Here is a 40,727-nt window from a genome sequence, read left to right as displayed (position 1 = left end):
GGCCCCGCGCCCACAAGGGGCGCGGGGCCGCGGTGCGGCGAGGAGATCAGCCGCCGTTCACGTTGAGGGCGATGCGGTCACCGATCTCCTTGTCGATGTTGCGCCAGTACTGGAGCGCGCGGTCCTGGACGGGGCGGCTCACCCCGTTCTTCAGGTGCCCGCTGACGTTCGAGACGAGCCGGTCGCGGGCCGCGTCGTCGAGGACCTGGCGGACCATCGTGCCCGGCTGGCCGAAATCGTCGTCCTCGCGGTGCAGCCGATACGCCTCACGGACCATCTCGCCCGCCGTCTGCCAGCCGGCGATGTCGCCGAACTGCTCGACGGCCGCGGCGGGGCCGCCGTACGAGTTCGGCGCGTACACCGCGCCGGTCCTGGCGGCCTCGTAGCGCATCGGGCCGTCCTTGGCGTACGAGTTGACCGCCGAGCGCGGCCGGTTCGGCGGCAGCTGGGCGTAGTTGGGGCCGATCCGGTAGCGGTGCGTGTCCGGGTACGAGAAGAGCCGGCCGAGGAGCATCTTGTCCGGGGACGGGCCGATGCCCGGCACCATGTTGGACGGCTCGAAGGCGGCCTGCTCGATGTGGATGAAGTAGTCCTCCGGGTTCTCGTTGAGCGTCATCCGGCCGACCTCGATCAGTGGGTAGTCGCCGTGCGGCCACACCTTGGTCAGGTCGAACGGGTTGAAGCGGTAGTCCGGGGCGTCCTCGAACGGCATCACCTGGACGTGCATGGTCCACGACGGGTGGTCCCCGCGCTCGATCGCCTGGAACAGATCCCGGCGGTGAAGATCGGCGTCCGCGCCCGCGAGGTGGTCGGCCTCGGCCTGGGGAAGGAAGTCGATGCCCTGGTCCGTCTTGATGTGGTACTTGACCCAGAACTTCTCCCCGCCGCCGTTGATCCACATGTACGTGTGGGACGAGTAGCCGTTCATGTGGCGGTAGGTCTTCGGGATGCCCCGGTCGCCCATCAGCCACGTCACCATGTGCGCGGACTCGGGGGACAGGGTCCAGAAGTCCCACTGCATGTTGTTGTCGCGCAGCCCGTTGTCGGGCCGGCGCTTCTGCGAGCGGATGAAGTCCTGGAACTTCTGCGGGTCACGGACGAAGAAGATCGGCGTGTTGTTGCCGACGAGATCGTAGTTCCCGTGCTCCGTGTAGAACTTCAGCGCGAAGCCGCGGGGATCGCGCCAGGTGTCGGGGGAGCCCAGCTCACCCGCGACGGTCGAGAAGCGCGCCAGCATCTCCGTGCGCTTCCCGGGCTGGAAGAGGTCGGCCTTGGTGAACTGGCTGACGTCGTTGGTGACTTCGAAGGTGCCGTACGCGCCACTGCCCTTGGCGTGGACCACCCGCTCGGGGACCCGTTCGCGGTTGAACTGGGCCATCTTCTCGATGAGGTAGTGGTCCTGGAGCAGGATCGGACCATTGGAGCCGACGGTCAGTGAGTGTTCGTCGCTCTCCACCGGGATCCCGGCGTTGTTCGTGGTGTACGGGACCGAATGCGGTGCCTTGGTCACGAGCGTCCTCCCATCATGACGAGGGTGGGGTCAGGTCGCTTCGCTCACCTCAGCAAGTCAACTCCGTCGAAGCCACGTGGGCAACATTGGACAGAGTCTAATTTCGGTTCAATTCCGAGAGCAGTCGCGCGGTCACCCTCGGTTCAGCTCGAACCACACCACCTTCCCCGTACTCAGCCGGGTCGCACCCCACCGCCTGGCCATCTTGTTCACCAGGTAGAGCCCGCGCCCGCCCTCGTCCGTGGCGCGTGCCTGCCGCAGCCGTGGCAGCTGCGGCACATCGTCGCCGACCTCGCAGCGCAGTACGTCGGTCCGCAGCAGGCGCAGCGTGACGGGCCGTGACGTATAGCGCACGGCGTTGGTCACGACCTCGCTGACGAGCAGCTCCACGGAGTCGCTCAGCTCCTCCAGACCCCAGCGGGACAGCGCGCGGCGCGCCAGCCGCCGGGCCCGGCCCGGAGCCGCGTCCTCGGGGTCCAGATGCCAGTACGCGACGTCGCTCGGCGCGATGCCGTCGAAGCGGGCCGCGAGAAGCGCGATGTCGTCGTCCCGGTCGCCCGGACCGAGCATGTCGAGCACCTCGTCGCACAGCGCCTCCAGAGGCGGCGGATGGTCCGCACCGGTCAACTGCGCGGTGGCGGCGAGCTTTTCCCGCAGCTGTTCTATTCCGGTCCACACGTCCCGCAGCCGTGACTCGACCAGACCGTCCGTGTAGAGAAGCAGCGTGGCCCCGGCGGGCGCGTCCAGCTCGACCGCCTCGAAGTCCACCCCGCCCACGCCGATGGGGGCGCCCGGCGGCACCCGCAGCACCTCGGCCCGGCCGCCCAGGTGCAGCAGGACCGGCGGGGGATGGCCGGCGTTGGCGATGGTGATCCGGTGGGCGACCGGGTCGTACACCGCGTACAGACAGGTCGCCATGCGGTCGGTGCCCAGGCGCTGGGCCTGCTCGTCGAGGTGGTGCAGCACCTCCTGCGGCGGCAGGTCGAGCCCGGCGAGGGTCTGCGCGGTCGTGCGCAGCTGGCCCATGATGGCCGCCGAGGTCATGGAGTGACCCATCACATCGCCCACGACCAGGGCGACCCGGCTGCCGGGCAGCGGAATCGCGTCGTACCAGTCGCCGCCGACCCGGGCCGTCTCGGCCGCCGGGAGGTAGCGCGAGGCGAGCCGCACACCCGTGGGGCGTGGCAGCGTCTCGGGCAGCATGGTGCGCTGCAGCTCGTCGGCGATGTATGCCTCTCGGCCGTACAGCACCGCCTTGTCGATGCCGAGCGCGCTGTGTGTGGCGAGCTGGGCCGCGACGAGGAGGTCGTCGCTCTCGAAGGCCTCCCGGTCGGGGCGGCGCAGGAAGAGCGCCGCGCCGATCACGCGCCTGCGGCCGCGCAGCGGGGCGAGGATCGCACGCTGACCGCCCGGCACCGTCAGTTCCTCGCCGATCAGCTCGGGCAGCGCGGCACGCGCCGCGGGCGCGTCCGCGAAGACGGGACGCACCCCGCGCAGCACCTCGTTGAGCGCGCCGCCGGGCCGCACCTGGCACAGCTCGGCGGTGACGCCGATATCCGGCTCGGGCTGGAGCGAGGGCAGCAGGAAACCATCGGTGTCCCGGTCCTCCGGGATCCGGTCCGTACGCCGCAGCCGCAGCACGACGGGTCCGGTGGGCCGCTCGTCGCCGACCGGCAGCGGATCGCGCAGATAGACCAGGATCGCGTCCGAGAAGGTCGGCACGGTGGCCCGGCACAGACCCATCACGATCTCGTCGAGATCGATGCCGCGCGCGATGCGCCGGGTCGCGGCCCCCACGAATCGCAGCCGGTCGCCGTCACGCCGCATGGGCATGGGCCCGGCGGGCGCCGTGCCCTGCCCGGTACGGCGGTCCGGGCCGGACGGCGGCCCGGCGGGCGGCTCAGCGCCCGACTGCGGCTGCACAGGAATGCTCTCCGGCGCGGGGCGCGGCCGGTGCGGATCCGGTTCGGCGGCCGACGGCTGGGAGTGCTCGGGGCCCGCGGGTACGGGCGTACCGGCCGGTCCATGACCGTCGGAGGGCGCGGGGGTGCCGTGGCTGCCCGCCGGGGTGCCGGTGGCGGCGGAGCGGGCTTCGGCGGGAGCGGGGGAGCCCAGGGGGCCCTGTGCTGGTAACGGGGCGGAGCCCAGCGGCGGCTCCGGAGTACGCAGAAGCGCCCCGCGGGGGTCCGCGGGGGCGGTGGGCCGGGCAGCGCTTGGCTGGCGGCGCTCGTGGGAGGTGGGGTGCTCCGTCACGCGTGTCGAATCCATCCGTCCGGGGCTGCGCGCCGTGCGTGCGGTTCGTCCCGCAGAGAACCCGATACCCGGAATACGTGTCCCAGGAACGGAATTCTCGCGTGGTCAGACAGCCTCTCAGGGCCGGCCCCGGTCGACGCCGACGGGGACAGCCCGTTGCGCTGCCTCCGGTCCCTACGGCCGCCGTAGTCCTCGTACCCCTCGCTCACGTCCTGCCGCCCCTCGGTGACGTTCGGTCAAGCCCAGCGCATGCCGCGGGAGTTGTTGCTGTTGCGCTCCCGCCCGCCACCCGGCCACCACCCCTCAACGACGGCGCTGCGCGCCGACTGTGATTACGTTGCGGAGGACGATCCTACGGTTGTACCACGGGCGCGCAACCAGGGTCTCATGTGGACACGTGCGCGATCGTACGGTCCCAGTCGTCCGGGAGTGCGGGTACGGACCAGGCCGGATCCGGGCGCCAGCGCTCCCAGCCGTCCGAGAACGGCGGGCCCCAGGCCCGGATCACCTCCACCGCGGACCGCCCCGCTTCCCTTACCCGTGTGGCCAGTTGCACATCCATCAGACCATCCCGTTGAGCTTGCGCGAACTCGTCCTCGTCGCGCCAGCCCCAAGTTCGGTCCGGATACACGGAGATGTCCAGGAAGTGGTCCTCGGAGTCGACTCCGCCGGCCCATCTGACCATCGGTTCTTCCAAGTTGACGTACCAGTTCTTGAACTGCCAGCCGGGCTCCCAGAACAGCCACACCGACCACGGCTCACCGGGCCGGGCCAGCTTCAGCACGCCCGTGCCGAACCAGCGGTCGCGCTGCACCGTACGTAGCTTGGTATAGCGGGACTCCAGCGGCTCCACATGGACGGGGGTGCCGTCGGCGAGCACCGGCTTCACACACTCGGTGCCGGGCGCCATCCACACGGCGAGGAGCTCGTCGTCGTCCCGCACGACGGTCACGGGACGGCAGATGTGGACGTGCTCGCCGCCGTTCTCCCGGTACCGCCACAGGATCTGACTCCCGGGGGTCCAGAAGTCCGCCGCTCCGCCCGCTTCCACGTCTGTCACCGCTCCACCCTCTGCCATGACCAGATATTAGGTGTCCACGGCATACGACGCTGCGGCGCGCGTCACGGTTCGCGCCGGGCGCCCGATCCTGTTACGGGCGCGTCATCCGCAGGACATCCAGCGCCTCGTCCAGTTGCCCGAGGGTGAGGTCGCCCCGGTCGACGTACCCGGACTCCAGGACGACCTGGCGGATCGTCTTCCGCTCCGCCAGTGCCTTTTTGGCCACCTTCGCGGCCTCCTCGTACCCGATGTACTTGTTGAGTGGTGTCACCACGGACGGTGACGACTCGGCGTACTCACGGGCCCGTTCGCGGTTCGCGGTGATCCCGTCGACGGTCCGGTCGGCGAGCAGCCGCGAGACGCTCGCGAGGAGGCGTACGGACTCCAGGATGTTCTTCGCGATGACCGGAAGCATCACATTGAGCTCGAAGTTCCCGGCCGCGCCCGCCGCCGCGACGGTGGCGTCGTTTCCGGTCACCTGGGCGGCGACCATGAGGACGGCCTCGGGAATGACCGGATTCACCTTGCCCGGCATGATCGACGAGCCGGGCTGGAGGTCGGGCAGGTTGATCTCGGCGAGCCCGGTGCGGGGGCCCGAGGCCATCCACCGCAGATCGTTCGCGATCTTGGTCAGCCCGACCGCGATCGTGCGCAGCTGCCCGCTCGTCTCGACGATCCCGTCCCGCGCCCCCTGCGCCTCGAAGTGGTTGCGCGCCTCGGTGAGCGGGAGCCCGGTGGTCCGGGCCACCTCGGCGATCACGGCGGCGGAGAAACCGGGCGGGGTGTTGATGCCGGTGCCTACGGCCGTTCCGCCCAGCGGCAGTTCGGCCAGCCGGGGCAGTGTGGCGCTGAGCCGCTCGATGCCGTAGCGCACCTGCGCCGCGTATCCGCCGAACTCCTGGCCCAACGTCACGGGTGTCGCGTCCATGAGATGCGTACGCCCGGACTTCACGACGTCGGCGAACTCCTCGGCCTTGCGCTCCAGGGACGTGGCCAGATGCTCCAGGGCGGGCACGAGGTCGCGTGTGACGGCGGCCGTGGCCGCGATGTGGATGGACGAGGGGAAGACGTCGTTGGACGACTGGGACGCGTTCACATGGTCATTGGGGTGTACGTCCCTGCCGAGCCGCTCCGTCGCGAGCGTGGCGACGACCTCGTTGGTGTTCATGTTGGAGGAGGTGCCGGAGCCGGTCTGGAACACGTCGACGGGGAAGTGCGCGTCCCACCGGCCCCGCGCGACCTCTTCCGCCGCTTCCTGAATCGCCTCGGCGACGTCCTTGTCGAGCACCCCGAGCCGTGCGTTGATCTTGGCTGCGGCGCCCTTGATGCGGGCGAGGGCCTCGATGTGGGCGCGTTCGATGCGCTGCCCCGAGACGGGGAAGTTCTCCACCGCCCGCTGGGTCTGCGCCCGCCACTTGGCGTCCGCCGGGACCCGGACCTCTCCCATGGAGTCGTGCTCGATCCGGTAGTCCCCGGTCGCGTTCTCTTCGGTCATGCGCCGATCACCTCCAGCTCTGACAGCACGCGAGGCGTTGATGGTGTTCCCGACGGGCTCCGATGCCCCCCACTCGGCGGAGCCGTGGTGCCTCATCGCGTCGCTGCCCCGATGGATTCTCGGGCGACTTCGCTGCCGGTCGCGGTCGTCAGCCGTCCGCCGAGGCGTTGCCACTCAGCCCGTCCGGCGTTTGAGGACGAGGCCGTAAGGCCGACAGGGGGGTCTGCGGGCGCAGCCCCAGGGATGGGACGGGTAGGGGCGGCGGGGGCGAGACCCCTCCCCGCCGCCCCGAAACGCACTACGCCAGCCCCGGCCCCCGTACCGGAATCGACGTGAACGTGGGCGCGGGCGCGGGGTCCTTGAAGAAGTCGTTGCCCTTGTCGTCGACCACGACGAAGGCCGGGAAGTCCTCGACCTCGATCTTCCAGACGGCCTCCATGCCGAGCTCCTCGTACTCGACGACCTCGACCTTCTTGATGCAGTCCTGGGCGAGCCGGGCGGCCGGCCCGCCGATGGAGCCGAGATAGAAGCCGCCGTGGGCGTCACAGGCGTCCGTGACCTGCTTGCTGCGGTTGCCCTTGGCCAGCATGACCTTGGAGCCGCCCGCCGCCTGGAACTGCTCCACGTAGGAGTCCATCCGCCCGGCCGTCGTCGGACCGAACGAACCGGACGCGTACCCCTCGGGAGTCTTCGCCGGGCCGGCGTAGTACACCGGGTGGTCCTTCAGGTACTGCGGCATCTCCTCACCCGCGTCCAGCCGCTCCTTGATCTTGGCGTGCGCGATGTCGCGCGCCACGACCAGCGGACCGGACAGGGACAGCCGGGTCTTGACCGGGTACTTCGTCAGCTCGGCGAGGATGTCGTCCATCGGCTGGTTGAGGTCGATGCGTACGACGTCCCCGTCCTGCTCCAGGTGCTCGTCCGTCGTCTCCGGCAGGAACCGCGCCGGGTCCGTCTCCAGCTGCTCCAGGAAGACGCCCTCCGCCGTGATCTTCGCCACCGCCTGGCGGTCGGCCGAGCAGGAGACGGCGATCGCCACCGGGCAGGACGCGCCGTGCCGCGGGAGGCGGACCACACGCACGTCATGGCAGAAGTACTTGCCGCCGAACTGCGCGCCGATCCCGATCTTCTGCGTCAGCTCGAAGACCTTCTGCTCCAGGTCCTTGTCCCGGAAGCCGTGGCCCAGCGCGGAGCCCTCGGCCGGGACCTCGTCCAGGTAGTGCGCGGACGCGTACTTCGCGGTCTTCAGGGCGTATTCCGCGCTCGTACCGCCGACGACGATCGCCAGGTGGTACGGCGGACAGGCGGCCGTACCCAGCGAACGGATCTTCTCCTCGAGGAACTTCATCATCGAAGCCTCGTTGAGGACCGCCTTCGTCTCCTGGTAGAGGAACGACTTGTTGGCCGAGCCGCCGCCCTTGGCCATGAACAGGAACTTGTACGCGCCGCCGTCCGTCGCGTACAGCTCGATCTGCGCCGGGAGGTTGGAACCGGTGTTCTTCTCCTCCCACATGGTCAGCGGAGCCATCTGCGAGTAGCGCAGGTTCAGGTTCTTGTAGGCGTCGTAGATGCCGCGCGAGAGGGAGGCCTCGTCGCCGCCCTCGGTGAGCACGTTCTGCCCGCGCTTGCCCATCACGATCGCCGTGCCGGTGTCCTGGCACATGGGCAGCACGCCCGCGGCGGCGATGTTCGCGTTCTTCAGGAGGTCGAGCGCCACGAACTTGTCGTTCGACGAGGCCTCGGGGTCGTCGATGATGCGGCGCAGCTGCGCGAGATGGGCCGGGCGCAGGTAGTGCTGGATGTCGTGGATGGCCTCCTCGGCGAGCTTGCGCAGCGCCTCCGGCTCGACCTTGAGGAACGTGCGCCCGTCGGCCTCGAAGGTGGAGACACCCTCGGAGGTCACCAACCGGTACGGGGTGGTGTCCTCTCCCTGGGGGAGCAGATCGGTGTACGCGAACTCAGGCATCTCGCCCATTCCTCACTCGACAGATGGCAGCTGGCCTCCGTTGGCAGCGCCCACCAGCGTAGAACCTGGCCGCTCGGCGGGGCTTGTGAGGTAAGGCTCAGTTCCAGTGCCTGGGCGAATCTTCGGTGGGTTTTCCGAGGGCACGTCAAGGGGTAGTCGCGATCTATCGCGTTTGGGTACGCTGTGGCCGTGGACCTTCAGAAGCGCCCCACGGGCGATGGGGAAAAGCCCGACCGGCAGCCCGCGACCACCGACCGGAAGCCCGTGGCGGCTACCGAGCTGCGTTGCTCCGACGCGGACCGCGACCGCACCGCCGACATCCTGCGCGACGCCCTCGCCGAGGGCCGCATCACCGCGGAGGAGCACGCCGAGCGCGTCGAGGGGGTCTTCCGTGCCAAGACCGTCGGCGAGCTGGAGCCACTCGTTCGCGACCTGCCCGGCGCACATGGGGCCGGCGGCACGCGGGCGTACGAGCCGGCGCCGAACCACCCCGCCCCGGGGGCGGTCCCCCCGGTGGCCGACGAGAACGTGGCGGCGGTCTTCAGTTCGGCGGTACGCAAGGGGCGTTGGCGAGTAGGCCGTCGCACGCACGCGTACGCGATCTTCGGCAGCGTGGAGATAGACCTCAGCGAGGCGATCTTCGAGCACCGCCAAGTCGTGATCAAGGCGGTCGCGATCTTCGGCAGCGTGGAGATCCGCGTCCCGGAGAACGTCTCGCTGCGGGGCAACGGCGCCGGGGTGCTGGGCAGTTTCGAGGTGTCCACGCTGGATTCGGGCGAGCAGGACGCGCCCGTGGTCTATGTGGACGGACTGGGCATATTGGGAAGCATCGAGGCAAAGCCCAAACGGGGCAAGATGATTGAGGATCTCCTCGACCGGATCAGCGACCGGGTGCACGGTCAGATGCGCAAACACCTCGGGCATTGACGGTTGCGAATTCGACGCGATGTGAAGGGGTTTGGTCCGGCTGGATCGGGCCGGACGCCCCCGGGAACTCCCGTGCTTCGGAACTCAGTGCATAGGCCCGCGCACAGCGGGTAGGCCTTGCGCATCGTCGCTCGCTCCCGAAGCCGTCGTCAGGAGTAGACCGTGCTGCATCCGCCGCATCAGTCCCTGCAGGTCGCTGCCGTTCCGCCCCAGGGGGTACCGGTGCGTGACAGGGATCAGGACGCCCCTTGGCACACGGAGGCTGTGTGCCGCCGCGACGAGGCCGGCCTGTTCTTCGCACCTTCCAAGGAGCCGACCGCGGCCCGCCTGTCCCGCGAGGACGCGGCGAAGCGGGTCTGCGCGCGCTGCCCCGTGATGGTCGAATGCCGCGAACACGCGCTGGTGCAACCGGAGCCGTACGGCGTATGGGGCGGGCTCACCGCCGCCGAGCGCCGTGTGGTCCTGGCCCGCCGGCGCCGCCGCGACCTCGAACTCAAGAAGGCCGCCCGCTCCGCCGCGAGCCCGATAGCCGCCGCCGGATAGCCGGCAGACGAATGGGGCGCCCCTCCGCACAAGGGGCGCCCCATTCACGTACACGGACAAAGTCTGTCTCCGGTCGGCAGTGCCGTGCCCGCTTGCCTACTTCGCGCGGTCGAAGTCGATGGTGCTGTAGGCGCGCAGCTTGCTCAGCCGGTGCTCGGAGTTGATCTGGCGCACCGTACCGGACTTGGAGCGCATGACGATCGAGTCGGTCGTGGCCGTCTCGGCGCGATAGCGCACCCCGCGCAGCAACTCGCCGTCCGTGATGCCGGTCGCCACGAAGAAGACGTTCTCACCGGAGACCAGATCGTCCGTGAACAGGACGCGGCTGAGGTCGTGGCCCGCGTCGACGGCCCGCTGCCGCTCCTCGTCGTCCTTGGGCCACAACTTGCCCTGGATGGTGCCGCCCAGGCACTTGACCGCACAGGCCGAGATGATGCCCTCCGGCGTACCGCCGATGCCCAGCAGCAGGTCGATGCCGGTTCCCTCGCGCAGGGCGAGGATCGAGCCCGCGACATCGCCGTCGGAGATCAGCTTGATGCGCGCGCCGGTCTCCCGGATCTCCTTGATGATGCCGTCGTGGCGCGGCCGGTCGAGGATGACGACCGTGACGTCCTCGGGCGTGGACCGCTTCGCCTTGGCGACCCGGCGGATGTTCACGGACACGGGCGCGTTGATGTCGACGAAGTCGGCGGCCTCGGGGCCGGTGACCAGCTTGTCCATGTAGAAGACCGCGGACGGGTCGAACATGGTGCCGCGGTCGGCGGCGGCCAGCACGGCGATCGCGTTCGTCATGCCCTTCGCGGTCAGCGTGGTGCCGTCGATCGGGTCGACGGCGATGTCGCATTCGGGGCCGGTCCCGTCGCCGACGCGCTCTCCGTTGAAGAGCATCGGGGCCTCGTCCTTCTCGCCCTCCCCGATGACGACGACGCCGTTCATCGAGACGGTGGAGACGAGGGTTCGCATGGCCCGTACGGCGGCTCCGTCCGCGCCGTTCTTGTCGCCGCGGCCGACCCAGCGGCCCGCGGCCATCGCGGCGGCTTCGGTGACCCGGACGAGTTCCAGGGCGAGGTTGCGGTCGGGGGCCTCGGACGGGACCTCGAGTTCGGACGGCAAGTGATGCTCGGTCATCGGAGGGCACCTTTCTGATACGAGACAAAACTGCGCCCGCAGACCCGTCCTTGAAGAGCGGTGGCGGGAGACGGTGGGCGACCGGAGGAGGGTTCGGGCCGACTCTATCCTCAGTCCGACAAAATGAGCAGGGGGCCCCACGGATGAGCAGACCAGTACACCTGCGACGATGGGGGCGTGGCAGGTACGAAAGGCAAGCAGACGGTCCGGGACATGGTTCTTTCCTTGGGCCTGATCGGCATCGTCGCGGGAGTCATCTACGTCTTCATTCCCCATGACGACTCGGCGCCCCCTCTCAAACGGGTGGACTACCGCGTGGAGCTCCTCACGGCACGGCGCGCGGCCCCCTATCCGGTGGCGGCGCCCGAGGGCCTGCCCAAGACGTGGAAGGCGACGTCGGTGCGGTTCCAGGGCGACGACTTCGACGCCTGGCACCTCGGCTTCCACGACCCCGACGGTGCCTACGTGGCGGTCGAGCAGTCCACCCAGAAGCCCGTCACATTCATCGAGGACGCCAGTCAGGGCGCCGAGGACACGGGCGACACGCAGCGCATCGGCGAGCAGACCTGGAAGCGGTACGAGGGCACGAAGTACGACGCCCTGGTCCTGCAGGAGAAGGGCGCGACCACCGTGGTGGCGGGTACGGCGTCCTTCGCGCAGCTGCGGAAGATGGCTGAGGCCCTGAAGGCGTCCTGAGCGGTCCGCGAAGACGTCGCACACACAGGAGGAGGGCCCCGGCGTGCTGCCGGGGCCCTCCTCCTGCGTGTATGTCCGGCCGGGCTCGGATGCCCTGTCCGGCTCAGACCGTCGAGATGACCTGGTCGGCCTCGAGGCGCGGGGAGCGCGGGAACCAGGCGTCGTCGGCAGGCTTGCCGATGTTGACCACCATCAGCGGGGTGTGGTCGTCGTCCAGGAACTCCTTCTGGACGCCCGTGAAGTCGAAGCCCGTCATGGGACCGGCGGCCAGGCCGGCGGCGCGGACACCGATGATGAAGTAGGCGGCCTGCAGTGCGGCGTTCAGGGAGGCGGCACCCTCGCGGGCCGGGCGCTCGGCGAAGAACACGTCCTTGGCCTGCGGGAAGTGCGGGAAGAGGTGCGGGAGCTCCTCGTGGAACTCGTTGTCCGCGGAGAGGATCGCGACGAGCGGGGCGGTGGCCGTCTTCGGCTGGTTGCCCTCGGCCATGTGCTGCACCAGGCGCTCACGGGCCTCGGCGGAGCGGACCAGGGTGATGCGCAGCGGGGACTGGTTGAAGGCGGTGGGGCCGTACTTGACCAGGTCGTAGATCGCCTGCACCTGCTCCTCGGTCACCGGCTCGTCGGTGAACGTGTTGGCGGTGCGGGCCTCGCGGAAGAGCAGGTCCTGGGCGGCGGGGTCAAGAACGAGGGACATGGGGAAACCTTCTCCGGGTGGTGCGGTGGGTCCGGCGGCAACGGTGGCCGGCTGGTGGTGACGACAGTAACCCCGAATATGTTTAAGCTTCAACCAAAAGTGGATGATGGTGTCCCACTTCACAACCCTTGAGGGGTCTGAGGGCTCGCGGCTCGTGGCTCGTGAGGGTTCGTGAGAGGGCGAGGCCGCCTACGCGGAGGAGTCGTCCTCGCTCTTCGCCGTCTCCGCTCCCTCCTCCTCGGCCAGCGCCGCGTCCAGCCGCTTGCGCGCCCCCTCCAGCCAGCGGCGGCACACCTTCGCCAGTTCCTCGCCGCGCTCCCAGAGAGCGAGGGACTCCTCGAGGGTCGTGCCTCCCGCCTCCAGGCGACGTACGACCTCGATCAGCTCGTCCCGCGCCTGCTCGTACCCGAGCGCCTCGTCCACTTTGCTGGTCATGAGCCCACCCTATGCATCCGCTCGAACTGTGAACTCGCCCTCGGCGACCCGCGCCCGCAGCGGCTCGTCCGCGGTGACCTCGTCCGGGGCCCGGACCACGTGGCCGTCGGCCTTCTGCAGGACCGCGTAGCCACGCTGGAGGGTCGCGGCGGGGGAGAGGGCCACCACGCGCGCGTGCGTGTGCGTCAGCTCCGACTCGGCACGGTCGAGGTGATGCCCCAGGCAGCGCCGGCCGCGGTCGAGCAGCGAGCCGATCTGCTCCTCGCGCTCGGCGACCATGCGGTGCGGGTCCTCTATCGAGGGCCTGGCCAGCGCGTGGGCGAGCCCGCGCTCCTCACGCTCGATGAAGGACAGGACGCAGCGCCGAGCCCGGTCCCGCAGGAACCGGACCCGCTCGAACTCCTCGCCGACATCCGGCACGACCTTCTTGGCGGCGTCGGTCGGTGTGGAGGCACGCAGGTCGGCCACATAGTCCAGCAGCGGGTTGTCCGGCTCATGCCCGATCGCCGACACCACCGGCGTACGACAGGACGCGACCGCCCGTACGAGCTGCTCGTCCGAGAACGGCAGCAGGTCTTCCACGCTGCCGCCGCCGCGGGCCACGATGATCACGTCCACGTCCTCGAACACGTCCAGCTCCTTCACGGCCTGGACGACCTGCGGCACCGCGTGCACCCCCTGCACGGCGACGTTGCGCACCTCGAAGCGGACGGCGGGCCAGCGGTGCCGAGCGTTCTCCAGCACGTCCCGCTCGGCCGCCGAGGCACGTCCGCAGACCAGGCCGATGAGCTGGGGCAGGAAGGGCAGCGCCTTCTTGCGCTCGGGCGCGAACAGGCCCTCGCTCGCCAGCGACTTCTTCAACTGCTCCAGGCGGGCGAGCAGTTCACCGATCCCCACCGGCTTTATCTCGGCGGCCCGCAGCGACAGCTGCCCGCGTGGCGCGTACCACTCCGGCTTCGCGTGGACGACCACGCGCGCGCCCTCGCTCACCACATCGGCCACCGCGTCGAACACCTGCCGGTAGCAGGTGACGCTCAAGGAGATGTCGTACGACGGGTCGCGCAGCGTCATGAAGACGACGCCCGCGCCGGGACGCCGCGACAGCTGGGTGATCTGCCCCTCGACCCACACGGCGCCGAGCCGGTCGATCCATCCCCCGATGAGCCGCGACACCTCGCCCACGGGCATGGGCGCGTCTGCGGACGTGTTCACAGCCATGCGCCCGAGCGTAACGGCCGGTACCGACAACGCGGACTTCCCCAGGCCGGGGCCCCGGCCCGGGCCTGGGGAGGAGCCCCGGAGAGGCGGGGTGGAGAGGCGCGGACGGCGGCGGCGATCTTCGACCGTCCGGGCGCGGCCTTACGATGGTTCGCATGACTGCTTCAACTGGCCGCCGTGTCCTGCTCGCCGCCCCCCGTGGCTATTGCGCGGGTGTGGACCGCGCCGTGATCGCCGTCGAGAAGGCCCTCGAGCAGTACGGGGCCCCGATCTATGTCCGCCACGAGATCGTCCACAACAAATACGTCGTGCAGACCCTGGAAAAGAAGGGGGCGATCTTCGTCGAGCAGACGGCGGAGGTCCCCGAGGGCGCGATCGTCATGTTCTCGGCGCACGGCGTCGCGCCCGTCGTCCATGAAGAGGCCGCCCAGGGCAAGCTCGCCACCATCGACGCCACCTGCCCGCTGGTCACCAAGGTGCACAAGGAAGCCGTCCGGTTCGCCCAGGAGGACTTCGACATCCTCCTGATCGGTCACGAGGGCCACGAGGAGGTCATCGGTACCTCCGGAGAGGCGCCCGACCACATCACGCTCGTCGACGGCCCCAAGGACGTCGCGGACGTCGAGGTCCGCGACCCGTCCAAGGTCGTCTGGCTCTCCCAGACCACCCTGTCCGTGGACGAGACCATGGAGACGGTCGACGCCTTGAAGGAGAAGTTCCCGCAGCTCATCTCCCCGCCCAGCGACGACATCTGCTACGCCACGCAGAACCGTCAGCTCGCGGTGAAGCAGATGGGCGCCGAGGCCGACCTGGTCATCGTGGTCGGCTCGCGCAACTCCTCCAACTCCAAGCGGCTCGTGGAGGTCGCCAAGCTCGCCGGCGCGCGCGACGCGTACCTCGTGGACTTCGCGGACGAGATCGACGAGGCCTGGCTGGAGGGTGTGACGACGGTCGGGGTGACGTCGGGTGCGTCCGTACCGGAGGTACTGGTCGAGCAGGTCCTGGAGTTCCTCTCCGCTCGGGGCTTCGAGGACGTTGAGATCGTCAAGGCCGCTGACGAGTCCATCACCTTCTCGCTTCCCAAGGAACTGCGTCGCGACCTTCGCGAGGAGGCGGCCGCCCTGGTGGCGGAGCGCACCACCGAGAAGTAACTGTCAGTCGTACGACGTAACGTGGAGCCATGCACATCTTCGGCGTGGACATCGGTGGATCGGGGATCAAGGGCGCTCCCGTGGACCTGGACCGGGGCGACCTGGCGGACGAGCGTTACAAGGTGCTCACGCCGCAGCCCTCGACACCCGACGCGGTGGCGGACGGCGTGAAGGAGGTCGTCGGCCACTTCGGCTGGACGGGCCCGGTCGGAATCACCTTCCCGGGTGTGGTCACCGGCGGCGCCACCATCCGCACGGCCGCCAATGTGGACAAGGGCTGGGTCGATGTCGACGCGAGCGCTCTGCTCTCCGAGCGGCTCGACGGGCTCCCGGTGACGATCGTGAACGACGCGGACGCGGCGGGCGTGGCCGAGATGCAGTTCGGTGCGGGGCGTGACCGCCGGGGCACGGTCATCGTCCTCACCTTCGGCACGGGCATAGGCAGCGCGCTCTTCATGGACGGCGTCCTCGTGCCGAACACGGAGTTGGGCCACCTCGAACTCGACGGCCGCGACGCCGAGAAGCACGCCTCCACCAAGGCCAAGGACGACCACGAGCTGAGCTGGGAGCACTGGGCCCGGCGCGTCAGGAAGTACCTGGCGCACGTGGAGATGCTCTTCTCACCCGAGCTGTTCATCATCGGGGGCGGGGTCAGCCGCAAGTCGCACAAGTTCCTGCACCTGATCGAGGACATCAAGGCGGAGATCGTGCCGGCCCGGCTGCAGAACAACGCGGGGATCGTGGGTGCGGCGATGAGGGCGGCGAAGGAAGGGTAGCGACGGCGCGCCTCAGGCGGTGCGGCGCCTCGGCTGGGCCGGCGGCTTCTGCCGGGTCGGAGGCTGTGGGGCGGCCTGCGCGGTGTGCGCGGCCTGCGCGGCCGCCTGTGCGGCGGCCCGGCGTTGCGCCGCCCGTCGGCTCATGAGGCGCACCTTGCGAACGGTCACGATGAGGCCGGCGATCAGCGTGCCGCCGTACAGCCAGCCGGCGTGCATCGCGAGAACCGTGACCAGATTCATCAGCCGCCCCGTGAACCCTCCGTCACTGTCGGCGATGGGCAGCAGACCGATGGCGAACGCGATGGGAATGGCGACGACCGCGGTGACGAGGTCGGCCCGGCGTACCCAGAGAGCGGTCAGCGCGCAGACCGGCAGGAACAGCACGCCGTAGACGGTGACGGAGCCCCCGAAGAGCAGCCAGTCGAGACAGGCGAGCGCGAACATCGACGCGGTGCAGAACACCCCGCTGCCCAGGCCGGTGAGCCGGGGGTTCGGCATCCTGCGTACCGCCCGCACCACTCGCGACAGCGGCGACGTGCTCCGGGGCACGTCGGGGCGGGCCTGCCGGGGTGTGCGGGCTCCACCCCGCCCGGCCTGTGGCGGAAGGGGCGCGCCGCGTCGCGGCCGGGCTTGAGGGGGGCGCGTTCTGGGTTGCTCCACTGGTCCAACTTAGGTCGGGTTATGTGGGGAATGGCCCCTGAGACACGCCCTTTCACCGACCTTGGTCACGCGTTCGCTACGTCGCCTGGGTGGGTGCGCGCACGCCGTAGACTGGTGGATCGGTCCGCAGCCTGGCGGGTCGGCCCGCAGACTGGTGGGATCGGCCCGCGCACCACACAGGCTCCGCAGGCTCCACAGGCACCACCCAGGCATCACGCAGAAGGACCCGGGCCCCACCCAGCCCCAGTCCCCAACCTCACGTACGGGAAGTCGCAACGTGTCGCTCACGATCGGAATCGTCGGTCTGCCAAATGTCGGCAAGTCGACCCTGTTCAACGCCCTGACCAAGAACGACGTGCTGGCGGCCAACTACCCGTTCGCCACGATCGAGCCGAACGTGGGTGTGGTCGGCGTTCCTGACACCCGCCTGTCGAAGCTGGCCGAGATCTTCTCCTCGCAGAAGATCCTCCCCGCCACCGTCGACTTCGTCGACATCGCGGGCATCGTGCGCGGTGCGAGCGAGGGCGAGGGCCTGGGCAACAAGTTCCTCGCGAACATCCGTGAGTCCGACGCGATCTGCCAGGTCATCCGTGCCTTTAAGGACGAGAACGTCGTCCACGTCGACGGCAAGATCTCGCCCAAGGACGACATCGAGACGATCAACACCGAGCTGATCCTCGCGGACCTGCAGACCATCGAGAAGGTCCTGCCGCGGCTCCAGAAGGAATCGCGCATCAAGAAGGACGTCGCGCCGAAGGTCGCCGCCGTCGAGGCGGCCAAGGAGATCCTGGACGCGGGCCAGACCCTGTTCGCCGCGGGCATCAAGCAGGACTCGGATCAGGAGGCCCTCCTCCACGACCTGCACCTGCTCACTACCAAGCCGTTCCTCTACGTCTTCAACGTGGACGAGGACGAACTGGTCGACGAGGCCTTCAAGGCCGAGCAGCGCGCCCTGGTCGCCCCGGCCGAGGCGATCTTCCTCAACGCCAAGCTGGAGGCGGACCTCGCCGAGCTCGACGAGGAGGAGGCCCTGGAGCTCCTCCAGACCGTCGGCGTCGACGAGCCCGGCCTCGCCACCCTCGCCCGCGTCGGCTTCGACACCCTCGGCCTCCAGACCTACCTCACGGCCGGCCCCAAGGAATCCCGCGCCTGGACCATCAAGAAGGGCGCCACCGCCCCGGAGGCCGCCGGCGCCATCCACACCGACTTCCAGAAGGGCTTCATCAAGGCCGAGGTCATCTCCTTCGCCGACCTGGTCGAAACGGGCTCGGTCACCGAGGCCCGCGCCAAGGGCAAGGCCCGCATGGAGGGGAAGGACTATGTGATGCAGGACGGGGATGTGGTGGAGTTCCGCTTCAACGTGTAGTGCCGGTCGGCCGTCTCCAGGCGCGAAGAATCCGTAGGTCTGGGACGTTGCGTCGGTTCGCTCTCCTTGGCCGGCACGGCGCTGTGTGCGGCGCGCGGTTCCAGGCCCACCATGTTTATGGGGTCAGCCCCTTCGGGGGCTACCCCGTCGCTGTTCCCCGTGTTGGATCATCTGATACGTCGTCACCTTGTCATCCCTGGTTATCCGTACCGTTGCTGGATCAGTTCCGGTGGAGGTGTGGGGATGAGTTTCCGGCTGGCGGCGTACGCCGTGTGCATCGAGGGCGGGCGGGTGCTGCTCGCCCGTTTCGTACCGCCGAAGGGCGAGAGTAACTGGACTCTTCCGGGCGGTCGGGTCGAGCACGGGGAGGATCCGTTCGACGCGGTGATCCGGGAGGTCGCTGAGGAGACCGGCTGCGACGCGGTGGTCGAGCGCCTGCTGGGCGTGGACTCGAGGGTGATCCCCGCAGTTGCCGCGCGTGCGGGAGTCGAGCACCAGAATGTCGGCATCTTCTACCAGGTCCGTATCACCGCCGGCCAACTCCGGCCTGAGCCGAACGGCGAAATCGCCGAGTCGGTCTGGACTCCGATCCCCGACGTCGCTTGCCTGCGCCGGTCATCGCTGGTCGACATCGGTCTCGCCCTGGCGCAGACCGTTCCGGCAACCGGCCACGTCGCTCCCGTCCCGGTCGGCGGCCTGGTCCAGCACTGAGGCACCACCAACATGTACCTGGCCCGTTCGACCGTCATCTGGACCACATGATCGGCAGGACGGGCTCTAGTTGGTGCCGGCCATGAGGTGGGTGGCGCCATTCGTCGGTGTTGACCTTCGAGTTGGTTGAAGCTCAATGATGGCGGGGTGCCACATTCTGAGTTGATGCCGATCGGGGTCTTTGCCCAACGCAGTGGTCTGACCTCGAGCGCGTTGCGGTTCTACGCCGACTCCGGACTGCTGCCCCCTGCCGAGGTCGACCCGGTCTCGGGCTACCGCTACTACAGCGCCGACCAGGTGGCGCGGGCGACCGCGCTGCGTCGGCTCCGCGAGATTGCCATGCCCCTCGCTGCTGTCGAGGCGGTCCTCGACGCCGGGGCTGACGAGGCATCCCGGCTGCTCGATGAGCATGTCGCGAAGGTCGTTGGGGACGCGGTAGCGGCGCAGCAGAAGGCGGCTGTCATCAAGTCCGCGCTCGGCGACGTGCCAAGTCTTCCGATTACGGTGCTGAAGGGTCCCGTCCTGGCGGATGCGGTGGAGCAAGTCTTGACCGCGACCGCACATGAGCCGGGGATGCCGGTGCTCGCCGGCCTGCGTATCGAGGCGAGTCAAGAAGCGGTCGCCCTGACCGCGACTGACCGCTACCGACTCTCCACACGAACCCTGGTACCGACTGAACCACCGAGGCAGACGTGGGCCGGCACGGTCGACGGCGACGAACTGCGGGCCGCGGTCGCCGAGATCCGCCGTAGCGCGCTGGTGCGAGTCGAAGTGGTGCCGCACGGGATCTGGCTGCGTGTGGCAGGCCGGGAGGACCGGCATTGCCGGTTGCTGCCCGAGGAGTTCCCCGACTATCGGCTGATGCTCGCGTCACTGGGCAGGGTCACCACCCGTGTGACGGTTTCGAAGGATCTGCTCCTGCGTGCCCTGGAAGAACACCCCTGCGAGCGCATCTCGCTGCACGTCACCGACCACGGGACGAAGGTCGTGTCAGCGGATGCCGAACACCCTGACGTCCCGCTCCCAGCTACCGCGACGGGGCAGGCCCTCCAGATCTGGTTCAAGGTGACCACGCTCTATCCCGCCGTGAGCACCGCGATCGGCCCCGACGTGATGCTCGACCTGAGGGGACACGACCAGCCCGTCACGATCCGCTCCGCCGACCGAGGCGATCTCACCACCCTGGCCATGCCCATCAAGTCCGACCACTCCGCCTGAGCACGACGACGAGGACACTCCATGACCGCCGCACCCGCCAGCCCCGACCCGACCATGAAAGCCATCGGCGAAGCCGTCACCGAAGGCCGAGCCGGTGATATCGCTTCCGCCCGCCACAAACTCCTGGGTCTGTGGTCCGCGATCGGTGTCACCGGCGACCCGCTGCACCGTTGCTCCCTCGCTCACTACCTGGCAGATCTCTACGAAGATCCCGCCCAGGCCCTGGCCTGGGACGTCCGGGCCCTGGACGCTGCCGACGCGGTGACCGAGCAGCGCGTTCAGGAGCACCACGCCAGCCTTCACATCGCCGGCTTCTACCCCTCCCTGCACCTCAACCTTGCCGACAACTACCGCCGGCTCGGGTCTTTCGAAGCCGCCACCGAGCACATCAACGCGGCCACAGAGCAGGCTCCCGACCTTCCTCAGGATCCCTACGGTGACCTTCTTCGTGGCGCCATCCAAGAGGTCGCCGAGGCCATCGCCGGGCGGGACCGCACACGGCGAACATCTGCGCCCGGCTCCTCTGCATGACGCACAAGGAACTCCCTGGCCTCCAGGGTGATATGCCTGCCGGTGCCTGGTGTTCGCCAATGACCCCGATCACTACCGTTTCCGCAGTCGTCGGTGCGTGACAACAGTCCGTCGTCCACAACCTCACCGTCGCAGACCTCTACACGTCCATGTGCCGGCGAGGGCTGCTTACCGGACGGTGACGGTCCGCCGCGGTCGGCCGCCGCGTCCGGGGAACTGCACGAGTGACCGTGCAGCTCCCCGGACGGTGAGAACCGTCAGTCCTGACGGACGATGTTGTTGCCCGGGCCGCCGGAGAGCGTGTCCGTGCCGGGCCCGCCGTACAGCTCGTCGTCGCCGCTGTTGCCCCACATCCGGTCAGCTCCGCTGTTTCCGTGCAGGACGTCGTTGCCCCTGCCGCCGTACAGCTCGTCGTCGCCGTCCCCGCCGTAGACCGTGTCGTTGCCGTCGTCGCCTCGCAGCAGCTGGTCGCTCTCGCCGCCGTGGAGCACGTCGTCGCCCGCGTCGGCATTCACGACTCCGCCTTCGCCGCCCGCGTCGAACGTGTCGTCGCCGTCACCGCCCCCGGCGTACCCGTACGTGCCCACCGTGATGATGTCGTCGCCCGCGCCGCCGAGGACGCTGCTGCCGTCGACTCGCCTGCCGGTGTCGCTCGTCCCCTTGTCGTTGCCGTCGCCGAGCTCGATGGTGTTGAAGTAGTAGATCTGGTCGGTCGCGTTGTCGAGGGAGACGGTGTCGTCGCCGTCGGCGAGGTCCATCTCCATGGAGCCGAGCGGGGACTGGCTCTCAGGGGCCTCGACCGTGCAGGAGATCTTGGTGTTGTCCGCGCTGTCGGGGTAGCCGCAGCGGTTCCCGGCGTTGATCGGGACGACGTCGTCGATCACATAGGTGAACTGTGTGCGGTCGCTGGTGAACGACTGGGTGATGGCCACCTGGTTGGCCTGGCCGGGGGCGGCTGTGTAGGTGAGGTGCCAGCCGTACTCGTTCACTGCGGCGGTGGCCGTCGGCTCCGCGGCGCCGGCCGTGTCGACCGTGCCGGCCAGGGCGATCGGAACGGCCAGCCCCAAGCCGAGAACCGGCGTCAGACCCGATAAGGCGCGTAACACCCGGCGGCTGACGAGGCGAGAGGACATTACATAACCTCCATGAGGCAGTTGTGGATCCTTTCGCCATGCGTGACCCATGGGGCAGATGCTTGGTTGCCTGCGGCACAGAAGTGCGTCCGACCCTTTCACGGTGGGGACAGCGGCAGCGACCTGCGATTTTCGATTGAATTCACCTGCCCGTCACGCTTCAGGGAGGGCGAGCACGGCAAGAACACGCGGGCGCCCTTACGGATCGGGTTCCCGGCCGGTTTCGTGAGGATATTGCGACCGTGCGTCTCTACGCGGCCCCCGCGTCGTTGTGCGTGGACCACCTTCGGCCGCCGGTGGTTGGACCCGGAGACCACATGAACAGGTACGACGATCCTTTGGGTTGATCGTGTTGTCAGTGCCCTCTGCCATCATCCCGCCATGCTGTACGACGCCTTGGTGGCCGAATCCCGTAGGAACGACTCGCTCGACGACGTGAGGTCCGCCGCGCTCGGCCGCGTCCGCTGGCTCGTCGACCTCCTGGAACGTCAGCGCACCGAGTTCCGGCAGTCCATGGGGCACGATTACCGGCGTTCCAGGGCGGCGGACGCGGCGACCCAGGCCGAGATCGACGGGCGGCTCGCGGCCTGCGCGGACGAGGAGGGCAGGGCCGCGGTCCTGTGCCTCATGCTGGCCGCCTGCTGCGACGACGCGAGCTTTTGGCAGTACGACGCCGAGATCGGTCCCCTGATCTCGCGGGTGCGCGGCTGGACGCCCGACGAGGTCGCGGTGATGCTGCTCCGCGCCACCGAGTACGACATGGTTTTTTGGTTCGCCGATTCGCTGGGGCTCGTGCTGAACGCCGCCGTGCAGCTCGACGCCGATGGCCGCCGTGCGGTCATGCCCTGGCTGCGGCACGCACACACGGAGCTCATGGACACCACTGTCGAGGCGCGCCTGCGCGCGTCGCTCGCCCAGCGCCTCCGCGCGCTGCTCGCGAGCGTGGACGAGGCGCACATCCCCGAGGGACTGATCCCCGCCGACGCTCCCTGGGCCTCCCCGCTGAGCGACCGTGCGAAGACTTCACCAACGCCAGAACTGGCGCGATTCGTACGGCACTTGGCGAGCCTGTCGGGGCCGCGTCCCGCGCAGAGGTGGCGGCGGACGTGCCTCGAACTCGCGGACGCGGCGTCGGCGCGGGACCTCGTGGCCGACGTCCTGCGGGCGCTGGCCGAGGACGATCCGCTGTGCAGCAGGGGAAGCGGTGCGCACACCGGCTGGCTCCACGGCGACTACCACTACCACTACGTCGTCCACCAGAACGACGGGGACCTGGCGCGCGGCATCGTATGGGCGGCCGCGCTGACCGGCGGCGCGGCCGTGGTGCAGCACCTCGGCGCGCTCGCTCTGCGGACCGGCGGCCTCGCAGCCGGCGTGACCGCGGACCTCAAGCTCGCGGGCGCGGCGATCAACGCGCTGGCCGAGACAGGCGATCCGGCCTCTCTGGAGGCCCTGTGGCGGTTGCAGTCCCGGATCAAGCACCGGGCTCTGCGCAAGCAGCTCGGCACCGCGCTGGTGACGGCAGCCGGGAAGCAGGGGATCACGGCGGAGCAGCTCATCGAGCGCAGCGTGCCGGACCACGGCCTGGCGCCGGACGGCTCGCTGGAACGGGAGTTGGGCGGACACCGGGTACGGGTGGCGGTCGAGGACGCGGCGACCGTGCGGCTCACCTTCACGCGCCCCGACGGGGGGACGTCCCGCACGGCTCCGGCGGCAGTGAAGGACGGCTTCCCGGACGAGCTAAAGGAGTTGAAGGCCCTGGCCAAGGAGGTGCGGGGGACGCTGTCGGGTGAGCGGGCCCGCGTAGAGGCGCTGATGTCGGCCGGGCGCGAATGGCCGTACGACGAGTGGTGCCGCTACTACCGCGACCATCCGGTCACCGGGGTTCTCGTCCGCGGTCTGATCTGGGAGTTCCAGGACGTCGAGGATGCCGACGGGGAGTGGCGTGCGGTGGCACCGATGGCCGAGCCGCCCGGCCGGCCTGAGCGCGTCCGGTTGTGGCATCCGATCCGGGCGTCGACGGACGACATCAGGGCGTGGCGGGAGCGGCTCGTCGCCGAGCGGCTGCGGCAGCCGTTCAAACAGGCCTTCCGGGAGCTCTACCTGCTCACTCCGGCGGAGGAGGAGACCGGCGTCTACTCCAACCGGTTCGCCGCCCACATCGTCCACTACCTGCAGCTCTACGCGCTGTTCAAGGAACGCGGCTGGCAGGCCAACTTCCTCGGCCGGCACGACGGCGGCTACGGCGGGAAGGCGCGGGCCGAGTTCGGCGACGGCGAGTGGCGGGCCTGCTTCCACCACGAGCCGGCCGCGGACGACGACGGCGGCTACGCGCCCGAGCACGCCGCGACGGACCAGGTCCGCTTCGAGCGGCGGGACGGCCGGCGCTGGCGGGAGGTTCCGCTGGCGGAGNCGGGACGGCCGGCGCTGGCGGGAGGTTCCGCTGGCGGAGGTGCCCCCGCTGGTGTTCAGCGAGGCGATGCGCGACGTGGATCTCTTCGTCGGCGTGACCTCGATCGCCGCCGATCCCGACTGGACCGACCGGGGCGAGGACCGCTATGCCGCTTACTGGCGGACGGCCACGTTCGGTGCGCTGACGGCGAGCGCCGAGGTCCGCCGTGAGGCGCTGGAACGGATCCTGCCGCGCCTGAAGATCGCCGGCCGGTGCTCGCTCGACGGCCGCTTCCTGGTGGTCCGCGGGGACCAGGGCACGTACAAGATCCATCTGGGCTCGGCCAACATCCTGATGGAGCCCAACGACGCCTACCTGTGCATAGTCCCGTCACGCGGCAAGGGCGACGGCAAGGTCTTCCTGCCGTTCGAGGACGAACGCCTCTCCCTGATCCTCAGCAAGGCGTTTCTGCTCGCCGCCGACACCGAGATCACCGACGAGACCATCCTCCGCCAGATCAAGAGGGGTGCCCGATGAGCCTCGCCGCCCGGCTGATGCGCGCACTGACCGACCCGGACTTCGCCCTCGAGGACGGGCACCTGGATCTGTCGCAGGTCTCCGAAGAGGAGCTCGGCAGCCTGCTCGTGGCGGCCTACCGGGTGGACGCCTCGGCAACGCACGCGATGACGATGGCCCGCTTCGCGGTCGAGGACGCGGCCGGGGAACGGCAGCCGCGTTATACGCCCGACGCATGCCGCCGGATGTTCGAGGCGCTCGTCGAGAAGTGCGAGAAGCGCGGCTGGGCGGACCTCACCCTGGGCCTGGGCGCGCTGGAGCGCTGCACGGGGCCGCTGCCCGACGTGTCCGAACCGGCCCGCACCCTGGTCGGGTTCTGGCTGGAGAAGGACACCGTGCGTCAGCCGTACGCGCTGCTGGCGGTCGCGGGGCTCGCCGGCGACGGGACACTGCGCGCGGCCGTCGAGCGCCTCTCCCGTGACGTGGGCCCCATCGTCGCGGACGAGATCGCCGTCATCGCCGGCCTCGCCCCGGCCGAACAGGCGCTGCTGTCCGAGATCGCCCGGGACCACAGGTTCGACTCGCCGCTCGCGCACGCGTGGCGCAGATCGGCCGACAACCCCGCTTACGTGGCGTTCGCCCGCCGCGCGCTGGAAGCGGCGGCCGACCGCACCGACGCGATCCGAGTGGGCGAGATCCCCTACCGGGCGGACAAGGCGTTCACGGACCGGGAGATCACCTCGCTGGGACAGGCCCTGCGGGTGGCGCTGCTGCGCGACGAGCCCTGGCTGCCGGAGCTGTTCGAGCGGCTGCTGCCAGGCGTCGCGCTCGCCCCGACGGCGGCGAAGTCGCTTCCGTCGCAGGCCCTGCTGTACGAAGTGGTCCGCGCCGCGCAGGACTTCCCGACGCCCGAGCTGGTGACCGCGATCCGCACCGTGCGCCGGACCGTCCGGCACGCCGGGGTGCCCAAGCAGCTCGACAAGATGCTCAAGAAGGTCGACGCGGCCCTGGCCGAGCGCACCGACGTGGCGCTACGGCTGCCGAGGCTGGAGTTCGACACTGCGTCCGTCAGCGGCTCCGCCGCGGGCGGCGTCCTGCGCCGGACGGCCGGCGACTACCAGGCCGTCGTCATGGTCACCGAGACCGCCACACTGACCTGGGAGAAGGAGGGCCGCCCGCTGCGCAGCGTCCCGGCGCCGGTCCGCCGCGACCACGCCGCCCTGGTCAAGGAGCTGCGCGACCTGGTGAAGCGAGTGAACGCCCAACTCGTCACCCTCCTGCGCGCGTTGGAGGGAGGCTTCGCCGTCGAGGCCGTCCACTCGTACGGCTGGTGGCGCACCGAGCTGGCCGGGCACCCCCTCGCCCGGACCCTCGTACGCCGGCTGATCTGGGAGATCGAAGTCGCCCCCGGCGAGTGGCGGGCCGTACTGCCCGAGGCGGAGGAGCACCTTCCCGACGCGCCCGACGACGCCTCCGTACGGCTCTGGCACCCGCTGCGCTCCGATCCCCACGCCGTGCGCGCCTGGCGGGGCCTGCTCACCGAGCGGTGCATACGGCAGCCCTTCAAGCAGGCGTTCCGCGAGATCTATCTCCTCACCCCGGCCGAGGAGCGGACCCGGGTCTACTCCAACCGCTTCGCCGCGCACATCGTCCACTACCGCAAGATGTTCGCCCTGTTCCGGGCCCGGGGCTGGAAGAGCGACCTGCTCGGCCCCTGGGACGACGGGGACGGCGACGAGGCCGAGCGCACGCTGGCGGCGGGGGAGTGGCGGGTCCGCTTCTTCCACACCTGGGCCGACTGGGCGGGCGACGACGAACTGGCCTCGACCGACCAGGTCCGCTTCGACCGCCGGGTGGAGGGCGTCTGGCGCGAGGCACCTCTCGCCGACGTGCCCCCGCTGGTGTTCAGCGAGGCGATGCGCGACGTGGATCTCTTCGTCGGCGTGACCTCGATCGCCGCCGATCCCGACTGGACCGACGGCGGCCGCGAGCGCACCTACTGGGAGCGGGCCGGGTTCGCCGAGCTGACCGAGAGCGCCGAGGCGCGCCGCGACGTGCTGGAGCGGGTCCTGCCACGCCTGAAGATCGCCGGCCGGTGCACGGTCGACGGCCGCTTCCTGATCGTCCGCGGCGATCTGCGCACGTACAAGATCCACCTGGGCTCGGCCAACATCCTGATGGAACCGGACGACAGCTACCTGTGCATCGTCCCGGCGCGGCGCTCGGGGGACGGCAAGGTGTTCCTTCCGTTCGAGGACGACAGGCTCTCCCTGATCCTCAGCAAGGCGTTTCTGCTGGCCGCCGACACCGAGATCACCGACGAGTCCATCCTCACGCAGATCAAGCGAGGTGCCTGATGGCCACCGTGACGTTCCGGGACGAGACCGCGACGGGCAAGCCGCTCACCGAGTGGGAGGTCGCCGGGCTGCCGGAACGGATGACCGTGCGGGAGCTGATCAGGCTCCGCGTCCGCGAGGAGGTCGCCCGGCACAGCGCCCGCCCGAGCGATTGCTTCAACGGACTCGTCCGCCCCGACGACGCCGAGGCCGAGCTGAACGGCTACCGTCTCCGCGGGCCCCGCCACATCGACTGGGAGCGCCAGGCCGAGATCGCCGAGCGCGCCTTCCTGTCCAACGGGTTCTTCGTGCTGGCCGCCGATCGCCAGGTCGAGGAACTCGACGAAGTCGTGGATCTCACGGTCGATCCCGACCTGGTCTTCATCAAGCTCGTCGCCCTCGTCGGCGGTTGAGAGACCGGGTTCGTCCTGGGTTCCTGCGTGTGGCGGCTCGATGGTCTGCTCAGTACGGTCCCGACCGACAGCGGCAGTCCGTTCCTCTCTGTGACTCAGACGGCAGTGGGCCTCAGTGGCCGAGCAGGGCAGGGCGGTTGGCGAAGTCGTGCCCGCTGACCAGGAGTTCTTGGGAGCCCAGCTCCTCGGCGAGTTCGTCCAGGCGCTACGGCCGTTCGCCCTGGGCGGCGAGCAGTTCCAGTAGCGCGGCCTTCCGGGCCGCCGGCTTCACTCCGGGCGCTCCTCTGCTCTCCAGCACTGGACCGTCGTAAATCCGCGTCGTCGAACCCATTGACCCCTTCTCGTTCAACAACCTAGCCTCCATCCTCATACATAGACGTCATCTGCATATGAGGACAGGGTTCATGGCACGGATCAGCGCGGAGTCCGAAGTCGTCGCGCAACGGATGCGGGACGGTATGGCGGGCGGAGTGCTGTCCTTCCCGCTCACGAGCTTCCGGGACGACGGCAGCTTCGACCTGGAGTCGTACCGGGCGTACGTGGCCGCCCAGTTGGCCACAGCACCGGGCGCGGTGTTCCCCGCCTGCGGCACGGGGGAGTTCTTCTCGCTGGACGAGGACGAGTACCGCGCGGTCGTCGCGGCCACGGTCGAGGTCGCCGACGGACGCCTGCCCGTGGTCGCCGGCATCGGCTACGGCTGGGCGCAGGCGCTCCGGTTCGCCCGGATCGCGGAAGAGGCGGGCGCGGACGCCGCGTTGGTCCTGCCGCACTACCTGGTCCAGGCGCCGCAGGACGGTCTGGTCGAGCAGGTGCGCCGGATCGCCGCCGGCACCCGGTTGCCGCTCGTCGCGTACCAGCGCGGCCAGGTCGCCTTCACCCCGGACGGCCTGCGCCGGATCGCGGACATCCCCAGCGTCATCGGCCTCAAGGACGGGCACAGCGACCTCGACCGGCTGCAGCGCCTCACGCTCGCGGCGCCCGACGGTTTCCTCTTCTTCAACGGAGCCGCCACCGCCGAGATCCAGGCCCGCGCCTACGCCACGGTGGGTGTGCCCGCCTACTCGTCGGCCGTCCATGCCTTCGCGCCCGAAATCGCGAACGCCTTCTTCACCGCTCTGCGGGACGGGGACGACGCGAGTGTGCACAAGCTCCTGCGGGACTTCTATGTGCCCCTGGTCGAGCTGCGCGACCGGGTCCCGGGCTACGCGGTCTCGCTGGTCAAGGCCGCCGCCCGGCTGCGCGGCCTCCCGGTGGGCCCGGTACGCGCCCCGCTCACGGATCCCGGCCCGGACGACCTCGCCGATCTGACGAAGGTCCTCGACGACGGCCTGAGCCTCGTGGGCGCCGTACGACGGCCCGTCTGACGAGCCTGCTGACCTCTTCCTCCCACGTTCTCATCCGCCGCCCGTAACCAATTGCCTCTGCGTCACTGCCCCGACGCTCCTCCATGCCGCCCGACGGTCCGGCGGAGCCTCCGGCTGCTTGATCCACAGTTCAAAGGGGAACTGCCATGCCACTCCTCGTAGTCGGGATCAGCGTTCTGATTCTGCTTCTCCTCATGACCAAGCTGAGACTGAACGGTTTCGCCGCCCTCCTGCTCGTGGCGGTCGGCGTCGGGCTGGTCCAGGGGATCCCGGTGGCGACCATCCCGGACGTCCTTTCGGCCGGCATCGGCGACCAGATCGGCGACACGATGCTCACCATCGGGCTCGGTGCCATGGTCGGCCGTGTCATGGGGGACTCGGGCGCCGCGCAGCGCATCGCCGGCAAGATTCTCGACGCCTTCGGCCCGCGGTGGGTTCAAGTGGCCATGGTGGTCACGTCCATGCTCATCGGCGTGACCATGTTCTACGAGGTCGCCTTCATCATCATCGTGCCCATCGCGTTCACCCTCGTCAGAGTGACCGGCGCGAAACTGCTGTGGGTCGGGCTGCCGATGTCGATCACCTTGTCCACCATGCACAGCTTCCTGCCGCCGCACCCCGGTCCCACCGCCGTGGCCGCGACCTTCCACGCCTCCGTCGGCCAGACGCTGTTCTACGGCCTCTTCATCGCCGTACCGGCCGGTGCGCTCATCGCGCTCGCGTGGCCGCGCCTTCCGTTCATCAGGCGGATGAACCCTGCCGTCCCCAAGGGCCTGGTCACTGAGCGCGAGTTCGCCGACGAGGAGATGCCGGGGCTGGGCTGGTCGCTGTTGGTGGCCCTCTTCCCCGTGGTGCTGATCGCCGGGGCCGCGGTGACCGACATGGCCACCTCCGGCGAGAGCCCGTTCCTGCACTTCGTCGCCTTCATCGGCTCGGCACCGATAGCTCTCATGCTGACCCTGCTCCTGGCGATCTGGGCGTTCGGGCCGCGAATCGGCCGCAGCATGGCAGACGTCAGCGCCTCCTGCGCCTCGGCGGCCCAGGCGATGGCGATGATCCTCCTGGTGATCGGCGCCGGCGGCGCCTTCAAGAACGTCCTCGTCGAAGGCGGGATCTCCGACTACATCAAGGACGCCACGGACGGCTGGTCCATCTCGCCGATCATTCTCGCGTGGCTCATCGCGGTCATCCTCCGCGTGGCCCTCGGCTCGGCCACGGTCGCTGTCGTCACGGCCTCCGGTGTGGTGCTGCCGCTCCTCGCGGGCAGCGGGATCCACCCCGAGATCATGGTGCTCGCCGTCTCCTGCGGCTCGATTGCCTTCTCCCACGTGAACGACCCCGGATTCTGGCTGTTCAAGGAGTACTTCAACCTCTCGGTCATCGAGGCGATCAAGGTCCGCACCACCTATACGACGGTCCTCGCGATCCTCGGACTGGGCGGCGTCCTGGTGCTCGAGTGGGCCCTCGACGTCCTCAGCTTGTGAGCCCCGGCAGCTTGTGAGCCCCGGCAGCCTGTGAGCCGCGGCAGGTTGTGAGCCGCGGCAGGTTGTGAGCCCCGACAACCTGTCAGCCCCGCCCGTCTGTGAGCCCCGGCCCCCGATCACCTTCCTACGCAAGGATGTTGACGAGCATGAGTATCAGTCAGCCCACCGTCACCGAGTTCGCCGTCTACCCGGTCGCAGGCCGCGACTGCATGGAGCTGAACCTCTCCGGCGCCCACGGACCCTTCTTCACCCGCAACATCGTCGTCCTCAAGGACTCCGAGGGCCGTACGGGACTGGGGGAGGTACCCGGCGGCGAGAAGATCACCCAGACACTGCGCGATGCCGAATCCCTCGTCGTCGGTGCGAAGGTGGGCGACTACAAGCGCGTCCTGCGGGAGATCGGTGACCGGTTCGCCGATCGCGACTCGGGCGGACGCGGCGTCCAGACCTTCGACCTGCGCACCACCGTGCACGCCGTCACGGCCGTCGAGTCGGCGCTGCTCGATCTCCTGGGCCAGCACCTCGACGTGCCGGTCGCGGCCCTCCTCGGCGACGGCCAACAGCGCGACTCCGTACGGGTTCTGGGTTACCTCTTCTACGTCGGCGACCCCGATCGCACCGACCTGGAGTACGTCCGCGAGCCCGACTCGGACGTCGACTGGTACCGCATCCGGCACGAGGAGGCCCTCACGCCCGAGACGATCGTCCGGCAGGCCGAGGCCGCCTACGACCTGTACGGCTTTCGCGACTTCAAGCTCAAGGGCGGTGTCCTGGAGGGCGCCGAGGAGGTCAGGGCCGTACGGGCGCTGAAGGACCGCTTCCCCGAGGCCCGGATCACTCTCGACCCGAACGGCGCGTGGTCGCTGCGCGAGGCGATCGAGCTCTGCAAGCCCCTGGTCGGCACGCTCGCCTACGCCGAGGACCCGTGCGGAGCGGAGGGCGGCTACTCCGGCCGCGAGATCCTCGCCGAGTTCCGCCGCGCCACCGGCCTCTCCACGGCGACCAACATGATCGCCACCGACTGGCGGCAGATGACCCACGCCCTGGCCCTGCAGTCGGTCTCCATCCCGCTGGCCGACCCGCACTTCTGGACCATGCAGGGCTCGGTACGCGTGGCCCAGTTGTGCAACGCGATGGGCCTGACGTGGGGTTGCCACTCGAACAACCACTTCGACGTCTCCCTCGCCATGGTGACCCACTGCGGAGCCGCGGCCCCAGGTGAGTACAACGCCCTGGACACACACTGGATCTGGCAGGAAGGGCTGGAGCGGCTGACGACCGCACCGCCGCGCATCGTCGACGGCGAGATAGCCGTCCCGGACGCCCCCGGCCTGGGAATCCACATCGACATGGACCGGCTCCTCGCGGCCCATGACCTCTACCAGGAGAAGGCACTGGGGGCGCGTGACGACGCCATAGGAATGCGGTACCTCGTCCCCGACTGGGAGTTCGACGGCAAACGCCCTTGCCTTGTGCGCTGAGTGTCCTGGGCGGGCCGTCAACATGCGGCACGCTCGCCTACGCCGAGAACCCTCCGCCTCATCCCCGGCGCGACCCACATCGAGGCCCTGACGTCCTGCACCGGGGTCTTTCCCGAGCAGCGGTACCGCAAGTGGACGGAGCTTCCCGCTGCTGGGCAGGAGCCTGAAGTAATGGCGCCGACTACTATGGCGGCGCCAGATGACGAACCGGTCCCAGGTAGCGGATCCCAGAGCGCCGCAGGCAAGCCGAGGCGCGCCGGGAAGCCGCGTTCAAGTTCGTCGCGTCCGTCGCGTCCGTCGCGTCGCGTTCGGCGACGCCGAGGAGGCGATTCCCCACAGTGGACGATGGTGTCGGCGGAACAGGCCGCGCGCAGACCTGAGTCCGTGCCGCATCGTTCGACGAGCTGGTGTCCCTGCGGAGTTACTGAAACACCCCTTCAGGAGAATCGGTGAACCACGATGAGCGGGCAGATCGGCCCGGAAGCCACGGCGAGCACCAGGTCCAGCGGGAGCTGGACACCGTCGCCCGAGCCGACCGGTTCTACGACGAGCAGGTACTCGACCGACTCAACCCACGGATGAAGACGTTCGTGGCCCGCCAGGAGATGTTCTTCCTCGCCACGGCGGACAGAAACGGCGAGTGCGACAGCACCTTCCGGGCCGGTCCGCACGGCTTTCTCCAGGTACTGGACGACATGACTTTGGCGTACCCGGAGTATCGCGGCAATGGTGTCATGGCCTCGCTCGGCAACATCCGGGAGAACCCGCACGTCGGCATCCTGATGATTGACTTCGCCCGCGACCGAATTGGCTTGCATGTCAACGGTCGAGCACAGTTGGTCACTGATGAGTGGATGCGTCAGAAGTATCCGGATCTGCCAGTCGATCCAGTACCCGGCCGCCGCCCGCAGATGTGGGTGGAGGTCGCGGTCGAGGAGGCGTACATCCACTGCTCGAAGCACATACCGCGGCTGGTCAGGGCGCCCCTGCGGCACAACGACGACGAGCCCGGCCGCGCGGCCGGCGACGACGATCAGGCCTGGGGCACCGATGACGTCAAGCGCAAGGGCGGCGACTACTTCGGAGCCGCGGCCGAGGCCCGGTCGGGCTGACTTCGCGCGGGAACGCCCGGGAAGCCGCAGGCATTTGGGGTCGGCTGCGTCATGCGGTGGGCGAATGCTCCACTCCCGAACCCGGACGACCTGACCAGAGGCCGTGACGGCAGCAGCTTTCGATGACCGGGGCTGGTCCAACACCCGCGTATGGGTGGAGCGGAGCCTCCGTCCCGGGGACGGCTCCGCGACCTGTGTCTTCGTCATGCCCTCGACCGTCGACGGCAGGGCCGCGCACACCGCCGACCCGCTCGCCAACGACCAGGACCGGCACCTGGTCCTATGGCTGCGGGCACAGGAACGAGCCGAACAGAGCCGGGCCATCCGTGCATGAGGACCCCGGGCAGCGCGTCCGGCGTAACTCGTCGTCACCGATCCGGCGCATCAGGGAGCGATCTTCTTGTAGAAGCACACCCGGTCCTGGCCGGGGCCGTCGTAGTCGGCGTGCACAGGCAGCCCGTCGACCTCGCGGTCTCCGCCCTCCATGTCGAAGCCCATGGCGCGGTGGAAGGCGATGGATCCCGCGTTCGTCGGCGAGGTGATCGCCCGCACCTCCGTGCGCCCTGCTGCGGCGGCACGCTGGAAGAACGCCGTGTAGAGACCGCGGGCCGTGCCCTGTCCGCGCAGTTCGGGGTCGACTCCCACGAAGTGGATGTACGCCTCGGTGTCGTTGTCGACGGCGTAGAAGCCGACGAGGAACGCCCTGACGTCTGTGCCGTCCTCCAGGACCAGGCTGGTGGCCGAGAAGAACTGCAAGAACAACTTGGGCAGCAGCAAGGACAGTTCACGGGCCTGCTCGGGGGAGCGTGAGTCCCCCCACCACCGCTGCACACACGTGACGAGAGTGCCGTGGTCGGAAACGCGGGCCTGGCGCAGTGTGGGCATTCCGTTCCCTTTCGGTTCGGTTCTTCAGCCTATTGGCGGGCGGCCTGAATCCGGAGAACGTCGCCGACGGGCTGCATACACGGCGGTGAACCGTTCGGCGGCGTCCCAGAGTTCGCGTTCGCGCCGCGGGTCGTACGACTCCTCTGACGAGCGGGCGGCACGGTCGCGGTCGACATAGGAGCCGGTCGGTGCCTCGGTCGTGCCGAGGACGACGTCGGCGAGGTGCTGCCCCGCGGCGCTGCGGCTGGTCGCGAGCGGCGTGAGGGTCATCACCGGCAGGATGCGGCGCATGGCGAACCGGGAGAAGCGGTCCGCGTTCCGGGCGAGGCCGGTGCCGGGGACGAATCCCGGGTTGTGGGCGACGGCGTCGATTCCGGCCGGCAGGCGGCGCGCGTACTCGTGCACGAGGTGGATGGCGGCCAGCTTGCTCGTCGAGTACGCGGTGCGCCCGGCGGCCGTGGTGTCCGGCCGGGGGAAGGCGCCGGTGCGGGCGAGGACCTCCGGGGACCGCCACAGGGGGCCGGGCACCATGCCCAGGTTGTGCCTGAAGTCACCGAAGTGGGTGTCGCTGACGGTGATGACGATCCGGGCGGGCGGGGCGAAACGGTCTTCGAGCAGACGGACGAACAGATGGTTGGCGAGCACGTTGACGGCGAAGGTGCACTCGAATCCGTCGGGTCCCTCGGTGAGCGCGTTCGTGTACTGCGTGCCCGCGTTGCCCACGAAGCCGCGCAGCGGCGGCAGTTCACCGCCGTCGAGCCGGTCCAGGATCTCCGTGGCGGCCGACCGGACGCTGCCCAGCGAGCCGAGGTCCGCCGCGACGTACGAGACCGCGTGCCCACCCGCGCCGAGCTCTGCGGACAGACGTGCGCCGCAGGACCCGCGGGCGACGACGAGGAGATGCGTGTGGGGCGAGCGGCGCAGGACGCGCTCCGCGGCGGCACGGCCGATTCCACGGCTCGCGCCGGTCATGACGACGGTGGACTGCATGGAGGGCTCCTTCACTGGTCGGCCGGCCGGCGGGCGTCCGGCTCGGCGCATCGACACGTTCGCCGCTCGCGCCACCGCCAACCAGTGCCGTGCGCGTCACTAGGACCGGCAGTACCCAGGCTCTTTTGACGCCGGGCGGAGAGAATGAGCCCCATGGCTTCCTCCCGCTCCGGTTTCGGTGCGCTCCTGCACGCCTGGCGCGACCGCCTGTCTCCGGCAGACGCCGGCTTCACCGTGACGGCCGGCCGTCGTGCCCCGGGACTGCGCCGCGAGGAGCTCGCGCAACTGGCCGGGCTCTCGGTCGACTACGTCCTGCGCCTGGAGCAGGGGCGTGCGAAGAACCCCTCGGCCCAGGTTGTGGGTGCCCTCGCCCGGGCCCTTCAGCTCTCTCGCGCCGAGCGTGACCAGTTGTACCGAAGCGCCGGGCTGCTGCCGCCGCAGGACGGGACGATCAGCTTCCATGTGCCGCCGGGCATCCAACGGCTCGCCGCCCGCCTCGGAGACGTCCCGATCGGGGTATTCGCCGCCGACTGGACCCTCGTGTGGTGGAACACCACGTGGAGCGCGCTCCACGGCGACCCGACCACGGTCCCGGCCGCCGAACGCAACCTCGCGCGCGCCCTTTTCGGCACCGGCATCGATCGTGCCGCGCTGCGCCCCTTCCGGTCCGAGCACGGCGAGGACGCCTTCGTGGCGGCGATCGTCGCCGACCTCAAGGACGCGGTGTCCCGCTATCCCGCGGATACCGGGCTCGATCGTCTCGTGCGGCATCTGCGAGAAGCCTCCGACGTCTTCGCCCATCACTGGGCCACGAGCACGGCGGCGCAGCACACGACCGACCGGAAGACGATCCGGCACCCGGACATCGGCGACATCGTGCTCGACTGCGATGTCCTCATCGTTCCGGGCGCGGACCTGCGTATGGTCGCCTACACGGCGGCGGCCGGAAGCAGCGACGCGGAGAAGCTCGAGTTTCTCCGCGTCACGGGTGACCGCACGGCCACCGCGCGCCCCTGACCGGCCGTGAAGGCCCTCGGCTCACCAACGAGGGGACGACCGGGTGATCGCGGGGAGCGGCTGCCGCATGGCGGTCGCGGGGTCGGCCCAGGCGGACACCGGGCGGCGCCGCACAGGCGACCGGGAAGCGGCCGTCGCGGCATGTGATCGGGCCGTGAACACCGCGACGACGGCGGCCAGTTCCTCCGGCGTGGGCTGTCCGTACAGCACGGTGATGGCGGGCATGGTGTGGCTCCTCGGGTGGCTCCTAGAGAGGGATGTTGCCGTGCTTCTTCGGCGGCTGCGTCCCACGCTTGGAGCGCAGCGCCCGCAGGCCGCGGACGATGTGGTGCCGGGTCCGTGACGGCCTGATCACGCCGTCGACCCAGCCCCGCTCGGCCGCGTCGCGCGCGCCGGTGGTTCCGATCCGGGCCGTGGGCCAGGCGAAACTCAGATCCGCGCCGAGCTGCCTGGAGCCCATGACGTCGTACGTCCCGCCGTGTGCCTGACGAGTGATCACGGTGACGAGCGGGACCGTGGCCTCGGCGTAGGCGTAGATCAGCTGGGCGCAGTGTCTGCCGATGCCGCGGTACTCCTGGTCGATGCCGGGCAGGAAGCCGGGGACGTCCACGAAGGTGAGGACGGGGAGGTTGAAGGCGTCGCAGGTGCGGATGAAGCGGGCGGCCTTCTCGGTGGCGTCGATGTCCAGACAACCGGCGAGGTGCAGGGGCTGGTTGGCGACGATGCCGGCCGGATGGCCCTCGACGCTGCCGAAGCCGGTGATGATGTTCGGCGCGAACAGCGCCTGCGTCTCGAGGAGTTCCCCGTCGTCCAGGACGGCTTCGACGACCTCGTGCATGTCGTAGGGCTGGTGCGCGGTCTCGGGTACGACCGTGTCCAGTAGCGGTTCCCCGTCACAGGGGTCGAGGTCGGCCTCGTCCGGTGCGGCCGGGGGCTGTTCATGGTTGTTGGAGGGCAGATACGACAGCAGGGTCTTGACGTACTCGATGGCTTCCCCGGCGTCGTCCGCAAGGTGATGGGCGTTGCCCGAGACGGTGTTGTGCGTCCGGGCCCCGCCCAGTTCCTCGATGCCGGTGCCCTCGCCGGTGACGGCTTCGATGACGTCCGTGGCCGTGGTGAGCATGTGGGACGTCTGGTCGACCATCACGGTGAAGTCGCCGAGCGCGGGGGAGTGCGCCGCGCTGCCCACACACGCTCCCAGGACCAGCGAGATCTGCGGGATCACCCCGGAGGCCTGGGCCTGGCGGCGGAAGACCTCACCGTACGAGCCACCGTACGAGCCGCCGTACGAGCCGATGGCGCCCGTCGGGTCCTGGACGCGCCTGTCCCCGCAGTCATGGATGCCGATGACCGGGCAGCCGGTCTTCAGCGCGAAGTCCAGCGCGGTGACGATCTTCCGGCGGTGGGTGTCGCGCAGAGGGGTGCCGAAGCCGGGAACGCAGGTGGCGAAGGCGGCCACCGGGCGGCCGTCGACCGTGCCGTAGCCGCTGACGACGTCGGAGCCGGTCGGGCGGACCCCCGCCGGGTCGTCGCTCGGGCGCTGCCCCAGGAACTCTTCCAGTTCGACGAACGATCCCTCGTCCAGCAGCAGTTCCACCCGCCGGCCGGGGCTCGGGGCGATGTGCGGCCTGTGATGCGCCGTCGTCATCCGGTGTGCCTCTCTCTCGTATCACACCGCACCCTACATATCGTTGAACAATCCTTCAATGATGGGTCAACATCCCCACGCTCGCCGCCCTGCCGACGCGAGGACATCGCCTCAGTCGTTCCGTCCACGGAGTGCCTGCGCATCGAGGTCGGTGATCCCTCGACTGCGGCGGGCGGGGTCTGTTGCTGGTGGAGGCCCTGTCCTCGGACTGGGGCATCCTGCGTCTGTCGCACGGCTGCGTCGTCTGGGCCGTGCTGTCCGGTGACCCGCAATGCGCCGGCAACGCGATTGGTTTGTAGAAAAAACCTCCATACCTCTTGAGGGATCGTTGAACGATCCCTACGGTGTTTCCACATCAAGCGGCATGCGCCCCCACCGAGTCGTCGTGGTGGCTGGACCCACGGACCGGCCGGCAACGCCCGCGGCAACCGCTCTGAACGTCTCTTCGTGCCAGTCCTTTCTCTCCCCGTGAGGTCACTGTGACATCCACTCCCACCAGCAGCCCGCCGGCCACCGAGAGGGACGACGGGTCCGGTTCCTTCGCCTGGTACGGCACCATGACCCCGCAGGGCCGCCGCGCCTTCAAGGGGGCGTTCGGCGGATACGCCCTGGACTCCTACGACTTCCAGGTTCTGCCGCTGAGCATGGTCGCCATCGCGGCGTACTTCTCCCTCACCACGGCGCAGACCGGGCTGATGACCACGGTCACCCTGCTGGTGTCGGCGCTCGGCGGCGTCCTGGCCGGTGTGCTGATCGACCGGGTCGGCCGGGTCAAGACGCTCATGATCACGGTGGCTACGTATGCCCTGTTCACCGTGCTGTGCGGCTTCGCCGTGAACTACCCGATGCTGCTGGCCTGTCGGGCCCTGCAGGGACTCGGCTTCGGCGGCGAATGGGCGGCGGGGGCGGTCCTGGTCGCCGAGTACGCCCGGACCCGCTACCGCGGCCGCGTGCTCGCCTTCATCCAGAGCTCCTGGGCGGTCGGCTGGGCGCTGGCCGTCATCGTCGCCACCTTCGTGATGGACAACGTCGACCCCGATCTGGCCTGGCGCATCATGTTCTGGACCGGGGCCCTCCCGGCGCTGCTGCTGGTGTATGTGCGGCGCAACGTCAAGGACGCCCCCGAGGTGGCCGAGCGGCTGGCCCAGAAGGAGGCACGCGTCCCGCTGTCCTCCATCTTCCAGGGCAGTCTGACCCGCAAGACGCTGTTCGCGACGCTGCTGGCCACCGGCGTACAGGGCGGCTACTACACCATCGCCACCTGGCTGCCCACCTACCTCAAGACGGAGCGCGGGCTGACCGTCGTGGGTACCGGCGGCTACCTGGCCACCCTCATCAGCGGCGCCTTCTGCGGCTACATCACCGGCGGCTTCCTCGTCGACCGCCTCGGACGCAAGAAGTCCTTCGCCCTGTTCGCCGTCCTCAGCGCCGCCCTGCTGATCACCTACATCAACATCCCGCAAGGGTCGAACAACCTGTTGCTGATCCTCGGCTTCCCCCTGGGCTTCTCCTCCTCGGCCATCTTCGCCGGCTTCGGCTCCTTCCTGGCCGAGCTCTACCCCAACGCCGTGCGCGGCACCGGCCAGAGCTTCACCTACAACGTCGGCCGCGCCATCGGGGCGTTCTTCCCGACCGCGGTGGGCTTCTCCGCCGGATCCGCCGGTGTGGGCGGCGCCCTGGTCTACGGCGCCATCGGCTACTGCATCGCCCTCGTCGCCCTGCTCGGACTGCCCGAGACACGCGGCACGGAACTCGCCTGACAACAGCCCCCGACCCACGGCCACACGCCGTCGGTCTCAGCCGTGGACGCATCCCCTCGCGGAGGTGGCCGGTCGCTCCCCGCACCGGCCACCTCGTGTATGTCGCGACAGGATCTAGGGTCGGCGCTCCGTGCCGATGCGCTCGGAGTACCGGGCGACGAGCTGCTGTTCCGCGTCGTCGAGATAGGACGTCAACAGCAGTTCCGCCTTGATGATGTTCGCGGCCTTCAGGGCGGAGAGGATCTCCCGGTTGCGCGGCAGGTACGGCTCGTGGAAGACCCGCGGATTGTCCATCGCGTGAAACACCAGACGCAGCTCGGCCAGCACGCCTTGCATGAGCTCATTCAGACGAGCGCTGCCCGCGAGGGCGACGACGGCGTGGTGGAAGTGGATGTTGGCCGTGCCGAGATCGGCCCAGGCGCCGTCCGAGGTGGCCTTCTCTCCTTCGGCCACCGCGGCCTCCGCCTGGCTCAGGTCGTACGGCGCCACGGTGAGGCTGCGCACCGCCGCGCACTCGATGAGCCGGCGCACCTGGTAGATGTCGACGACGTCCTGCACCGTCAGGGTCCGTACGAACACCCCGCGGTTGAGCTCATGGGACAGCAGCCGCTCGTGGGTGAGCAGGCGGAACGCCTCGCGCAGTGTGTTGCGGGAGACCCCGAGGGCCTGACCGATGGCGTCCTCGGAGAGCCGGGTCCCGGGGAGCAGATGTCCCTCGGAGATCCGTGTGCGCAGGATGCCGGCCACCCGGTCCGCGGTGCTGGAGCGCCCGAGAAGTGCGCGGTCACCCATGAGCACGGCCGGGTCGATCTCGGCAACCATGACGTCCATCCCTGTCACGAAGGCCGACGGAACTGCCCGCGGCCATGAGTGAGTCCCGGAAACCAAGTCTAGGACAAGGACAAGCCCACAGAGGGCTTGTCGGATTGTTCAACGATCCTCTACTGTGTGGGCACGCTCGGACCCCGGTGACGAAAGGACCGCAGATGCCGACAGCTACTCGTTCCGACGCCCCGGCCCCCGGCCAGGCGCGGGCGCTGTTCCGGGAGCGGGTGGATGTCCCCACCGCCGGCTGGTGTCCCGGGTACACCCAGGTCAACCTCATCTCGGTGCCCGCGGACTGGGCGTACGACGTGCTGCTTTTCTGTCAGCGCAACCCCAAGCCGTGCCCGGTGCTCGACGTCACCGATCGGGGGGCGTGGACGACGCCGCTGGCTCCCGGTGCCGACCTGCGCACCGACGTGCCCCGCTACCGGGTCTGGGAGAACGGCCAACTCGTCGACGAACCCCTGGACGTCATGGATCACTGGCGGGACGACCTCGTCACGTTCCTGATCGGCTGCAGCTTCACCTTCGAAAGCGCCCTGGCGGAGGCGGGTGTGCCCCTGCGCCACGTCGAACAGGGGCGCAACGTCGCCATGTACCGGACCAACCGGCCCTGCCGCCCGGCGGGTGAGCTGCACGGGCCGATGGTGGTGTCCATGCGTCAGATCCCGGCCGGTCTGGTGGAGACGGCGACCCAGGTCAGTTCCCTCATGCCCGCGGTGCACGGGGGGCCTGTCCACGTCGGAGACCCGGCCGAGCTGGGCATCGACGACCTCGCCCGTCCCGACTTCGGCGACCCGGTGCGGGCGCGGCCCGGGGACGTCCCCGTGTTCTGGGCCTGCGGCGTCACTCCGCAGGCCGCCGTCATGGCGTCGAAGCCCCCCTTCGCCCTCACCCATGCGCCCGGATACATGCTGATCACCGACGCATTGGATGAGCACTACCGCGTCGCATGACCCCCGCACGTCACCCCGCCATCTGCCACTCACCATCGCCCACCCGCACCCGCCACCCGCCACCCGCCACCCGCCAC

Annotated in this window: 36 protein-coding genes and 1 pseudogene; 21 read left to right on the top strand and 16 right to left on the bottom strand. The window is 69.5% G+C overall.

Features of this window, described 5'->3' with window-relative positions; all coding sequences use genetic code 11:
• Positions 1-46: 46 nt before the first annotated feature.
• The 5 genes from FGD71_RS14520 to FGD71_RS14500 all read right to left on the bottom strand — a co-directional run bounded on the left by FGD71_RS14520 (position 47) and on the right by FGD71_RS14500 (position 8,284).
• Positions 47-1,510, bottom strand: coding sequence for a catalase (locus FGD71_RS14520; RefSeq protein ID WP_119100856.1), 1,464 nt, complete (start codon positions 1,508-1,510; stop codon positions 47-49).
• A gap of 132 nt (positions 1,511-1,642) precedes the next feature.
• The gene (locus tag FGD71_RS14515) at positions 1,643-3,778 is read right to left on the bottom strand and encodes a SpoIIE family protein phosphatase (protein WP_181359203.1); all 2,136 of its coding nucleotides are present in this window, start codon (positions 3,776-3,778) and stop codon (positions 1,643-1,645) included.
• Positions 3,779-4,148: 370 nt separating this feature from the next.
• Positions 4,149-4,841, bottom strand: coding sequence for a cytidylyl-2-hydroxypropylphosphonate hydrolase (gene fomD, locus FGD71_RS14510; RefSeq protein WP_119100854.1), 693 nt, complete (start codon positions 4,839-4,841; stop codon positions 4,149-4,151).
• A gap of 73 nt (positions 4,842-4,914) precedes the next feature.
• Positions 4,915-6,318, bottom strand: coding sequence for a class II fumarate hydratase (locus FGD71_RS14505; RefSeq protein WP_119100853.1), 1,404 nt, complete (start codon positions 6,316-6,318; stop codon positions 4,915-4,917).
• A gap of 298 nt (positions 6,319-6,616) precedes the next feature.
• On the bottom strand, positions 6,617-8,284 hold the full coding sequence (locus tag FGD71_RS14500) for a fumarate hydratase (protein WP_162931126.1): 1,668 nt from the start codon (positions 8,282-8,284) through the stop codon (positions 6,617-6,619).
• A gap of 189 nt (positions 8,285-8,473) precedes the next feature.
• On the opposite strand from FGD71_RS14500, the gene FGD71_RS14495 reads away from it, so the two are divergent.
• A complete protein-coding gene (locus tag FGD71_RS14495) occupies positions 8,474-9,211 on the top strand; it encodes a DUF1707 SHOCT-like domain-containing protein (protein WP_420878290.1) in 738 nt (245 codons plus the stop codon).
• A gap of 162 nt (positions 9,212-9,373) precedes the next feature.
• Positions 9,374-9,754, top strand: a complete 381-nt coding sequence (locus FGD71_RS14490; protein ID WP_119100851.1) for a WhiB family transcriptional regulator — start codon at positions 9,374-9,376, stop codon at positions 9,752-9,754.
• Positions 9,755-9,850: 96 nt separating this feature from the next.
• Here FGD71_RS14490 and glpX read toward each other — a convergent pair whose 3' ends face one another.
• Positions 9,851-10,882, bottom strand: a complete 1,032-nt coding sequence (glpX, locus tag FGD71_RS14485) for a class II fructose-bisphosphatase (protein ID WP_119100850.1) — start codon at positions 10,880-10,882, stop codon at positions 9,851-9,853.
• 177 nt (positions 10,883-11,059) lie between these two features.
• On the opposite strand from glpX, the gene FGD71_RS14480 reads away from it, so the two are divergent.
• Entirely contained in the window at positions 11,060-11,578 is a 519-nt protein-coding gene (locus tag FGD71_RS14480) for a DUF4245 domain-containing protein (protein ID WP_119100849.1), read from the top strand.
• 103 nt (positions 11,579-11,681) lie between these two features.
• On the opposite strand, the gene FGD71_RS14475 is transcribed toward FGD71_RS14480, so the two are convergent.
• From FGD71_RS14475 to xseA, 3 genes are all read right to left on the bottom strand, one after another.
• Positions 11,682-12,272, bottom strand: coding sequence for a malonic semialdehyde reductase (locus FGD71_RS14475; protein ID WP_119100848.1), 591 nt, complete (start codon positions 12,270-12,272; stop codon positions 11,682-11,684).
• A gap of 189 nt (positions 12,273-12,461) precedes the next feature.
• Positions 12,462-12,707 carry an exodeoxyribonuclease VII small subunit gene (locus FGD71_RS14470; protein WP_119100847.1) on the bottom strand — a complete coding sequence of 82 codons (246 nt, stop codon included), beginning with the start codon at positions 12,705-12,707 and terminating at the stop codon, positions 12,462-12,464.
• Positions 12,708-12,716: 9 nt separating this feature from the next.
• Positions 12,717-13,925, bottom strand: coding sequence for an exodeoxyribonuclease VII large subunit (xseA, locus tag FGD71_RS14465; protein ID WP_119100861.1), 1,209 nt, complete (start codon positions 13,923-13,925; stop codon positions 12,717-12,719).
• 146 nt (positions 13,926-14,071) lie between these two features.
• Between xseA and FGD71_RS14460 the strand changes: the two genes are divergently transcribed.
• Both FGD71_RS14460 and ppgK read left to right on the top strand, forming a co-directional pair.
• The gene (locus tag FGD71_RS14460) at positions 14,072-15,076 is read left to right on the top strand and encodes a 4-hydroxy-3-methylbut-2-enyl diphosphate reductase (RefSeq protein WP_119100846.1); all 1,005 of its coding nucleotides are present in this window, start codon (positions 14,072-14,074) and stop codon (positions 15,074-15,076) included.
• 29 nt (positions 15,077-15,105) lie between these two features.
• Entirely contained in the window at positions 15,106-15,852 is a 747-nt protein-coding gene (ppgK, locus tag FGD71_RS14455) for a polyphosphate--glucose phosphotransferase (protein WP_119100845.1), read from the top strand.
• Positions 15,853-15,864: 12 nt separating this feature from the next.
• Here the strand turns inward: ppgK and FGD71_RS14450 are convergent, their stop codons facing one another.
• Complete coding sequence (locus FGD71_RS14450; RefSeq protein ID WP_420878289.1) at positions 15,865-16,350, bottom strand: DUF6542 domain-containing protein; 486 nt, start codon at positions 16,348-16,350, stop codon at positions 15,865-15,867.
• A gap of 439 nt (positions 16,351-16,789) precedes the next feature.
• On the opposite strand from FGD71_RS14450, the gene ychF reads away from it, so the two are divergent.
• The 4 genes from ychF (at position 16,790) to FGD71_RS14430 (ending at position 20,338) form a co-directional block, all read left to right on the top strand.
• Positions 16,790-17,878 carry a redox-regulated ATPase YchF gene (gene ychF, locus FGD71_RS14445; protein WP_119100843.1) on the top strand — a complete coding sequence of 363 codons (1,089 nt, stop codon included), beginning with the start codon at positions 16,790-16,792 and terminating at the stop codon, positions 17,876-17,878.
• Between the two features lie 243 nt (positions 17,879-18,121).
• Positions 18,122-18,589, top strand: a complete 468-nt coding sequence (locus FGD71_RS14440) for an NUDIX hydrolase (protein ID WP_119100842.1) — start codon at positions 18,122-18,124, stop codon at positions 18,587-18,589.
• 147 nt (positions 18,590-18,736) lie between these two features.
• Positions 18,737-19,807 carry a DNA polymerase III subunit beta family protein gene (locus tag FGD71_RS14435; protein ID WP_119100841.1) on the top strand — a complete coding sequence of 357 codons (1,071 nt, stop codon included), beginning with the start codon at positions 18,737-18,739 and terminating at the stop codon, positions 19,805-19,807.
• A 21-nt stretch (positions 19,808-19,828) separates the two neighbouring features.
• Positions 19,829-20,338, top strand: a complete 510-nt coding sequence (locus FGD71_RS14430; protein WP_119100840.1) for a hypothetical protein — start codon at positions 19,829-19,831, stop codon at positions 20,336-20,338.
• A gap of 257 nt (positions 20,339-20,595) precedes the next feature.
• On the opposite strand, the gene FGD71_RS14425 is transcribed toward FGD71_RS14430, so the two are convergent.
• Positions 20,596-21,471 carry a calcium-binding protein gene (locus FGD71_RS14425; protein WP_119100839.1) on the bottom strand — a complete coding sequence of 292 codons (876 nt, stop codon included), beginning with the start codon at positions 21,469-21,471 and terminating at the stop codon, positions 20,596-20,598.
• A 381-nt stretch (positions 21,472-21,852) separates the two neighbouring features.
• On the opposite strand from FGD71_RS14425, the pseudogene FGD71_RS50150 reads away from it, so the two are divergent.
• The 9 genes and pseudogenes from FGD71_RS50150 to FGD71_RS14385 all read left to right on the top strand — a co-directional run.
• Positions 21,853-23,883: pseudogene (locus tag FGD71_RS50150) on the top strand (DUF4132 domain-containing protein); the annotation flags it as partial.
• Position 23,884: 1 nt separating this feature from the next.
• On the top strand, positions 23,885-24,400 hold a 516-nt coding region (locus FGD71_RS47380; RefSeq protein WP_483409876.1), incomplete at its 5' end, for a DUF7737 domain-containing protein.
• A complete protein-coding gene (locus FGD71_RS14415; RefSeq protein ID WP_119100837.1) occupies positions 24,397-26,736 on the top strand; it encodes a DUF4132 domain-containing protein in 2,340 nt (779 codons plus the stop codon). The genes FGD71_RS47380 and FGD71_RS14415, both read left to right, overlap by 4 nt.
• The gene (locus FGD71_RS14410; protein ID WP_119100836.1) at positions 26,736-27,128 is read left to right on the top strand and encodes a hypothetical protein; all 393 of its coding nucleotides are present in this window, start codon (positions 26,736-26,738) and stop codon (positions 27,126-27,128) included. The genes FGD71_RS14415 and FGD71_RS14410 overlap by 1 nt, the downstream gene beginning before the upstream one ends.
• 404 nt (positions 27,129-27,532) lie before the next feature.
• Positions 27,533-28,492, top strand: coding sequence for a 5-dehydro-4-deoxyglucarate dehydratase (locus tag FGD71_RS14405; RefSeq protein WP_181359201.1), 960 nt, complete (start codon positions 27,533-27,535; stop codon positions 28,490-28,492).
• 146 nt (positions 28,493-28,638) lie between these two features.
• Positions 28,639-29,976: a gluconate:H+ symporter gene (locus FGD71_RS14400; RefSeq protein WP_119100835.1), complete on the top strand. Its 1,338-nt coding sequence runs from the start codon at positions 28,639-28,641 to the stop codon at positions 29,974-29,976.
• Between the two features lie 152 nt (positions 29,977-30,128).
• A complete protein-coding gene (locus FGD71_RS14395) occupies positions 30,129-31,457 on the top strand; it encodes an enolase C-terminal domain-like protein (protein ID WP_119100859.1) in 1,329 nt (442 codons plus the stop codon).
• Positions 31,458-31,906: 449 nt separating this feature from the next.
• A complete protein-coding gene (locus FGD71_RS14390; protein ID WP_119100834.1) occupies positions 31,907-32,569 on the top strand; it encodes a pyridoxamine 5'-phosphate oxidase family protein in 663 nt (220 codons plus the stop codon).
• A 103-nt stretch (positions 32,570-32,672) separates the two neighbouring features.
• Positions 32,673-32,903: a hypothetical protein gene (locus FGD71_RS14385; RefSeq protein WP_140935888.1), complete on the top strand. Its 231-nt coding sequence runs from the start codon at positions 32,673-32,675 to the stop codon at positions 32,901-32,903.
• A gap of 50 nt (positions 32,904-32,953) precedes the next feature.
• Here FGD71_RS14385 and FGD71_RS14380 read toward each other — a convergent pair whose 3' ends face one another.
• Both FGD71_RS14380 and FGD71_RS14375 read right to left on the bottom strand, forming a co-directional pair.
• Entirely contained in the window at positions 32,954-33,454 is a 501-nt protein-coding gene (locus tag FGD71_RS14380; RefSeq protein WP_119100832.1) for a GNAT family N-acetyltransferase, read from the bottom strand.
• Positions 33,455-33,478: 24 nt separating this feature from the next.
• Positions 33,479-34,444: an SDR family NAD(P)-dependent oxidoreductase gene (locus FGD71_RS14375; RefSeq protein ID WP_119100831.1), complete on the bottom strand. Its 966-nt coding sequence runs from the start codon at positions 34,442-34,444 to the stop codon at positions 33,479-33,481.
• A 153-nt stretch (positions 34,445-34,597) separates the two neighbouring features.
• Between FGD71_RS14375 and FGD71_RS14370 the strand changes: the two genes are divergently transcribed.
• Complete coding sequence (locus FGD71_RS14370) at positions 34,598-35,461, top strand: helix-turn-helix transcriptional regulator (protein ID WP_119100830.1); 864 nt, start codon at positions 34,598-34,600, stop codon at positions 35,459-35,461.
• 21 nt (positions 35,462-35,482) lie between these two features.
• Here the strand turns inward: FGD71_RS14370 and FGD71_RS14365 are convergent, their stop codons facing one another.
• Both FGD71_RS14365 and FGD71_RS14360 read right to left on the bottom strand, forming a co-directional pair.
• Positions 35,483-35,686: an acyl-CoA carboxylase subunit epsilon gene (locus FGD71_RS14365; protein WP_119100829.1), complete on the bottom strand. Its 204-nt coding sequence runs from the start codon at positions 35,684-35,686 to the stop codon at positions 35,483-35,485.
• Positions 35,687-35,708: 22 nt separating this feature from the next.
• On the bottom strand, positions 35,709-37,109 hold the full coding sequence (locus FGD71_RS14360; protein WP_119100828.1) for an acyl-CoA carboxylase subunit beta: 1,401 nt from the start codon (positions 37,107-37,109) through the stop codon (positions 35,709-35,711).
• A 479-nt stretch (positions 37,110-37,588) separates the two neighbouring features.
• Between FGD71_RS14360 and FGD71_RS14355 the strand changes: the two genes are divergently transcribed.
• On the top strand, positions 37,589-38,869 hold the full coding sequence (locus tag FGD71_RS14355; RefSeq protein WP_240436588.1) for an MFS transporter: 1,281 nt from the start codon (positions 37,589-37,591) through the stop codon (positions 38,867-38,869).
• 114 nt (positions 38,870-38,983) lie between these two features.
• On the opposite strand, the gene FGD71_RS14350 is transcribed toward FGD71_RS14355, so the two are convergent.
• Positions 38,984-39,691 carry a GntR family transcriptional regulator gene (locus FGD71_RS14350; RefSeq protein ID WP_119100857.1) on the bottom strand — a complete coding sequence of 236 codons (708 nt, stop codon included), beginning with the start codon at positions 39,689-39,691 and terminating at the stop codon, positions 38,984-38,986.
• A 164-nt stretch (positions 39,692-39,855) separates the two neighbouring features.
• Between FGD71_RS14350 and FGD71_RS14345 the strand changes: the two genes are divergently transcribed.
• Complete coding sequence (locus FGD71_RS14345) at positions 39,856-40,650, top strand: putative hydro-lyase (protein WP_119100827.1); 795 nt, start codon at positions 39,856-39,858, stop codon at positions 40,648-40,650.
• Positions 40,651-40,727 lie beyond the last annotated feature (77 nt).

Source organism: Streptomyces sporangiiformans (assembly GCF_005768555.2).
In the GTDB taxonomy this organism is placed as follows: Bacteria; Actinomycetota; Actinomycetes; order Streptomycetales; family Streptomycetaceae; genus Streptomyces; species Streptomyces sporangiiformans.
The sequence above is the reverse complement of the archived record's forward strand: the minus strand, read 5'-3'. Positions and strand labels throughout refer to the sequence as shown.

Bases quoted from the DNA above. Each gene is read 5' to 3' on its own strand.
- FGD71_RS14515 (WP_181359203.1), bottom strand. From the start codon at position 3,778: ATGGATTCGACACGCGTGACGGAGCACCCCACCTCCCACGAGCGCCGC.
- fomD (WP_119100854.1), bottom strand. From the start codon at position 4,841: ATGGCAGAGGGTGGAGCGGTGACAGACGTGGAAGCGGGCGGAGCGGCG.
- FGD71_RS14505 (WP_119100853.1), bottom strand. From the start codon at position 6,318: ATGACCGAAGAGAACGCGACCGGGGACTACCGGATCGAGCACGACTCC.
- FGD71_RS14500 (WP_162931126.1), bottom strand. From the start codon at position 8,284: ATGCCTGAGTTCGCGTACACCGATCTGCTCCCCCAGGGAGAGGACACC.
- glpX (WP_119100850.1), bottom strand. From the start codon at position 10,882: ATGACCGAGCATCACTTGCCGTCCGAACTCGAGGTCCCGTCCGAGGCC.
- FGD71_RS14475 (WP_119100848.1), bottom strand. From the start codon at position 12,272: ATGTCCCTCGTTCTTGACCCCGCCGCCCAGGACCTGCTCTTCCGCGAG.
- FGD71_RS14470 (WP_119100847.1), bottom strand. From the start codon at position 12,707: ATGACCAGCAAAGTGGACGAGGCGCTCGGGTACGAGCAGGCGCGGGAC.
- xseA (WP_119100861.1), bottom strand. From the start codon at position 13,925: ATGGCTGTGAACACGTCCGCAGACGCGCCCATGCCCGTGGGCGAGGTG.
- FGD71_RS14460 (WP_119100846.1), top strand. From the start codon at position 14,072: ATGGTTCGCATGACTGCTTCAACTGGCCGCCGTGTCCTGCTCGCCGCC.
- ppgK (WP_119100845.1), top strand. From the start codon at position 15,106: ATGCACATCTTCGGCGTGGACATCGGTGGATCGGGGATCAAGGGCGCT.
- FGD71_RS14450 (WP_420878289.1), bottom strand. From the start codon at position 16,350: ATGCCGAACCCCCGGCTCACCGGCCTGGGCAGCGGGGTGTTCTGCACC.
- FGD71_RS14440 (WP_119100842.1), top strand. From the start codon at position 18,122: ATGAGTTTCCGGCTGGCGGCGTACGCCGTGTGCATCGAGGGCGGGCGG.
- FGD71_RS14430 (WP_119100840.1), top strand. From the start codon at position 19,829: ATGACCGCCGCACCCGCCAGCCCCGACCCGACCATGAAAGCCATCGGC.
- FGD71_RS14425 (WP_119100839.1), bottom strand. From the start codon at position 21,471: ATGTCCTCTCGCCTCGTCAGCCGCCGGGTGTTACGCGCCTTATCGGGT.
- FGD71_RS14415 (WP_119100837.1), top strand. From the start codon at position 24,397: ATGAGCCTCGCCGCCCGGCTGATGCGCGCACTGACCGACCCGGACTTC.
- FGD71_RS14410 (WP_119100836.1), top strand. From the start codon at position 26,736: ATGGCCACCGTGACGTTCCGGGACGAGACCGCGACGGGCAAGCCGCTC.
- FGD71_RS14405 (WP_181359201.1), top strand. From the start codon at position 27,533: ATGGCACGGATCAGCGCGGAGTCCGAAGTCGTCGCGCAACGGATGCGG.
- FGD71_RS14400 (WP_119100835.1), top strand. From the start codon at position 28,639: ATGCCACTCCTCGTAGTCGGGATCAGCGTTCTGATTCTGCTTCTCCTC.
- FGD71_RS14380 (WP_119100832.1), bottom strand. From the start codon at position 33,454: ATGCCCACACTGCGCCAGGCCCGCGTTTCCGACCACGGCACTCTCGTC.
- FGD71_RS14375 (WP_119100831.1), bottom strand. From the start codon at position 34,444: ATGCAGTCCACCGTCGTCATGACCGGCGCGAGCCGTGGAATCGGCCGT.
- FGD71_RS14370 (WP_119100830.1), top strand. From the start codon at position 34,598: ATGGCTTCCTCCCGCTCCGGTTTCGGTGCGCTCCTGCACGCCTGGCGC.
- FGD71_RS14365 (WP_119100829.1), bottom strand. From the start codon at position 35,686: ATGCCCGCCATCACCGTGCTGTACGGACAGCCCACGCCGGAGGAACTG.
- FGD71_RS14360 (WP_119100828.1), bottom strand. From the start codon at position 37,109: ATGACGACGGCGCATCACAGGCCGCACATCGCCCCGAGCCCCGGCCGG.
- FGD71_RS14350 (WP_119100857.1), bottom strand. From the start codon at position 39,691: ATGGTTGCCGAGATCGACCCGGCCGTGCTCATGGGTGACCGCGCACTT.
- FGD71_RS14345 (WP_119100827.1), top strand. From the start codon at position 39,856: ATGCCGACAGCTACTCGTTCCGACGCCCCGGCCCCCGGCCAGGCGCGG.